Here is a 55572-nt window from a genome sequence, read left to right on the forward strand (position 1 = left end):
AGTGTGCGGCCCTAGGCTTCGAGGTAAGCACCTTCTTGACTCTGTCCGGGAGGTCCTCTCTCTCCTTCCACTCGGCCAGGATTTCGTCGGCCCACGCGGCGTTCCGGATGCGCACAACGAGATCCGGCCGCAGGGACGAACTCGGGAGACTCGACAGAAACACGGTCAGCCGGTTTGCCTGATCGGGGTCGCTGTCCGCAGCAAGCGAGAGCCCCCAGAGGATGTCTGGTGTGCCCCATTCAGTCTCGGAAGCTGCCCGATCCAGCAGCTTGTCCATGATGAATTTTCGCTCATCGGGAACCAGGCGACCGTAGCGTTCGCTCAGGTCGGATGAACCCTTGACGCGCAGAGTTATCGTCTCGGCGAGCACATCCTGCGCTTCCTTCGATACGCGGTCATCAGCCGAGACCAAGGGGATGCTCTCCCTTCCCACGTGGAGAACCCCGCGAAGGTCGACGTCGGCCAAGGGCGGTTCGAGCTTGAGCCATTCGGTCACGAACGCCTTGTCCGAGGACCAGGCATCCACGCCGTCGCCGGGCAGCTCCGAGCCGCCCCGGACCGTCATCTCGACGGAACGGAGGTTCTCTGGCTTGCCGTTGACTGAACGGGTGACGGATTGGACGAGGGTGTCGAACGATGCCGGAGCGGCGCACCGCTCGAAGAGAAGGATCTTGGCCAGGACGGCCTCGTCGACCGGGATGTTCTGGAGTGTAGCGAGCTTACGCCTGATCGAGAGGGTGTTCAGGAACCGCTTGATCAAGCGTGGATTCCCGGCGATCCGGCGAGAAGTGGCCATTTGCTTGGCCAACCGGTCCGCAAGCGCGAACTCGGCTTTCAAGGCAACGGGGCAGTTCTCGATCAGGTTGGTCACGAACTCGACGTTGACGGCGACGCCCTTCCAGCTTTCGGCCAGCCGGCTGTTGACGGCAGAGCGGACCGCTTTCTTGACCTCAGGCGCGAGATCCGAGTTCTCGACGAACAGCAGCATCAGGTAGGCCCGGACCTCGTTGATCCCGAGGGGCGGGACGCGGAGCGGAACCTGGATCAGCTTGTCGAAATAGCTGACGACGAGGTCATCATCGAGCCTTGCTTCCCTGAAATGGATGCGGACGGCCTCCTTGATCATCTTGTCGTCAGCCGCGATGACGAAGGCAGTCCGATCCATGAAGAGGAACAGCCGCATCGCCTCAAGCGTGCCAATCACCGTCGGTGGCAGGCAGCGGTCCAGGTCGTCCACGAACACGACCAGCGTCACGTCGAGGTCGCACAGCAACTTCTGGAAGTGCTGTCTGAGCCCGTGGATCATCTCCGGAGGCGTCTCGGGCTTCTTCTTGGGCTTGATAAGCCTTTTTGCCTCCTCCTTGTGCTCTTCGCCGAACTCCTTTGCTTCATCGATATCCTGGGCCGTGATTTCCCCATCCGTCAGGTGCCTGTAGATCGACTCGGCACCCTTGATGAGAGGGCTGACAGGGACGCCGATAGCAAGGCTGGCAGCCGCCTCGATCCCGAGCCTCGCAACCCGGAAGAGATTGATCCTGGAAGCCAGATCCTTGGCTTGCTTGACGAGATCCTCGTTTCCCTGCGCGCGCTCCAGAAGCGCGCGGCCGATCTCCTCCATCAAAGCCGCCTTGGCGTCGTCATGGCCCTGGTAAAGCCAGGCGTTGAATGTCAGGAAGACCAGCTTGTCCGGGGACTTGGCCCGGAGGTCAGCTTCGATCTTCTTGTCCGAGCACTTGGCCTGGACGTCGGGTTCGATCTGCTTATCCGAACACCTGGCCCGGAGGTCAGCTTCGATCAGTTTGACCATGGAGGATTTACCGACGCCCCAGCCACCGGAAACCCCGATGCTGAGCGGCTTGCCCTTCGCGTCCATGATCATCTGGCCGGCGAGCCCAGCCATCACGCGGAAATTGAGAAAATCCTGGTCGGTCTCGACGTCAGCCCACATTTTTTAATTGCCAAGTTTGCCCACTGACCAGGTGGGATCAGCTTCGGCAATTTACAAGCGATCCTTGGAATATCGCCTGTGGACGCTTCGGCGTCGCCAAGATGAGCGTCCTGAGGGTGAGGAAGAACGGAGCAATCCTACGGGAGAGCCCTGCACGATCAGGGCTCCCACGCAGGCAATGCGGGCGCCTCATCAAGACGCCGGCGGTCCACAAATTTGCATATGCCGAGAGCTTTCCGGAACGAGCCGTCCGGGCACCGGGTTGCAGCATCCTGGACCCTACCTCGAGCATCTGAATGCCCGCGTCGCGGCCGGATGCGAGAACGCTTCCGCACTGTGGCGGGAGTACGGGCGCTTGGCTTTGCGGGCTCGCCCGAGCAGATGGGTCGCTGGCTCACGGAGCGACGCACGGGACCGGCGAAAACGACCCCGCGCAAATGGCGATCATCGACACCGGCGCCCTCCCGCAGATTCGAGATAGAACTGGCGCTGCCTTCACCAAAGCAACTTGCTTGGCTGCTGGTGCGCCCGACCACCGCTCTGAACCGAGACGAGGCCGCAATCTCAGCCCGTGCCGAGCAGGATGCTGAGGCTACGCGGATCGCGCGCCTCGCCCGTCGATTCTGCACGATCGTTCGGGACGGCAGTGTCGACCACTACCGTGATGATCAGGCGCAGCACCACGAGTATGAGGCTTGGCTCGCCGAGACCCGCTCGTGCGGCATTCGGGCGGTCGAGACATTTGCGGCCGGTCTGGAGCAGGATGGAGCCGCCGTGTGCGCCGCATTAACCCTGCCTTGGAGCAGCGGGCAGACCGAGGGACAGATCACCAAGGTGAAGCTCCTGAAGCGCTCCATGTACGGTCGCGCGAGCTTCGAACTCCTGCGCCGCCGCGTTCTCCTCGCCGCCTGATCCACACAAAATGCGAGAGGGCCTGCTAAACGGGTCCACCTCACCAGGAACCGGCAGCCCCGCAGGACCCGCGCCTGAAGTTCACCGGCTACGAAATCGAGAGTGACGAGGAGGATCATCAGCTTCGTCTGCGGGTCACCGAGCATGGCGCCGGTCTCTCTGGCGATTCAGGCGGGCCGATCTTTTTGATCGATGTCAGAACAGGGGAGCTTTCGCTGATCGGCCTCCAAATCCAGATCATATATTACGATACGGCAATCGGGCCTGATGGCTTCGAAATTGAAGGTCCGTTCATCGGCGGTTGCGATGCGTCGTTGAGAGTGAGGCTCAGCCGCTTCTCAACGATGGTCGAAGTGCCAGTGCACGGGCGCAACCCCTCGGACAGGCATACGAACTATGGCAACGGCGTCGCCGAGCAGGCAGCCCAGATAGGCCGTCGTCAGATCGGCGCCGCCGAAAGCGATGCTCGATATGTTGCGCAGCTTGGTGCTGACGATCGTATCCATGTGAGGTCGGTCCAAAGTCCCGCTCTCGTAGGCAGCCTCGACCCAGGCCACGTGGGCCCTGTCGCTGTCCTCCAGCACAATCTCAATCTGCCCCGTGCTCGGCTCGACCCGGAGGAGTTGGTTCGAAATGATTCCTGCAATCCAGACATTCCCGTCCGTGTCGAACGCCATTCCGTCGGGATACTGCCCGGTCCCGAACTCGGCTACGACCTGCTTCGGCCCCAAGTCGCCATCCTGAGAAAGCGGAAACCGGCTCAGGCGGCGGGCGTAGGTCTCGTTGACGTAGAGCCAGGAGCCGGTCGGGTCGACAAGACACTCGTTGGTGAAACCGAGACCGTCGGCGACGATCCGCGCTCCCCGTTCGTCGAGGAGCACGATGAAACCCGTCGAGGCGCTCCGGCGGTAATCACGCGACCGCGGTCTGAGCCGTGTCGACACGGTCAACCAGAGCCGGCCGGAAGCGTCGCGAACGACGAAATTCGACGGCGGGATGGGTTCGCCGTCCATCTCCGTCAGCACGGGCCGAATCTGGCCCGTGCGATCGAGGCGCCAGACGCCGCCAATCTCGGTACCGAGATTGGCGAACAGGAAAGACCCGTCCTGCTCGAGCGCGATGCCATTTGGCCGCGGGCCTTCCGGCAGGTCGGCTGTGGTGCCCGCATAGAGTACCTGCGTTCCGTCGGGCCTCAAATGGGCAACGCCGCCCCGCCAGTCGGACGTGTAGATGTTGCCCGCGGCGGTCACCAGCACGCATTCAGGCCGGACCAGGCCTGCGCCGACGAACGAAACATCGGCGAGATCGATCACCGGAACCATGTGACAGGCGCCATGACGAAGCCCGGGATGTAGGTCACGATCGCGAGCACCACTAAGCAGATGACGAACATCGGGACGAGGTCGCGCGTGATCTTGCCCATCCGCGCGTTGGCGATCTTCGCCGCGACGAACAGGGTTCCGCCAACCGGGGGCGTGAACAGGCCGAGTGCCAGGTTGCAGGTCACGATGAGGCCGAAGTGGACCGGGTCGACACCCATGGCCTTGGCCACCGGTAGAAGCAAGGGCGCGGTGAGGACGAGAGCCGGCACTGGCTCGAGGAAGATGCCGAGAAGCAGAAGAAGCACGTTGACGATGAGCAGGAACACGGCCGTGCTGCTGGTGATGCTGCGGATCGCATCGACCAACAGGAACGGCACTCCCTCCAGGGTGATGACCCACGCGAGCGCCGTAGTGGCGCCGATCACCAGCATCACCGTTGCGGAAGTCGTGAACGATTGAAGCAAGATTCCCGGCAGATCGTGCAGGCTCAGTTCGCGGTAGATCCAGAGGCCAACGACAAGTGCATAAGCGATCGCGACAGCTCCCGCCTCAGTGGGAGTGAAGACGCCACCGAAGATGCCGCCCAGGATGATTACCGGCATCAGGAGCGCGGGCAGGCAGGCGATGAAGCTGCGGCCGATATCCCGGGCAGGCGCGAGCCGGGCCCCGGGATCCCAGCCGTTGTGCCGCGCGACCCACATGCACCAGGCGATCAGGCCGAAGCCGAACAACAGCCCCGGAATGATCCCGGCCAGGAAGAGGTCCTTCACGGACGTGCCGGCCAGGAACGCGAACACGATCATCGGAATCGAGGGCGGGATGATGATCCCGATCGTGCCCGCGACCGCGACGAGCGCAGCAGCGAAACTGGCCGTGTAGCCCCGGCGCTGCATGCCGGGGATCATGATGCCGCCGACCGCCGCCGAATCCGCGACTGCGGAACCCGACACGCCGGCGAAGACCATCGAGGACGAGACGGTCACCACGCCGAGGCTGCCGGGCAGGAAGGACAGGCACTTCGAGGCGAAGTCGATGAGGCGTGCGCTCACGCCACCCCGCCCCATCAGCTCGCCGGCCAGAATGAACATCGGCACGGCGAGAAGATGGAAGGGCTCGATGCCGCCGATGAACGCCAGTGCCATGCCCTCGAATGTGTAGCTGCTTTCGGACAGCCCCATGTAGAGGAGGGTTGCCGCCAGGATCGCCCAGACGATTGGCAGTCCAAGGAAGGCAATAACGAAGAAGGTGACCATCACGCCAGCGAACAGCATCGCTAGTCCTCCGACATCATGGTGTAGGCGGAAGCCACCACGTGCGAGAAATCCTCTCCGGCCAGAATCTGCTCGACCACGAACAACAGGGCCAGAAACGAGCCGACCGGCATCGCCCAGTAAACAATGCCGACCGGCCAGCCGGTCACGCTCATGGTCTGGTCCATGTTCAGGACCGCGATCTGGACCCCGACCCAGATCAGAAGCACAAGCATGGTTCCTGTCAGTGCCCACAAGCCTACGAACAGGTATCGGTTCAGCGGCGCCGGAATGTGCTCGACAAACTCAATGACGGCCAGGTGTGCGTGCGACCGCACGGCGCGCGCCCCCCCAAAGAAACTCAACCACACGAATACCGCCTCGCCGAACTCATTGACCCAGGCGAGATCCACGTTCAGCACATAGCGTGCGATCACGTTGACGAACACTACGGCACAGACCACGCTTCCGCCGGCGATCAATGCGAGATCGATCACCTGGAGCACACGATCGCAGAGAGACTTCATCGTCAGGTCTCCAGGGCTGGAGAGCCGGGCGCCTCGTGAGCCGGCGCCCGACCTAAAACCGTCAGGCCCCGCGGATTGCAGCCGCCTCGGCCAGGATCTGGTCAACGGGTTCCGCCCCGTATTCCTGGCGCGCCCGCGCGTAGACGGGTTCTGATGCCTTCCGCCACACGGCCAGGTCGGGCTTGGAGATGATCGCGCCCTTGGAGGTCATTTCGGCGAGGAGGCGTTCGTCGTTGGTGCGCACTTCCTTGCGATTCCAATCACCCGCTTCCCGGGCAGCCTTGGCGACTCCCTCCTGGTCAGCAGGCGACATGGCCTTGAAGGTGCGCTCGGCGATTGCCAGCCATAGCGGCGAATACACGTGCTGTGACAGCGTGATGTACTTGGCGACTTCGTAAAACCGCTGCGAGTAGATCGTATCGATCGGGTTCTCCTGACCGGTGACGGTCCCCTGCTGAATCGCGAGGTAAACCTCGGTGACCGGGAGAACGACAGGGTTCCAGCCCTGCGCTTCCATGATCCAGCGGATCATCTCCACGGGTGCGATCCGCAGCTTCTTGCCATTCGCGTCTGCGGGAGAATTGAGCGGGAAGTTTGTCGAGAAGCTGCGGAAGCCCGCCTCCCAGTTGCCGATGACGCGCATTCCCTTGGCGGGAAGCGCATCGGCCTGGGTCTTGATGAACTTCGAGGTGTCGTAGAGCTTCCAGCCCTGCTCGTAGTTCTCGGCCAGGTACGGAAGCGCGACAAGCGAGAGCGGCTTCACGTGGGTGGTGAACGTGACCACACCGGTCACTGCGAAGTCGAGGCCGCCGGCCTGGAGTTGCTCCAGGGACTTGGCATCGTTTGCGATCTGCCCCGAATGGTAGACCTGCACCTTGTAGCGGCCGCCCGTATATTCCGCGACCTTGCTGGCGAACATCTCGGCGGCCTGCTGACGGGCGCCAACCGGAGTATCGGTATGGCTGAAGCGCAGGAGCTTGGCGTTCTGTGCGCGGGCGATGTAAGGGAAACCGGAGATGGCGACGCCGGCGAGCGCTCCTTGGAGCAGGGTTCGTCTTGTGTACATGGGCTGTTCCTCCAAAAGTTGGGTGCCCGGCTGATCCCTGCTTCGGGTCGCCGGGTTCTGGTCTTAGACGGGGATGAAGCGAGCCTCCCGAGCTGACTGATAGATCGCCTCTTCGATCGCGAAGTTGCGCAGATATGCGCGCCCGTCGTTCACGATCGGTGTTCCGTGCACGAAGTGGTCGACGATGTGACGGGTCTGGTGAAACACGCAGTCGCCGCCGTAGCCGCGATCTTCCCACGCATAGGCATGTTCCGCTTCAGAGCTGCCGGGCCGGCGCGTGAATAGGCGCCCATAGCCGTCGAGCCGGATGGTCCCGCCGGTTCCCTCGAGCAGCATCACCCCGTTGGTCATGCGCGTGTCGTCTGCCGGGTGATCGACCAGCCGGTTGCCGTCAAACAGGCCTGCGGCACCGCTCACGAAGTCGAACACGACAAGGCCCGCATCCTCCCCGGCGATTATGGGATTGAGCCGGCGAAGACGGGCAAACACGCCGCTGATCTCCCCGAGCAGAAACCGGTACACATCGATGAGGTGGATGCCGGTCTCATGTATGAGAAAACGCGGCATCTGCTGAAAATAGGGTTGCCGGGCCAGGTAGGCATCCGGCCCCTGACCGTCGCCGGGCCGGAGGCGAAAGGTGATGTTGAGCGGCGTCCCGACCGCACCGTCCTCAAGAAGACGCCTGGTCTCCCGAAACCACGGCATAAAGCGGAAGTTCTCATGCACAACGAGCGGAACGCCTGCTCTCTCGGCAGTCTCCACCACTGACACCGCTTCGTCCCAGGTCGGGGCAAGGGGCTTCTGGCAGACGACCGCCACACCGCGGCTTGCGGCCTCGTGCACGAGGTCGAAATGGGTTGACGGCGGAGTGACGATGTCGATGAGGTCGGGCTGCATGCGCTCCAGCATCGCCGCGGCCTCCGCGAAGCGTTCTGCCTCAGGGAACAGTGCAGCCGACCGATTCAGTTTCTCGGGATCACGATCAACCAGCGCCACGACCTGGGCATCGGCGATCCGACGCCAGGCATCTTGGTGGAAGCGGCTGAAGTAGCCGCAGCCCGCGATCGCGACCCTCAGCGTCATGCCGGATTGGCCTCCCCGGTTCGGATCGCCTCGGCGATGACGTGGGCAACCTCCTTGGTCCCGTCCCGGCCGCCAGCATCATAGGAGCGCACCCGCCCCTGCCCGAAGGCGAGATCGACACTTCGCTCGATGGCCCGCGCCCCGAGTCTCGCCGCCTCGCTACCAGACCGGGCACCAAGCCAGTCGAGCATCATCCCGGCCGAGAGAATCATCGCGGTCGGGTTGGCAACACCTCGCCCAGCGATGTCCGGCGCTGAGCCGTGGCTCGGCTGGAAGAGAGCATGCTCGTCGCCGACATCGGCCGACGGTGCGAAACCCATGCCGCCGATCAGTCCAGCACCAAGATCCGACAAGATATCCCCGAACAGGTTCTCCATCGGGAGCACGTCGAAGTCCCAAGGCCGGCGCACGAGATCGAGCGCCATCGCATCGACATAATGGTGCCCGGCCTCCACGTCCGGATGCCTCCGCGCGGCCTCGTAGAAGACCTGGCGCATAAAGGCGAAGGAGCGGAACACGTTGGCCTTGTCGACGAGCGTCACCCGACCTGGCGTGCCGCGCTCGCGCTTCCGGCGACGTGCCAGATCGCAAGCGAAGTCGGTCAGGCGCTCGGTGGTGCGTCGGGTGATGACCTGCGTGTCGCGGGCCTCCGATTCCGTAACCACGCCCTTGCCGCGCGACGCGAACATGCCCTCCGTGGATTCCCGCAGGATCACAAGGTCGATCTCCGTGGATCGGGGGGCATTCAGCACCGGAGGCACGCCCGGAATCGCCCGGATCGGGCGCACGCCGGCGTAGAGGTCGAGGCGAAAACGCAGGTCCAGTTGCGGTGCGATCTCTGTCCCATCCGGATAGCGGATCTCGGGCCAGCCCATGGCCCCGAACAGGATTGCATCCGCTTGCTCAGCACGGCGGAATGAGTCCTCCGGCAGGGCCTCGCCCGTCTCGGCGTAGTGCTTGGCACCGGCCGGGATGAGATCGCGGGAGATCGCCAGCCCGAAACGGGTCTCCACTGCATCGAGCACCGCAAGAGCCGCTTCGATCACCTCGACACCGATCCCGTCGCCGGGCATCACTGCAATCCGGAAGGCGTTCGCTTTCATAATCTCTGGAACCCGTGGCGTTCGATCAGGGCCATCAGCTCGTCACGTCCGCGACGGCGGTGCGCTACATAGAGCTCGCGAGCACGGTCCGCGTCACCGGCGAGCATCGCGTCCACGACCGCACGGTGCTCCTGGGTCGACCTCAAAGGAAGAGGGCGCAGCGTCAGAGTGAACAACCGGGCGCGGTGAGACTGATCCGAAACGGTCATGATCATCGCGGAGAGCCGGCGGTTCGGGCAGAGCTGCGCGACCCCGGTGTGGAAGCTCTCGTCGGCTGCGGCCCAAGCCTTGAGGTCTGGCTTGGATCCCTCCAGTGAGCGCTCCATGGCGTCGCAGGATTGCACGAGCGGTTGCAACTGCTCGGCCGCGAGTCTCTGGCGTGCGATCAACTCGACAGCTGTCGGCTCAAGGGCGATGAGGATTTCGTAGATTTCCCGCATGTCCGCGGCCGAGAGCGCAGAAATGCGCGCGCCGTGGCGGGGGACGATCGACAGCAGTCCATCCTGCTCGAGGCGGACAAGGGCCTCACGAACCGGGGTCCGGGACAGATCGAGTTCTGCAGCGATATCCTGCTCGAGGATCTGCGACCCAGGCGGATACTCATTGTCGAGGATGCGGCGCTTGACCTCCTGGTAAGCAACCTCGGTCAGGCGTTGCGGACGTTTGCCGCGCCCCAAAGCAGTTTGCGCCGCTACTTGTCCGTCACCTGCCAAGCCACTCGCTCCGAATGCAACAACGTATGCATTATTGCATTCGCCGGACTCGGCTGTCAATTGGCATCGAAGTGGCCAGCACTGTTCGGAAAGGCTGGGCCCGCTTTAGCGGGCCGGTAGAGCCGCCCTCATTTCCACCCATCTGCCGTTGGCCAAACAAGAAAGCCGTTGCGCCCGCGCAGGAGCTGAAATCGCCGTGTTCAAGGTTCGTCCAAGCACCACAGCGACCCAGATGACCGCGCCTGCCAGCGACCGATACAATCAATTGATCGCGACAGGCGGTGTCCCAACGGGGCGGTGGGGCACGTCGGATGATATCGCCACGGCGAACGCGACTTTTGCGAAAGTTCATCGGGCTGAGTTATTCGAAGATCATGGCCCTGCGCGATTTCCTCCTAATGCTCCTGGTCTGCCTTCTATGGGCGGCGCACACCGTGGTGAGCAAGATTGTCGTTTCGGGCATGGAGATCCCGCCGCTCTTCTATGCGGCAGTTCGCTACGGGATTGTGGCCGTGCTAGGGCTTCCATGGCTCCTGCCGATTCCGCGGCCGCGATGGCGAATTCTTGTCGTCGGATTTTTGATGGGAGGCGGCGGCTTTGCTCTGTTCTTCGTGGGCATCAAGTCAGCGAGCCCGTCAAGCGCCGCAGTTGTGACGCAGCTCGGGCTTCCAATAACAACCCTCCTATCGGTCGTCATGCTGGGGGAGAGGATCTACTGGAAGCGCGGGCTTGGGATTGCGCTGACGTTCGTAGGGGGCTTGCTCGTGATGTGGGACCCCAGCAGCGCACTTCCGGTCTCGGGTGGGCTTGTCCTGATCTTGGGGTCCGCCGCTGCAGGATCACTGGCCGCCGTCATGATGAAGCAGATGGACGGCGTCGCGCCGTTGCGGTTCCAAGCTTGGGTCGGGTTCGCATCCGTGGTGCCGTTGGCCTTCCTGACAGCGGGCCTTGAGACTGATCAGGTCCCTCGGGCAATGGAAGCGGGCTGGGCCTTCGTAGCGGCACTCCTGTTTTCAGCCCTGATCGTCTCCCTGGTCGCCCATACGATCTACTATGACCTGATCGGGAAATACCCAGCCAACCTCATCGCGCCACTCACGATCATGAACCCACTGCTGACCGTGGGACTGGGGGTGATAGTGACTGGAGATCAGTTCGATGAGCGGATGGCGCTCGGTACAGGCATCGCGCTTTGCGGCGTTATGATCATAACCCTGAGGCGCAACCACGTCATGCCGCTGGCAGCGCTCGTGTGGGATCGCCTCCGCTAGGCCGCCCGCTCGCACTGAGGAGCACGGACACCCGCTCGAGAACGTCTACGGTGCAGCGAAAAGCCCCATCGCGCCGGACCTGACGCGGTCTTGATGGGCAAGATCTCAGGCTCGCACTCGACTCGAATTTCAGTTGGACACTCGACGATGGCGCCACAGAGCTCGAAGCAGATCGTTAGGCATAGCAAATTCCTGAGCTACATCCTGCGCCACGCACCGCAAAGCATCGGCCTGCAGCTCGATCCCTCTGGATGGGCCAATGTCGACGAACTTCTCGCCAAGGCTGCAGCGGCCGGGCACGCTCTCGATCGACCTATTCTTGAGACGATCGTCGCGACCAATACCAAGAAGCGCTTTGCTCTCTCAGTCGATCGCCAGCGCATCCGGGCGGTCCAGGGGCACTCGATTCCAATCGACCTCGGACTTGCTCCAAGCGAGCCCCCGCAGGCGCTGTTCCATGGAACCGCAACCCGGTTCCTGGAGCCGATCTGGCGCGAAGGACTGACGCCACGCTCCCGCCGCCAGGTCCATCTCTCGGCAGACCCCGTGACGGCAATGGCTGTCGGCCGTCGCCATGGCACGCCCGTCGTTCTCGTGATCGACACCGCAAGAATGCGGAAAGCCGGTCACCTCTTCTATCGCGCCGATAACGGTGTCTGGCTGACAGACCACGTTCCACCGGAATTCCTGCGCGAATTCTCGAACGCTTGAACTAACCCGATTCCGGCTCGGATTTATCGCGCAGTCGGCTTCTCCAGTGAGATCCCTAACGGCACTTTCAGAACCCCTTCTTCCCCCTCGAGGTCTATGAAGCGACTATCTCTCGGAATGACCAGACCCTCCCCAATCTTCGGGAGTTTGGAGAGCTCAGTGCATGCGACGGCTGATCTCTCCCCCGCCGAGACCTCGGAGCCGACGAGCCTCATTCCAGGCTGGCCCGCCGGACGCACAGACCCCGTGATCTCTTTCTTCTGGTCGGGGAAACTCCAGGTGAAGCGTTCGCCCGTTTGAACCCAGTGACCGGGCCATTCATTCTCCTTCACGCGCGACGCATCGAACACATACGGGCTCACCTCGCCTTTCTCGAACTCACCTCCGCCGACGCCTCCGCCCGGGTAGAAGGTGATGACGAACCGGGAGCGATCCGTCGCCCGGGTGCACTGCCACAGCGACCCCGCCAGGGCGAAGCCGTCGGCAAACACTCCCTGCGCCGCCAGTAGTATCGCGAGTCCTGCTCCAAGAAGTGCTCTCATCGGGCCGATCCCTCTGGGCTGCTCGGACCTATCCCCGTAGCTCCAAAACCTTACCAAACGTCACCCGATCGGCTGTGGTCCTCGGCCCGACCGGATTTCCAAAAAGCAGAAAAAGAATGCGCCTGTCCTGCGTGACACGCGTCCCACAAGCTGACGCTCTCTGGCCGGTCGCCGGATTCAACAGACACAATCAAGCGAAGACACCTTCGAAGAAATCCCAAGAGGAAAACGGGACGGCTGAGAAGAGTGACATTCAAGTGAACGCAATCTCGCGCGAAACCCCATCGAGACAAAGGAACAACACCATGAACGACGCGACCCAGACCCGCTCGAACAGCAAGCTCTACACCCGCACCCTGACGTTCACGGACGTGACCATCGGCACCGACAAGCGCGGTCTGCCCTATGCCAACTTCAAGGCCGACACCCTGGTGAAGTCCGGCCCGAAGGCGGGCGAGACCATCAACATCTTCGGTCAGGCGTTCGGCTCGGCCTACGAGGCGCTGAAGAGCGAGATCGTCGTCGGCAACACCGCCAAGGTTCTCGGCTTCCAGGATCAGCGCAAGGCTGACGAGGAGAACGGCATCTCCGGCATTCGCTCCTTCGTGGTGCGCGGCGTCCCGAAGGCGAAGGAGGAGGTCGAGCAGGCGGCCGCGTAAGCCTCTCTCCCGACAGACACTCCCGAAGAGGCCGGACGCGCTCGTCCGGCCCGTTTGGATCAGGCGAACACATTTTCACGAGCGCAATCTCGCGCAAACCCCACAAAGACGAAAGACCTACCCCAATGAACGACGCAGTTGCCACGACCAACAAGCCCAGCAAGCTCTACACCCGCACGCTGACCTTCACCGAAGTCACGGTGAAGATGGACAAGCGCGGCATGCCCTACGCGAACTTTAAGGCCGATACGGTCGTGAAGTCGGGTCAGAAGGCCGGCGAGAAGATCAACATTTTCGGCCAGGTGTTCGGCGCTGCCTACGAGGCTCTCAAGGGCGAGATCGTGGTCGGCAACACCGCGAAGGTGATGGGCTTCCAGGATCAGCGCAAGGCTGACGAAGAGAACGGCATTTCGGCCGTGCGCTCCTTCGTGGTCCGCGGCGTGCCGAAGGCCAAGGAAGAGGTCGAGCAGGCTGCTGCGTAAGCACCTCGCGACCCAAATGATCAAAGCCGGGCATCGCCCGGCTTTTTTCATGCATGCTCTGAAAAATACCGGAAAATTCGAAAAATCCCGAATTAAATTCCCGGGACAATGATCCCGCTTGGGCGACGATCCAAAAACCTCTATCCTGTGAGGAAGCCGCGCGGGTACACTGGCGGCATACCAGGGAAGCCATCGTGGACAGTTCGTTTCAGCGTCAGAAATCCTCTCCGGTCGCGCAGCTCCTCCAGGCCGCGACGATTCAGAAAAATATCGGAGATTTCATCCTCAATGCCCAGACGCGGGTGCGCGAGCTCGAGGCAAGGCGCGGATTTACCGGACCCGTCGGGCCGATCGCCCTCCTGAGCGATCTCTCCCGCCTCGACTACGATCAGATCGCAAAAATCCCGGCCTGGACCCCGACTTGTGTCTATGCCGATATGTTCGGCGACCTTTTTGAGGACGCGGTGATCTATATCGGCCACGCTTGTGATTACAGGGGCATCTCGTTCCTCAGCACTTTGGCCCAGAGCCTCGATCTCGCGCTCGGGGATCTCGTCTTCTACGATTCCAACGCCTCGCAGACCGTGCCGGCCCCGACCGAGGTCGATGAAGCCCACCTCGATGGCTTCAGGAAAATCGGATCGGAGGCCGCCAGCAGCCTGGACGAGCACGGCTACATGAGCCTCAGCGAAATCAGTGTGGCCGCGGCCCTCCGGCAGTTGCGGCTTTTCGCCGAGGACGTCGGCATCGATGCCGAATACCAGATGTTGAACGCCGCTTCGGTCTGGCTATCACTCCGCAGCAGCAATCCATTTGGTGTCGCGATTCACATTCTCTGCCTAAGAACCTGATTGTTCGACCGGGAGTGAAAGTGCCGGGCGTTCGCCCGGCATTTTTCGTGGGTGGACCGGAACATCCAAGAACCCGATTGGAGGGCTTGCAGCCCAAACCCCGGAAAGGACTATTCGATGACGCTCGTTCCGTCGCTCGCTGATCTCGCTTCGCTCTTCACGCTCGTGCCGAACGACCCTAACGCCTACGGCGGCATCGGCTCTCGCGAGACACCCGCCGACGTTTGTTCCGACATGACCCGGATCGCGACCGCGCTCGAGGCTCGCGGGTTCCGGCTGCGCTCGGGTGGCGCCGGCGGCGCGGATCTCGCGTTCGAGAACGGCACGTCGAAGCCGGACCAGCGCGAGATCTATATCCCGTGGAAGGGCTTCAACGGTTCCGACAGCCCCTATTTCCCCGCTCGCGCGAACGAGACGGCGATCGAAGCCGAGATCGAGCACATTCGCGACTCGTTCGACCCGCGCCAACCCGTTCAGCCGCTGGGTCGGCCGATGACACCGGTGGAAATCACCGCGCGCGCCCAGCTTATTGCGGCAGCCTTCCATCCCGCCTGGGACCGCTGCTCGCAAGGCGCGAAGAAGTTGCACACCCGGAACGTCCACCAGGATCTCGGCATGGATCTGATGACGCCCTCGCGCTTCGTGATCTGCTGGACGAAGGACGGCGGTCCGACCGGCGGAACCGGACAGGCGATCCGGATCGCCCAAGCGCACGGCATCCGAGTCCTGAACCTGCACAACAGCTTCGTGCGGACCGGCGTGCGCCGCGCGCTCGGTCTTTGAGAACAGCAGGGCGGTCTACGGGCCGCCCCACCCGTCACACCGTCACGCGCACATCCGAGACCCCTTCATGATCAGCTACATCACCGGCGACCTCTTCAAGACCGACTCAGACCTCCTCGGCCATGGGTGCAACTGTCTAGGGAAACTCGGCGCGGGCGTCGCAAAGATTGTCGCCCGCAACTACCCCGAGGTGGTGAAACCCTACCAGGATCTCTGCGAGAAGCATCGCGGCAATAAGGCCCTGCTCCTCGGTCGCGCCCAAATCCTTCCGGTCACACCGCATCCGGCGGCGCCGAACGTCCGGGTGATCGCCAACCTCTTCACCCAGGTCAATGTAGGCACTCACCAGCGCCAGGTCGACTACGATGCGGTTCACGACAGTCTGACGGCTCTGCGAGATGCCGTCGAGAACCTCGAGTTCGGCATCGTCAACAAGGTGGCCCTGCCTCGCATCGGAGCGGGACTGGCCGGCGGTGACTGGCCGAGGATCAAGGACATCATGACGACCGTGCTCGCCAGCGCATCCTTTGATGTCACCGTCTACTGGCTGCCTCCGCGCTGGACGGAAAAGAAGATGACCCGCCTGAAATGTCCAACCTGCCGGAAGCGGATTCCACCCGGTACATTCGTATGCGCCGAATGCGGAGTGACGTTCTCGAAAACCTCTCGGCCGAAATCCGAACCACCGCTGATTACGTTCAGGGCCTATCTAGTCGCTCTCGTGGTGGCGACCTTTCTCATTCCCATTTTTAAGGTCGGCGGCGATAAGATGCCGGCCAGGAAGATAGCAGCCGCTGAGGTGACGCTGGACCAAAACAAACCAGCCGATACGGGCGCCGGGGCGGCGATCGACAGTGATTTGTTGATGGACGCGACCTCGCAGAAGTTGTCCGACGACAGCCCACCAGTTCGGCCCACACCGGCAGCAACAGGTCTCGGCGCCTTCAAGGTCACTAACGTGCATCAGGCCTATAACAGGAAAGCGCGCGAGCTGGGTTTCGACTTCGAGGCCCGCTTGGACAGTTGCCTCACGCCTGAGCGCAAGTCGGGATGCACGTATCGTCTTGGCGATTTCTCTCAGATCCTGGCCATGGGAGATCCGCAGACCTACGAGCTGAATGATTTCACCATCGGCTCCGCGCCCCAAGGTCAAGTGCAATCCGCCGAGATGCTCTTGATCTGGACCGCGGCGATGGCGCTCTTTGCCCCTGAGACTGCGCCCCGCGAGAAACTCGATGCGATCAAGGAGCTTCTGGATGGCGTCGAGCGCAATGGCGATGGGCACTCGCAGATTGGCTCAGTGCGCCTCAGGCTCCAGAAACTCGATGGCATGGGAACCTGGTTCCATGTCTTGCCCGCAAACACGCCGATCGACTAGGTGCAGATTGTGAAGAAGGTTCTCTCCCTCGCGACCCTCATCCTGTCTCTCGGAACGGGCCTCGCCTCAGCCCAGGACCTGAAGGTCTGCGGCCTCGCCCGCGAGAAACCGGATCTCAGCATCTCGGCCTGCACGCGCATCATAACCGGTGGGGCAAAGGGTGGACGGGCCGCGGCCTTCCACAACCGAGGGATCGCCTACGCCGGCAAGGGCGATCTCCAGCGAGCCCTCGCGGATATCAGCGAGGGCATCCGCCTCGATCCCAAGCCCGCCTACCGCTACCAGGAACGGGGAGAGATCTATCACCGGGCCGGTAATCTGGACCAGGCCATCGCGGATCTCAGCGTGGCCATCCGCCTCGATGCGTCGCAGGCCTTCCGTTTCCACTCCCGCGCTAACGCGCTCAAGGACAATGGCGAGCTCGAGCGCGCCCTGCGGGACTATAGCGAAGCCATCCGGCTCGATCCGACGCGCGGGTTCCGGTTCTTCAGCCGAGCGGTCGTCTATCGGGATCTGCACCGCTACGACGAAGCGATCGCAGATTTCGCAGCCGTCATTCGCCTCGAGCCGAATAACGCCTCGGCCCTGATGGAACGTGGCCTGGCCTATGCCATTAAAGGCGACCTCATGCGCGCTGAGGCCGATCTCAATGCCGCCATCGCCGCCGATCCGTCCAACGCCGAGATCCGAGCAGCCCGCGACACGCTCTCTTCCGGCGGCCGGCCCGAGATCGGAGAACCGTCGACGGCTGCGGCGCCCGAAGGGGAACGCACGACGTTCTACATCTGCTCGAGGGCGGGATGCACCGTTACTGTCTCCTCGTCCGGAGGGTTCAACACCGCCAACGCCTGGGCGCTCGGTCACCTGTTGGAGGCCGATGCAATCGATTGGTGCGAAGGCTATGTGATGCCCGACTGGCGTGAGCAGGGCGGAATCAGGAAGCTCAATGGGTGCGTCAGAGAAACTCTTGCTAAAGATGGCGGACGGGATCATCGCATCGCCGCCAACTGCCCGGCGGGTGTCCTGACCGCGCCCGACGGTCGCCGCTGGCGGCTCGCCGACGCGAAGCGCCGCGGCAGAGACGTGGATCCCTGGGAAACCTGGGAGTTGCTCGGCAAGATGGATCCGAACGAGCGTCCTCCTTTCGAGGCCAACGGCAGCCAGTTCCGAAGGCTATGTCCGATCCAAGCCCAGCGCTGGCAAGTCGAGTAGCCGCCCGGGCCACCTGCCTAACCGGATCAATCGCGACAGGCCGCAAGGCTCGCACAAGCCAAATTAGTTACAGACAGCGCGCCGCCGAATGGTGGCGATAGGGATCGGGGCGAGTTGCGGATGTACCAGCAGCCCCACTCCTCAACTCGTCATCACTCCGGCTGGCTGCGGGACCGATCGGACGCCTGAGCAGGGGCAGAACTTGCCACCTGTCGCTGAATCACGTCCGATCCCTCCCTTCTGTTCTGACATCGCAAAGGCACTGCGGGTCCCAAGCTCGCATGTCGAGAATTCTTTGGTGATTTGAGGACGAGCAAAATCCCCGAACAAACAACTCGTACCGACTCGAACTTTCTTGGCCTCATTGCCGCCGGCACGCCTCTTGGAGAACTCACTATGCAATTCCCACGGGAAGTTCACGAACCGATTGCGTGTAACGCCAGCCGCAGCGTCATCGAAAACATGGCCGAGACGCTCGCCCGGAAGCTGGACTTCCGCCAGAGCCGGTTCGCGATGTCGATCAATGCCGAGCGCGAAATGGTCGACCTCATCAAGCGCCTCGATGGGCGCGTGATGGATCCGCCGATCATCAATGCGGGCGAGTGCCCTGACGCAGACGACAGCCTCGTCGTCTTCGACGACAAGCACTTTACGGTGTTCCATTTTCGGAACCCGCTGATGAGCCAGAAGCTCGAGGACAGCCATGCGATGTTCTTGGGCCACGAGATCGGTCACCCCTTTCTGCACTATCCGGTGGTCCACATGGCGCGTGGCGTTCAGGTCGGCAAACCGCTCGTTATGGTCGCCCAGCGGCACCCCAATGAGCGCAACGAAGCTCAGCGGCGCTGCGATATCGAGGCGTACTGGTTCGCCCACGTCCTCGTGTTTCCTGAGGCCCTCCTTCGTGATCTTTGGGATCGCTACAGGGGGAATGTCCGCGAGATCGCCTCGATCACCAAGGTTCTCCCGACCACGATCGAGAACCGGGCCCGGCGCCTCGGACTTCTCGACGCGCCTTTGGCCCTCGCGGCCTAGTATAACTCGTCGACCTCACGAGAGCCGGTTGCGTTGCATCCGGCTTTTTCATTTGGGCTCCTGCAAGCCCGTGGTCGGCCACGCCGCCAGGCCAGGTTCTAATCTCCCCCGAGCACTTAATGGCAAACTTCCTCAACGATCCCGATTTCGTAAAACTGCATCTCGCTCATTTCATTAATTTCATGGGGCGCGACGGCTACTCGGCCGAAATGGCCCAGGAGGAATTCCCGAGGTTGCGCGAAACGGTCGGCCTGGATGCGAACCCCAAGAAATACCTCTTCCTGCCGCGCACTGGCTCGCGGTTTCCACTCGACCGGCGTAAGAAGGTGATGATCGCCCTCACCTACCACAAGGCGGGCGACCACGCCTATTTCGCGTATAGTCAGGATCTCAGCGCCTGACACTCCGTCAGGTCCGATAAGAGGCGGGAAGACATCGCCGCGCATGTCGAGGAATGTCGGCCTGGCTCACCTCTGGGCTTGATCCGCCGTCAGCGGCCGAGCCTGAGTGGCCCTGGTTTCCAAACAATCAGATCCCGGCCGCCGCTGGCGGCCTTCAAGATTGACTGTGCCTGCCGCTGGGCATGAGGTCCGGGCTCCTGTGATCCGCTCGGCTGCCTTGGGACAAACCGCACGGCGGGATTGGCGATGGGCCCGGCGAGCGGGTCGATCAAGAGACGAATGCGTCATGCAACGATCGGGCTTGTCCGACGTTTGCGCCCTGTAGTGTGAGCGTCGGCGTTCCATGCAGCACGGCACGGATCAGGACCTGGATCGAGTGGCTCCGAGCCCTATCGTCGGTCCTAGCAAGCCGCGCCTTCTCCAGGTTTTGGGGCCCGGTCTCATCACCGGCGCCTCCGATGATGATCCGAGCGGGATCGCTACCTACAGCCAGGCGGGAGCCCAGTTCGGCTACGGCCTGACCTGGAGCCTGCTGTTCACCTATCCCTGATGACGGCGGTGCCGATGATCAGCGGGCGCGTCGGGCGCACGACCGGACGCGGGCTTGCCGGCAACCTGCGCAAGTACTACCCGAACTGGCTTCTGCAGTGCATCGTGCTGCTGCTTCTGATTGCCAACATCATCAATATCGGTGCCGATCTCGGGGCCATGGCCGATGCGACACGGCTGGTCTTTGGCGGCCCATTGCTCCTATACGTTCTGCTGTTTGCGGCAATCTCGAGCGCCTTGCAGGTCTTCCTCCAGTACACACGCTATGTGGCGGTGCTGAAATGGCTGAGCCTGGTGCTGCTGGCTTATGTCGCGACGCTCCTCATGGTCAAGGTGCCGTGGGGGGAGGCGCTGACCCGGCTCGTGGTGCCATCGATCACTTGGAACAAGGATTACCTCACCACCCTCGTGGCGGTGTTCGGGACCACGATCAGCCCCTATCTGTTCTTCTGGCAGGCGAGCCAGGAGGCGGAGGACGTGCGCGAGATCCCGCGGCGAAAACCGCTCGTTCAAGCTCCCCGACAGGGCCCCGACGCCCTGGAGCGGATCGAGCTGGATACCCTGGCGGGTATGGCAGTCTCCAACCTGGTTGCGCTCGCCATCATGCTCACCGCGGCGGCAACCCTGAATGCTCATGGCGTGACCGATATCCAGACCTCAGCCCAAGCAGCGGAGGCACTGCGACCGATCGCCGGAAGGTTGGCCGAAACCGTGTTCGCACTCGGCGTGATCGGCACCGGACTGCTGGCGGTTCCGGTTCTTGCCGGTTCGGCTGCCTATGCCATCGGTGAGGCGCGGAAGTGGCCGGTCGGACTGGCGCGCCAGCCGATGCAGGCCAAGGCCTTCTATGCCACGGTGGTGATTGCGACCTTGCTCGGCATGATCCTGAACTTCACCCCGATGAACCCGATCAAGGCGCTCTACTGGAGTGCGGTGATCAACGGCATCGTGGCGGCCCCGGTGATGGTGATCATGATGCTCTTGTCGGCCAAGAAAGAGGTCATGGGCGCGTTCACGGTGCGAGGCTGGCTCACGGGGGCTTGGCTGGACCGCAACCGCCGTGATGGCGCATGCCGTCATCGCGATGCTGGTCATGTCCTTCTGACCGCCCGATTTGCAAAAATCCGTTTGCCAGTCCAAACCAAACCGCACCAAATTTTCAGGACCATTTCGATGAACTCTCCCGATATTTCTCTGCCCACCCAGACGGCCACGACACCACCCGACTGGATCATGGAAAAGATCGAGAGCGCAAAGGCGCGTGGATGGGGCTTCTGCCTGATTTACGTCGAGCCGGAACAGCACGAAATGCTATGCGAGGAGCTCAACGGTTGCGATCTCGGCCAGCACCATGTCCAGGTTTTCCCGGCGCGCGGCCCCGATCTCGTTCGCGAGGCCGCGGGGGATCCCGATCACATGCCCATCATGCTGAAGTGGGCGGATCCGATCGTCACAGAGTCTCGGGCACCGACTGAGCGAAAAAAGAAAAAGGCCGCGGGCAAAAAGACCTCCCGGAAAAAGAAGCAAACCGCCTAGAACGGCTGGAGAAGGGAAATTCCGGGGTATTGCCCGGCTTCGCCGGAGGCGACTAAATACGCGTCCGGGATTCCGGAAAATTCCCTCCGCGCGCGGTTCGTGGCTCCGTCAAAGGTCAAACCTGGGCTGAACCCATAATCGTCACTGCCCGGCCCGATCCGTCGCAAACCACTTAGACCGAAAGACCATGGATAATACCAACACTCCGAACAACGCCGATATTATCGAATCCCTCAAAGCCGTGCCGGATATCCGCAAGCGCCTGATCTTTGCCGTGCTCGCGCTGGTGTCGGTTTTCGCCCCGATCGCCTCCGCGAGCGCTTTCGGCTTCACGGCCTCGGTGTCAGTCGCCGAAATCCTCGGCAACTTTGCCTACGTGCTACCGATCCTGGGGATCCTGGTCGTCGTGGCCCCGATCGTGCCGGCGTTGCAGGCGAACACCCGTATCATAGATATGGCCAACGGCGCTGCTGCCCTGTTCGCCACGTTCATGCTGCTGAACACGGTCTTCGAGGCCGTCAAGTTTGCCGGCCGGGCGAGTGAACTCGCGACTCCGAGCTGGGGCCTGCTCGTTTTCGTGGTCTATCTCTGGTTTGCGGTGGCTCGTGCGTTCCGCGCGGTCCGGAGCCGCCCCGTGACGGCCTGATCGCGCTCGTTCCCCACCCATTCACGATAATGTCGTGAGAACCCGCCGCACTCCGGCGGGTTTTTTTATGGGCCGGGCGCAGACCCCGCCGCCGGTAGTCTCGTCGGTCCGAACTTGTGATCCTCGAAACCGCAAGCGCGCGGAGGCGGCGTTGTCTCCCAGAGAACTCGTGGAGGCTCACTAATTCTGGTCGTCCTTGAACGGCTCGTCTCCACGGGAATAGGATCCGCGATACTGATTTTCCGAGGAAGCGCGATCCCCAATGCCAGCCATTTCGATCCGCAGGCTCGAGCCGAGCGATGCTGACGACTATCGGACCATTCGGCTCGATGCCCTCCAAAGAGACCCAGAGGCTTTCGGATCCATTTATTCCGTCGAGGCGGACTTCCCGCTGGTCGCCATTGCCGACCGCCTTGCCAGCTCTGTCGTGTTCGGGGCCTACGCCGACGGGCAGATCGTTGGCATGGTCGGGCTCAAACAGGAGACCGGCCCAAAGACCTCCCACAAGGGGTTCGTCTTCGGACTCTATGTGCACCCGGACTGGCGCGGCCAGAGCATCGGGAGCAGACTGGTGGAAGCTCTGATCGCTTCGGCACGAGACATCGTCGAGCAGCTCACATTATCGGTCGTGCACGACAACAACGCGGCGATCTCGCTCTATCAAAAACTCGGGTTCGCGGTTTATGGCGTCGAGCCTCGGGCGCTCAAGAGCACCAAGGGATACTCCGACGAGGTGCTGATGGCACTCATCCTGCCGCCGGATTGACCGTCGCGGTGCTTAAAACCGGAAGCGCTCGAAGGCCGTGATCCTCTCCACGAAGGGCTCCAGGTCCCGGCGATAGATCTCCTCCTGGAGAAAGTTGATCTCGCTCTCGAGCGCCTCTTCCCCGACTTCGATCCACCAAGACTTGGGCCGACCGTTTGAGCCGTCGTTCCATTTGTAGCAGCGCGCCTTCAGATCGTCTTTCCGGTCGAAGGGACTGCCCTCGGCCCAGATCCGGAACCGTGGCTTGCGGGCTGTCTTCAGCAATAGACAGAACGGGGAGCCATTATCACCCGGCAGCGGATGGCAGAGCACCTCCAGCAGGGCATGACAGTCGTCGGCCGCCCGGTGGCCGTTGTGGAACCAACCGCAGTGGGCCAACAAATATCCGAGCTTCGTCCCCTCGAACCCGTAGTCCACCCACGGGATTTCCGAATGGCTGCACGCCCATGCTTTCGCACTGAAGCCTCCGGTCAGGCGCTCGCAATACGCACGATCGAACCTGGCGTTGTGGGCGATGACGAGGTGCGCTGGTTCGAGGAATCGCTCCACGGCCTCCAGATCAAGGACATGGCCTGCGACCATCTCGGGCGTTATCCGATGTACGCGCATGGCCTCCGGACTGATCGGCACCGACGGCTCGCGCAGCGCATTGAAGATCCCGATCACGTCGCCGATCTGGCCGGCTGCGTCGAACGTGAAGGCGACCATCCCGAGCTCGATCACCTCATCGGTTGGATCCCGCCCCGTGGTCTCGGTATCGACGATGATCCCGATTTTCTCATCGTCAGCCAGTTTCCTGTCCGAGCAGACCGGCCGAGGCTGCAGTTCCCGAAGGACCCTGTAGCAGCCACTCTCTTGCAGAGCCCGCGCCGCGGCCTCGTAATCGACTGGGTCGAGTTGGAAGGAACGAGGCTCCGCCGGCGCCCTCTTCACAGCACGAGCAGGGCTCTTGGCCTCGCGCGGCACAAAAGGGGCATCAAACCCGACAAACAGGTCTGCCTGCCCACTCACGCCGCCCTCCTGCCCTGCCGCGGGATCCCCTCGGAACACGATACAGAGCAGAGCTTGGCGGAATACCTGTCGCCAAGTGGTTAATGGATACCATCACCGGAATTCACAGCCGCTTTCCGTTTATTCCGGAATTCATTCCCGGATTGCCGTGTCCCTCAACGTCGAGCCCGGTGCTTCGACGCGATCGAATCGCTGCTTGCCACAGGGATCGGCCGTGTGCGAGCCTTCTGCGGCACAAGGAGATACTGCGATGCCAACCGGCACGGTTAAATGGTACAACGAAACCAAGGGTTACGGCTTCATCCAGCCCGATGCGGGCGGCAAGGACGTGTTCGTCCATGTATCGGCAGTCGAGCGCGCGGGTCTGCCAGGTCTCAGCGAAGGCCAGAAGGTTTCCTACGAGATTCAGACGGATCGCCGCACCGGCAAAGATTCCGCTGCTGAACTCCGTGTCGTCTGATCACGCGTCGAAGCGAAGAGACTGTTGCCGCCCTGATAGGCGGCTTTTTCATGAGCAGACGCTCACACGCCCGACTTCAGTCGCCCGGGATTCCCGGAGCCTCGTCAGGATTCGCTCAATCGGCTCCGGTTTGTGAATCCCGTATCCTTGAACGAAGGTGATGCCCATCTCGGCTGCCATCTTCATGGTCTCGTCATCCTCGATGAACTCGGCGACGGTCTGCGCGCCGAGCTCCTGAGCAATCTGGTGGATCGACTTCACGATCTGCTGGTCCACGACACTCTCGGTCATCCCGCGCACGAAGCTTCCGTCGATCTTCACCAGATCGACCCGGAACGTCCGCAGATACTGAAACGAGCTCAGTCCTGACCCGAAATCATCCAGGGCGATCTGACACCCGATCTCCCGCAGCTTGCTGATCAGAGCCTCGGCAACGGCCAGCTTGCTCATCAGCGCCGTCTCGGTGATCTCGAAGACGAGCATGCGCGGCGGGACTCCAGCCTGATCGATGGCATCCAGAATATAGCCGCAGAGATCGGCGTCACCGAGCGATGCAGCCGACAGGTTGATGTGAACCCGCGCGTCCGGATCAACCTCCATGATCTCGTGCGTCGCGCCCAGAGCCCTTCGGATCACCCAGCGGTCGACCTCGCCGATGAGGTCGTAACGCTCGGCCGCCGGGATGAACACATTGGACGGGACGGTGTGCCCGTCCTTACCTTTCATGCGGACCAGGGTCTCATAGCGGTTGTGGGTCTTCGCGCCACACTCCACGATCCTCTGCGCGAAGAGCTCGAGCCGGCCCTCCCGCACGGCCTCACGGATGCCGGCCGCGACTGTGATTTCGCGATGGCGGTCCACCGCATCGCTCTGCTCCGGCCGGTAGATGCTCACCCGGTTCCGGCCCGCGATCTTGGCCGCCATGCACGCCACGTCGGCCTGGGCGAGGATCGTGCTGGGACAATCGGCGTCCCGGGTGATCTCGGCCAACCCGATGCTGGCCCCGACGCTGAAACTGCGCTCGCCCCAGGGAAACTGGATCGCGCTCATCGCCCGGTTCAATCGCTTGAGGACCTCCGTCGCATCCTCGATCGAGCATCCCAGGAGGATGATCCCGAACTCGTCGCCGCCCAAGCGCCCGATGATGTCGCCTTTGCGCATGTAGGCCGGCAAAGCCGTGGCGACCCACTGCAGCATGGCATCGCCCGCCGCATGGCCTTCCGTGTCGTTGATGATCTTCAGCCGGTCGAGATCCAGGAACGCGAGCGAATGCTTGATTCCCGTTTCCTGGCTCTCCGTCAGGGCCCCGGCGATCTTGTCCTCGAAAGCGGCCCGGTTCAGAAGTCCTGTCAGGACATCGTGGGTTGCGGCATACCGCAGGCTCTCCTCGGCTTCGCGACGGGCAGTGATGTCCTGATACTGAACGTGCAGGAAAGCCGGACGGCCGACTTCATCGCGAATGAGCGAGGCCGACCGCAGCACCCACAGATCGCGTCCGTCCTTGCAGCGATAGCGATACTCTTTCTCTTCGAAATCGGTTTCGCCCCGCAGTAGCGCGCCGTTGTCGGGTGCCGGATCGCCACGAAACGCAAACTGCCTGGGCGTCAGCCCGACGGCCTCCTCCTTCGTGTAGCCGAACAGATCAGTGTAGGCCCGATTGACCGTGATCACTGTCTCGTCGAGATCCAGGAGAGCCGTGCTGATGCCGGCTCCTTTCACGGCCCCGCGGAACAAGGCCTGGTTGCGCAGCGCCTCCTGATCGGCTGCATGCCGGCGTCGCAGTTGCCGGCGCAGGTTGAGCGCCAGGGCAATCATGGCTCCCGTCAGGACCAGGACGACGGAGCCGATCCTGATCACCCGCTGCTGCCAGCCGACGTAAATACTCTCGATCGACCGGGCGACGCTGACCGTCAGCGGAAGGTCACCGACCTGCGTGAACGTCACGAGCCGCGGGACACCGTCGAACGGCGAGGTCACCTCGAACGAGCCGGAACGCCTCTGCGGAAAATGATGATAGATCCCAGCGTTCTTGGCCTCCATTCCGAGTTGTTCCTCGGAAAATGGCACCCGCGCCAGGAGCCGCCCATCCGTCCGCAGGACCGTCATCGATCCGTTCGAACCCAGATCCATCTTCTGGAAAAGGTCCGTAAAGTAATCCAGGCTCAGAGCCACATAGGCGATGCCCGCAAAGCTGCCCTCGGGGTTCGACAGCCGGCGGCTGAAGACCAGGCCCCAGCCGTAGCCATGTCGGCTCTTGACCGGCAGCGAGATATACAGCCCGGCGTCCGGGCGATCCCGGTGAACCTTAAAATAGTCGAAAGTATGGATTTGGAGAACGCTCGGATCAACGGTGCGAGAGTGGAAGAGCACCTTGGCATCGGCGTCGGTCACTGCGATGGCGGCGAAATACCGGGCCGTCGCCACCTCGTCGAGGAGGAGCTGACGCTGCAGCCCGGGATCATGCTGGGCAAAATCAGGGTCCTGGATCCGACTCATGATCGTCCGGATCGAGAGATCGATGATCTCGATGTTGCGCGCGATGTCCCGCTCGACGGCCCAGGCGAGATTGCCCGCAGACGCCTGAGCTTGCGCCCTGACCACCCGCCGCTCGTCGATCAGAATCACGATGCAGAGCAAGGCGAAGATCGCGGCCAGCGCTACGACGCTCCAGACCGAATACTGGCTTAAAAATCTCTTCAGGTGCGGATCCGCAGCAATGGCATTATTTCCAAACAGGCCCCTCCCGAAAAACCGAGTGTCGCTTGCTGGCAGGCAACGGGCCGCTCAGGAGAATAATCGGGGCCGCACCACGGGGCAATACGCGAGCAAATTCCGAAGGTCGGCGGAGCCCGCTTGACCTTACGGGGATGAGGGATCCCATCACCCCTCACCCCCGAGTGCCCAATCAATATGTGCAGACGATCCTCTCACCTGAGTAGGCCAGATACGTGCCCGTGACGGGGTCGAACGAACGGTATTTCCGGGCGCAATAAGCGGCCAGCTGCGGGTCGACCGCGGCCGGCGGTGGGGGCAGAGCCGGACGAGCCTGGCTGGCGATCGCACTTCCGACCAGAGCGCCGGCCGCCAAGCCGAGAGCGCCAGCCGCCAGGGCGTCGCCACTTCGATCACGGTGGTAGTAGCGAGGGCCGTAATACCGGGGACCATGATAACGCGGGCCATGATAATGGCGATGCCGCCACTGAGCATAACTCTCGCCCGGATAGACCCGTGTCAGGTCGGGAATAGCTTTCCCTCCGGGCAAGGTCCCCATGGGTGCAGCCCCCACGGGTGACAGGGATGCTCCGAGCATCCCAAGAGCGAGCAGCGACGCTGTGATTTTCCGCATGACCATGTATCTCGTGTTCCTCATGCTTCTGGTGTGGTCCTCGACAAGAAATCCTGTCCTACCGGCCTCCATACCATAGCTTGGCGGTTCCAAGACAGGCCGGATTTTCGCTTCGCCGAATACCCGAAGTGCCATAGAGGCCCGATGCTCCTGGTGCTCGTGCCAGGAAAATCGGATTTTGGGCGGACCGCGCCCCGATTATCGTTTTTCTCCGGAGCTTGCGGTTGCTGGGAAATTCGCGGACCGCTCTATATAGCGGCACCACGATACCCCATCTTGGGAAAGGGCCTCGAGGATGCGCTTGTTCTTTCACCTCTCGGATGGGGAGGACACGATCCCCGACACGGCGGGAATCGAGATTGACAGCGTCGAGACCGCTCATCTTGAGGCTATGAATGCTATCGTGGAGTTTCTCGAGGGAGACGCCAACGCGGAGACCGACTGGGCTGGTTGGAGCCTCGATGTTGCCGATAGCTCCGGCGCCGTCCTTTTCTCGTTTCAGCTCGGCTCGATCCAGGCCTACAGATCGGCACTGAAAAAGCACCGCCTTCACGGATGAAAAAGCCCCGCGGTGCGGGGCTTTCCGTCTGAAAAGAAAGCGAATTTCAGGCCGCCTTGCGGGCACGACCCTTCTGCGACTGAGCGCCTCGCGCGACGCTGGCCTTTTGCCCCAGTCCCATTGCCTTCGCGAGTTCCGACCGTGCCTTGGCATAGTTCGGGGCGACCATCGGGTAATCGTGAGGCAGCCCCCACCTTAACCGATATTGCTCGGGGGTCATGTCGTAAGTGATCCGGAGGTGCCGCTTGAGGGATTTGAACTTCTTTCCGTCCTCGAGGCAGATGAGGTAGTCCGGCGTGATCGACTTCTTCACCGGAACAGCCGGGGTCGGCGCCTCAGTGGTCGCTGCGCTGGCCTGTCCGCCCGAAGCCCTCGTCAATGACGCATGAACCGTCGTCAGCAATGCCGGCAGGTCGGCAGCCGGTACCGGGTTGTTGCTGACGTAAGCAGAGACAATCTCTGCAGCCAACTCGACGAAATTCGGGGCGGAAACCTCGGCGCTCATCCAGTGCAGTCCTTTGCCAAATTGATGCGTCAATCAATGCAGATCCACCGAGAACCTCTCGTCAACTCCTGCCGTCCGATCACATACTTGAGCAAACTCGCGTTCTCTCGGATCGCGTCGCGGACCTAAAACATAAGCTTGGGTGTGACAAGCCCAATGACCCGCTGCGGTGCGGAGAAGGGAACGCAATTGTGAGCATTCCCTTCGTCACGCAGATCCTAAAGCCCGCTCGCCTACGACGGCAGGACCTCGCTGGTACGCGGCCGGCGGGTCCGCCGAACCACAATGGGCCCGCCTTCCTCCGAACCCGTCGCGGCGTCGTCCTCCACGATTTCGGCCTCCTCGATCTCGCCGGCGTCAAGCCTAACATCAGTGACGCATCGGTTCCGTCGGGCAGAGCCTCAACCCTTCTCAGCTTGTTGTTCATCACCCGGGTCCGCTGTCCGAGCTTCTGGACCGTCGTCGAGGCCGTATCGAGCTGCTTCGCGATCCGATCGACCACGTCGTTGTATTTGCCGAATTCGGTCTGGACGGCCGCAAGGAGATGCCAGACCTCGCTCGACCGCTTCTCGATTGCAAGCGTCCGGAATCCCATCTGCAGAGCATTGAGAATGGCCGACAGGGTGCTCGGCCCGGCGATCGTGACCTTATGCTCGCGCTGCACGCTCTCGAACAATCCGACTTGGCGCAGCACCTCGGCATAGAGCCCCTCGGTCGGCAGGAACATGAGCGCGAAGTCCGTCGTGGTCGGCGGATTGATGTATTTCTGGCAGATCTCTTTGGCGCAGGCCTTCACCTGGGCTTCGAGCTGTTTCCGGAACTGGGCGACCGCGGCGACATCCCCGGCCTCCGAGGCCTCTACCAGCCGCTCGTAGGTTTCCCGCGGGAACTTCGCGTCGATCGGCAGCAGAACCGCCTCGCCCTCCCCCTTGCCGGGCAGCTTGATCGCGAACTCGACGTGCTCGCTCGAATTCTCTTTGACCCGAGCGGCCTTCACATATTGCTCGCGACTCAGGAACTGCTCGAGGAGCATCTCGAGTTGGACCTCGCCGAAGGTGCCCCGCACCTTGACGTTCGTGAGCACGTTTCGGAGATCCCCGACATTGGTCGCGAGGCTCTTCATCTCGCCCAGTCCCTCGTGGACTTTGTGCAACTGCTCCACGACGCGGTTGAAGGACTCGCCGAGGCGGGTCTCGAGCGTCGACTGCAGCTTTTCGTCGACGGTCTTGCGCATCTCGTCGAGCTTTGCGGAGTTCTCCTGCCGGAGCACATCGAGACGTCCTTCGACGACCTGGCGCAGGGCCTCCTGGGCTTTCTCGTGCTTCTCGCTGAGCAGCCCGAGTGCCTGAGCCGTCTGCTCGAGCCGCTCTTTTTGCTGCTGGCCGAGATCGCTCAAGGTGGTCGCCATGTTGCCACCGAGCCGCAGGAAGCTGCTGCCCAACTCCTCGCGCAGGCTTTTGGCCTCTTCAGCCTGCTTGGCCACTGAAGCATCGAGCTTGCCTTCAATGAGGAGCCGCAGGCCCTCCCGGTTCTGGCTCGCGTCGGATGACAACTTGGTCATATCGGTGTTCAGTTTCTCGCCGATGGCGGCCACCCGTTGCTCGATCGTCTTGACGCTGGCGTCGAGGCGCTCGCCGAAGCCATGGATATGCGTGTTGACCGCGTCGCCCAGCACCCGGAACGAGTTGATCGTCGTCTCCTGGAACCGCGTCAGATATTCGGAGAGCTCCTGCCGCAGCCCGCGCGACTGGTCCTCCCCGGCCCGCCTGATGCCGTCGGCCTCGGTCCGAAGCGCCAAAGCAAGCATGTCTCTTGTGAGCGGTTCGGCGGCAACGGTGCGGCTGACCCTTGAGAAAATCGCGACCGCCAAAATCAGCGTCAGGACCGCACAGGCGGCGATCGCGATCAGAACAATATTGGTCGGAAAACTCTCGACTATCATTGAAATCCCCCAGCTCCGCCGATTTCTGGCGTGATGCCGCGAGACTAGAGGGCGGATTCTTCGCGTGCCAAATAGAACGTTTTAGGAACCGCAGCGGAAATGGGCGGCAGAGAATTTTCTACCGCTGATGCGCTCAGTTATTGGCGCCCTCGGGTTGCTAGACGATCCCCCAGGCGCGATAGCGCGAGCGGCCGGTCAACTCGCGCGGGCGAGCCCCACCCAACTGAGCCATCATGAGATCGAAGGCCTTGGGCGTCACTTTGAGGATTTTCGAAGCCATCGGCATCGTGACCAGCGGGCGCGAGAGAAAAAGCGAGGCGAGTTCCGGAAGCTTGGAATTCCTCCGGCACTCTTGCGTGACCCGACTCATGAGATCGCGCGCCAGCGACAGGCGGTCGAGGTCCTTGTGGGACAGGGCAACCGCCTGCTCGACCACGGCGCAAAATCCTTCGATTTTCTCCCGCGGGCTTTCCCGTCCTTTTGCGCGCCAGTCGGTCTCGCGATAGCCGGCCGCCAAGGGCAACAGATAGGTGGTCAGGTCACGGGCCCGCAGAACAGCCCCGGCCAGGATCAGCCCCAGCCAGGGCTGCCTCTGGTAAAGTCCCAATTCGAGCCAAGCGTCCCAGGCGATCGCGGCCGCAGCAACCGCCGGCCACTCGGCGGTCCGTTGAATGACCTCGAGCCAGGCATCCTCTAATTCCGCCTCGTCCTTTTCGAGGTCGTAAATCAGGTGAGAGCGAGATTTCGGCAGCGGGGTCTCGCCCGCGAGAACCTTACTGGTCCGCTCGATCAGCGCATCGATCTCGGCGAGGTGAGCCTTCATGGGATCGTCGTCCTCGTCGGCGACAAGCACCTCCTCGTCCTGTTCCCCATCCTCGCGTCGCGCCGGAGCCTTCTCGGGGTCACTGCCCTGACCAGCACCACCTCGGAGCGCCGAAAGGCCATCGATCGAGATCGGCCAAGGGGCCGGGCGAGCCCGAACCGTCCGCCGGGCCCGCAAGGCGGCCGCGGCCCGGGTGAGCTCGTGCGTGGGGCTCCTCACGTCCATGCCGGCGTCGTGCAGAACCAGGTCCGCCAAATCGACCAGCTCGCCATCGAGGATCAGGGCTTTGACGGCTTCCGTCAGGTCGCAGCGGGATTGCCACCCCGGCCCCAGACCCGAGGCCTCCAGCCGGGCATCGAGACGCACGACGCCGATCGCCACCCGCTCCAGGCGGCCCGCCAGACCGTCCCAGGCCACGGCAGGTATGTCGTAGTGGCTCGGTGGCACCGCCTCTCATCCTCTCTCCGCCTCAGACTCGGGAGGCGAACCTCCCGGACCGGCGCAATGTGCCACAGCGAGAGGCTGCCGGGAAACCAAGGTCAAGCTTGTGCGTTAAGCCTTCTCCATTGCTCTCCGAGATCATTGCCATGACGACGCAATTTTTCCCTAGCTCCGCCGAAACTGGATTGGAATCCAAAGCCACGAAGCTCACTCCAGAGATCCGGGCACTTCTTGGGGATCAGTTGCGCACCCTGTATGGCAATCCGTCGGAAGAAAAGCTCCCGAGTGAGCTCACCACGCTCATCGAGCGGCTCGAAGCCGCGATACGCTCGCGCGGAGGGCCATTCGACCGGGCTTTTGCCGATGAGATCCTGAGCTATGCTCAGTCTCTGCGGTCGTTTGCGGTATCGTTGACCAGAAATGTGGAGCAGGCCGAGGACCTTCTCCAGGAAACAATCCTCAAGGCACTCAGCAATCAGGACCGCTTCATGCCGGGTTCAAATCTCCGGGCCTGGCTCTTCACGATCCTGAGAAACCTGTTCCACTCGAGCTATCGCAAGTCGAGACGCGAGGTCGAGGATCCTCAGGGCGCTCATGCGGATACCCTGATCACCATCCCGGATCAGATGGCCAAACTCGACATGCAGGACTTTGAGGCAGCCCTGGCGAAAATTCCCCGGGACCAGCGAGAAGCCCTCATGCTGGTCGGGGCCGAAGGGCTCACCTACGAGGAGGTCGCGCAAGTCCTCGGGGTCAAAGTCGGCACGATCAAGAGCCGCGTCAACCGGGCCCGCAATCAGCTGGCAGAGTTGCTCGGCATCGACCGCACAGACGATATCGGCGGCAGCCGACTGCAGCGCGCTTGAGTGACACTCCCATTCCGTGAACGGAATGGGCTTCTTGGTTTTTCAGGCGGCGGAGGGCAGCGTCTGACGACGCACCGGCAATCCGGCGTCCCTTCGCGGATCTGAAGCTCTTCCTTGTGGAGGGGAAGTCCCAAGCAACTGCGGTGATGGTGGGGCGACCCCCTCCCGCAGGCCCGTGTCCGGGCTACTACGACGGGCCGGTAAGCTCGGGGCGGGGCTGTTCAGCCCCCGCGCCGCCCGCATCGGGCCGGCTCGTCGATACGTCACTCGCGCGGGGAACGTGACTCTCACGCCAAAGGCGTTCTGATGCATGTTGGCAGCGCCCACTACGTCGCGGTGGCCGACAAATCCACATGCCTTGCATTGCCAGTCCCGGCCCTTGGGCCGGTGGCGATGGCCGCATTGCGGACACCGGGAGGACGTCCTACGCTCGTTCCCGATGGAGCACGCAATGCTGGCCCGCTCCGCCTTGTGGCGGAGGTAGTCCATATCCTGGCCGACCTCCCAGCGGCTGATGCGCTGGTTGTGATGCCGTCCGGCTTTCAATGTCCGCACCCCGCGCGGATCGCCGATGAACAGGGTGCCGACCTTCTGCTGAACGCAGAAGTCGATCACCTTTCGGGTGCCCTTGTGGCGCAAGTCACGGATGCGCCGCCTGGCCAGGAGGCTGCGCTTTCGGCGAGCCCGCTGGAGCTTTTTCCAGCGCCGCGAGCCGCGCTTGCAGCGCGCGCGTTTGCGCGCGAGGGCGCCGAGCTGTTTCGAGAGCAGGCGCTTGTGGCTGCGCATCCCGCGGCCGCAGATCACCAGGGCCGCGCCCGTGTCGGTCGCCACCGCGGCTTGATGGATCTCGCCGAGATCGACACAGGCGCGGTGCTCACCCGGAGACGCCTCGGCTTGAACCACATCGCCGCGCACGATGTGGAGCTCATAGCCGTCTTTCCAGACGAGCTTCACGGCGCCCGGCTCGAAATCGAGCGCGACGCGAAACACGAGCGATTTCCGGCCCCGGCCCATCGGCAGGATCAGGTGGCTGGCACACCTGTCATAGCTCACGGCCTGAGCGGGCCAGTAGAGCGGGAAGAATGTTTTCTCCCGGTGCGGATAGCGCAGCCACTGGCGCGAGGCCGGATCGTTGCGCCGCCGCTCCGTCGTGGCCTCGACATTTGCGAGGAACTGCTGGACGATCATCTGGATCGTCTGCGAATGGAGCTTGTAGCGGCCCTTCGTGAATTTCTGGAGCGTGTCGCGCGTCGGCCACTTCGCGCGCGTGTCACGGGCTTGCTTGTGAACGGCGACGCGATCCATCCATTCGCGGGCCGCTTCCCGTTGGGCCTCGCGCAGCGCCGCAAGCTGCCCTTTGGGCAGCCACTTCGGGCGATGAATCGAGACGCTCTCCATCCCCCTGCTTATAAGAACAAACCGTGAATAGTCAAGCTGCGGGCGCCGCGCGGGCGGCGCATAAAATACCTCCATATTCGCTCTCATCCCGATCCCCTGAAGGGGATGGGACTTCCCGCGAATGATTGTTAAAAGTTCTACGCTGGCGACCGGCGGACACCGGCAGTAGCCTGTGCGGCTACTGATAGCGCAGCAAAGTGAGACGCGGGACGTAGTCAGAAAATCCCGTCAAAGGGGCATCATGTCGTTCGCGGCGGCGCAATCTCGCGCATGAGAGAGCATCTGCGTGAGCCAAGTCCATTCATCCGCGAGGTGGCCCTATGAGATGCCCGATCCCACCCGCTCACAAAGACCAAGCAAACAAAGACACATCAAACAATGAACAGAAGAGTTCCGACGTCCTCGCACAACGATTCCGAACGACCACTCGCGACACCAATCAAGACTGCCGTGCGCAATCATCTCGGCCGGCAGCTGCGTAATTTCTACGGACCCGTCGAGGAAGAACCGCTCCCCGATAATCTCCGCGAGCTTCTCGACCGCTTGGCCGAAGCCGACGAACAAGGCCGGCGCTAGAGATAGTCGGTGCCGCCCGAAGACCGATCCCCGCTACCCGGCCTCACAGATCGAGCTGCATTTGAGGGGTTTCGACATGCTCTTCGGATCCGAGCGTCGACAGCGTCCCCCGAGCAGGCGAATGCCCTTGGGAGCAGGGATCAAGGGCCTGAGAAGCTCAAGGCTCGCCTGCGAGAGCGCATCCCTGGATGGCACTTGGCTCACGAACGATCGGCTGCGTGTGATTTGCTCGAAGTCGGCGTATTTCACCTTCAGGGTGACGGTGCGCCCGCGCGTGCCTGTCCGCTCGCAGAAGCCCCAGACCTTGTCGACGGTCGGGGCGAGTGCGGCCTGCATATCCTCAAACCGGACCAAATCCTGCGGAAATGTGTTCTCGGCCCCGACGGACTTCCGGATCCGGTTTGGCCGAACGGAACGCTCGTCGATGCCTCTCGCGATCCCGTAAAAGTACGGACCTGCCTTGCCAAAATGCTCGATCAGGAATTCGAGGCTTTTTGCCCGCAGATCCAGACCCGTATGGATCCCGAGCCGATTCATCTTCGCTTCAGTGGCGGGGCCCACGCCGTGGAACTTCCCGACCTGGAGAGCTTCCACGAAAGTGGATCCCATTTTTTGGCGGGATTACGAACAGCCCGTCTGGCTTGCGCTGATCGGACGCCAACTTCGAAAGCAGCTTGTTGTATGACACTCCGACTGAGGCCGTGAGGCCGGTTTCCCGGAAAATCCTTGCCCTGATTTCTTCCGCAATCTGGGTCGCAGACGGGATCCCCTTCAGGTTCTCGGTGACGTCCAAATAGGCTTCGTCGAGCGCACGCGGCTCGATGATCGGCGTATATTCGGCGAAGATCGACCGGATCTGATGAGAGAGAGCTCGATAGACTTCAAATCGGGGCTTCACAAAGATCAACTCGGGGCATTTGCGCATCGCCGTCACCGACGGCATCGCCGAGCGCACCCCAAACTTCCGGGCCTTATAACTAGCGGTCGCGACCACTCCTCGCGCGCGCGATCCGCCGACGGCGACAGGCTTTCCGCGAAGCTCCGGGTTGTCCCGCTGCTCTACGGATGCATAGAAGGCGTCCTGATCCACCAAAAGCACCTTCCGCTGCCGATCAGGAGGCCTCGTCTCCTGGTCACCAGGCAGTTCGTCGAAATGTTCGATGAGCTCGGAAGCCACCTCCAACATCGGCCTATCACGTTCTCCAATAGCATCATCGTCGGTGTCGATGTTCCAGTGCACGTTAGCACAGAACGGGAACACATCGCCAGTCGGCGCCCGTGGCCCGCAAGCCATCTCGTCCGCGAGATCGAGGCCGTCCTCAACCTGTTCGAGAAGCAGCCAGCGCCCGGGACAGGGCAGCGTGTTTCGAGACACTCGACTGATCAGGCGGACTCTCTAGTCGAAAATCCTCCCCATCCCCTTCCCTTTGAGGTTGCGTTGCAACTCTCGAAGCCGTCCCCTAAACCCCTCCTTGGTTTGGTCTGCCAACACGGTTCCGCGATATTCCTGGAAGGTGGCCCCGATCTTCTCGCCTTCCCCATTCGTGCCCAGCCCAAAGCCGACCCCCTCGAACGGGGCGCCTATGGATCTGAACCGCTTATTGAAGGACAATAGTTCGGCACCCGAGATCCTCGGCTTGATCGCGATCACCGCGCTGTCGCGCCACTTGCCGCCGGACACCCTGGGCGGCCGTCGAGTCCTTTTCGAAATACGTCTCGACGAGATGCATTCCCGACAGGGTGCATAACGCACCCCAGGAATCCGGATAAAATCGCCAGCAGTCGTAGGGAAACCGGTGCACGCGGCCACCACCGGGCGCGATGACGAACAACACGCCCCCGGGCTTCAGAATCCGCGCCATCTCGCAGAACGTGACCCAGAAAAAAGGATTGTGCTCGAATGTCTGCCCGGAAATCGCGACATCGTAACGATCGTCGGACAGTTCGAACCAGACGTATCCATTTTTGGGCACGATATCGACGTTGGCCCGGGCTCCACATCCAGACCGGTATAGTCGTAACGAGGATCGGCAAACAGCGACCTGAACGTGTCGTGTGCTTCGTAGGACTTCGCGCCAATCTCAATGACGGATATTTTCCGGCCGCTGTTCAGCAGACCCGAGACATAGTGTTTGATAAAAAGCTCAGCTTTTAAAAGGGACGAGTAATGCATCAAACACACTCGAAAAATACGTCGTGAAAAAAGATCGCCGTATTTATAAGTGGGAGCGGCCAAGCTTGCAAGACGCACCCCTCCTTTACGGCAGGTCCGCATCCTCCGGGATCTCACGGCTTTGCCGGTCATCCAGATCCTATGTTGATTTCCCCTCTCTTCGGAGGCTCCTCCGACGGCCCGTGCTCGCGTCGGTTCGGGAGCTCTGAGCTCAACGCATCAGACGCAGCCCGGTCTCCAGCGCTACACGAGCGGGCGCGCTGCGGTTGAAGGAGCGGAAGCAACACCCACCTCATTTGAAGTGGATCGACCGCGCAACGCGGCGCTTGGTTCGTCCAGCTGGGATCGTAGGGGCCACCGATGCGAATAACGGTCATTGGGGCAAGCCACGGTATTGGCGCCGAACTCGTCAATCAGGCCAGAGCGGCCGGGCATCAGATCGTCGCTACCTCGCGCAGCATGAAGCTTGAACCTGCCTCCGATATGGTCCCGGTCAAGGGCTCGATTCTCGATCCCGGAGCGGCCGAGCGCGGTGTCCAGGGTGCCGACGCGGTCGCCTGGTGTCTCGGCGTGAAGACGCTCGGCCCCACGGCTCTTCGGACCGTGACGGTCTTCTCGCAAGGCACCGAACGCACCATCGCCGCCATGAAGGCTATGGGCGTGAGCCGCTTGGTCGCGATCACCGGCATCGGGGCCGGCGAGAGCCGCGGTCACGGTGGTTTTCTCTACGACTGGATTGGGCTGCCGCTGATCATCGGAGCCGTCTACGCCGACAAGGACCGGCAAGAGGCGATCCTGAAGTCATCGGGCCTCGATTGGACCATCATCCGCCCGACCCTCCTCACCAATGGTCCGCGCACGGGCCACTATCGCGTGCTGACCGATCTGACCGGCGTTCACGGCGGCCGGATCAGCCGGGCCGATTGCGCGGATTGCCTGATGCGCGCCATCGTCGCGCATGAATGGTCGCGCAAGGCCATTCTCATTACCGATTAGAGGCCCCGAGGTCCTCCGGCTCGCTTGGCAGGTGCCGCCAGAGGATTACAATGCGGGACCATGAAGCACGCGGAGTTCCGTGTCGGCCACGAGTTCCGGACCTCGAGCGGCAACCGGTGGCGCTGCACCGACATCGGGCAGCGGACCATCGTCGCGATCCGCATCGACCCAGTCGAGCTCCCGGTGATCGAGGACGGTCACCCGCGGACGCGGCGGCTCACGCAGGCCGAGGCCGAGCAGGAAGGCTGGTTCGAGGGCCCACCGTACAAGATCCCAGAGGTGGTCTTCAACGAAGACGACCTCGACGACTGCGAACCCGCGTAGGCCGCCTTTCCGGACGGGCAGTTTGCATCCCGAGAAGCGGCTGCAGCGCATCCCTGCACCTTCGGAGTGCGGCGTGGTCTACCCCATCCCCACCCTGACGAAGCCACAAACAGCCGCTTTATTGAGGAGTGGTAGGAACTGACACAGGCACGATATGGACAGGTCGAGCTACGAGGTCCAATACTCTGCCCGCCTGCAGGTGGAACTCCTCCCGGAATCGGAGAAGGCCGACCTTGACCGGCTGTTCGCCGATCCGGAACGCCTGAAGGCAGAAACCTTGCAGGAAATATCGGAGGGGCGCTTCGTGGCCCGGCTTGGCTCGAAGCGTGTGCTCTGGCGGCGAACCCCGGAGGGCAAGCCCGAGGTTCTCGGCATTCTCGATCGCTCCTACGCCGCCTAGCCCCCCGTGCAGTTCCAATGGATCGTGTACAGCCTCGAGGAGGCTGAAGCTGAGTTTGTGGGTGGTACCCACTCTGCTGGCCTTGGGGAGATGACGATGCAGCGGAACCAGCGCAGGCCTTTGCGAATGTCGGAGGACCAGTTCCTCGCCTGGGCAGAGAACCAGGAAGGGCGCTACGAGTTGCTGCGGGGCGAAGTCCTGATGCAGGCCGGCGCCACCCGTGACCATGAAAGGGTGGCCAAACGGACCTTCGCACTTCTCTATTCCCAGGCCGACGAGAAGGTCTACGACGTCAACAAAGGCGACTTTGGGGTGCGGATCCGGCCGGGTTCCGGCAAAGGCACGATCCTGTATCCGGACGTGCTCGTTGATCGGCAAAGCACGGCCGGCGACGAGCAGTCGACCACGCAGCCAATCGTCGTGATTGAGGTCCTCTCTCGGAGCACGGATTACGAGCACCATGTTCAGAAGCTGGCGCACTACAAAAAGCGGGACAGTCTCTGCCAGTATGTCGTGTTCGATCAGAAAGAGCCGCGGGCTTTCGTTTGGACCAAAGACGCGAATAGATGGCCGGAGAGGCCCGAGAAGATTGAGGGCGCCGATGGCGTCGTAGCCCTACCCTCAATCGCAGCACGGTTGCACCTGGCCGAGATCTATCGGTCTTGAAATGGCACCCCTAGAGCCCCTCGCCTCTTGAAGACCATCTGCATCGCGACCGCGGGATTTCTGCTATCCGGATTTCGATGTGGGACCGAACGGTCCCTGCTCCATGAGGTGCAAGGCTACTGCCTTCCACTTGAATTAGAACCGCAGAACGCATATCTTACCATCGTCTTACCTCGTTTGGCAGGGATTTACCGTGGCAAGACCAGAGCGACTCACAACCGTCGTCTCCACGAAAGGCCAGGTTATCTTGCCCAAATCGATCAGGCAGCACCGGAACTGGGACGCGGGAACCCGGCTCGTGGTGGAGGAGACGCCCGAAGGTGTGCTCCTGAAGGCCGCCCCTCTGTTTGCCGAGACCCGGCCAGAAGACGTCTACGGATCGCTGCCATACACAGGCGCTGCCAAGACCATCGAGGAGATGGAAGCCAGCATCGTCGCCGAAGCAAAACGGCGCCATGCTCGCGATTGATACCAACCTGATCGTCCGGTATCTGACTGGAGATCACCCTGAGCAATCGCCGAAAGCCAGAGCTCTAATAGACCGTGCGGACGTTTTCGTCTGCACGACGGTTCTTTTGGAGACCGAGTGGGTGTTACGCAGTGCCTATGGCTATACCCCGGCGCAGATCGGAACCGCGTTGAGCGCCTTTGCGGGTCTGCCACAGGTTACGCTGGAGGACGCCCCCCTGGCGGCAACGGCTCTTGCGTGGATGGCCAAGGGACTTGATTTCGCGGATGCGCTGCATTTGGTGAAAGCTGCAGGATGCACAGCCTTCGTCAGCTTTGACCAGCGTCTTGCCAAGGCAGCAAACCGGGTCAGTGATGTGAAGGTTCGGGTGCCCTAATCCAGTGGGCCGGACACCTCCTCAGAAAGCATGCTCAAGCGACCTCCACACCAAACTCCGAATAGCCGAAGCTTCGTATGCCCCGATAGTGCGGCACTACGTCGGCCGAGCTACCGGCTCGCACTCACGGTCCGGGCGGCGCAGAACTTCGCCATCGCGCTCGAGACAGCCTCCGCCATGACCGCGCGCCGCCGCGGAGAAGCCAGTTGCAGCTCTTCGGAGCGGTTGACGATCACGCCGGCCTCGAGGAGGGCCGCCGGCGCCTTGGTGCCCTTCAGGACGATGAGGTTGTCGGTCCGGTAAACGCCGAGAGCGGAGTTCACCCAGGGATGCCGCTCACCGGGAATGTCTTCGGCATGGTGTCGTGTGAAGCTTAGTCCGCGCGCCATTAGCTCTGCCCCGAGCAGCTCGGCGAGTTTGACACTCTCACCCGGGAACTCGTTCTTGTTCGACACGAAGACAGAGTAGCCCGAGAAGCGATCGCTGTAGCTCTGCTCGACCCCGAATTCGGTCGTCCACTTCTCCAGATATTTCTTCTGAACCGCGTCGTGATGCAGGGACAGGAAGGCGTCGGGCTTTGCGGCATTCGCCCGAGCATTGCGGGTCACGAGATCGGCCCGGCCAGCCCCCTGGTTCGTGACAACGGTCACGGCCTGAAAGCCATCGCGCTTCAAGGTCTCGGCCACGGCGTCGGCCAGGAGCGTGTTGAAGCGATACTCCGCGACGCCACGGGCGCTCATGGCTCCCGGCGACTTAGCGCTGTGCCCGACATCGATCACGATCCGGAAGTTTCGACGATCACACTGCGGGTCGCTCGCGCCCTGTTGTTGAACCAGAGGAGATCGAGACGCCATCAAAGGCTGAGCAGCCCAAGACGAACCGATCGCCGCAGCAGAAATACCCGTGACCAGCCCGAGCTTCGTGATCCATAAATGCATTCCAAAATCCCACACGCGGTTGCACCCAATGATTTCCTCATAGGGCATCAACCTGTCGTGAGGCTTTCCATTCGGACATCAATCGATGCGTGGGGGAACCAACCGCGATAGCTCATCAGAAGGGTGATGCGCTGTTACGCGACTCCGCTTCGAGCCCTGCCAGATAGGTGCGGAGCAGCCGCTCGAGCGCGGCACAATCATCCTTGGAGATCAGCGCAACCAGACGCGCCTGGGTCTCGACATGCGCGGTGACCGCTGCATCGATGACCGCAAAGCCCCTCTCGGTCAGAGCGATGATGACGCTGCGTGCGTCCTGGGGGTTCAGCCGGCGTTCAACCAGGCCCGCTTTCCCGAGTTGGTCGATCCGATTGGTCATCGTGCCGGAGGTCACCATGGTCATGGCCATCAGGTCCCCGGGCGAAAGGGCATAGGGCGGCCCGGAGCGGCGCAGGGTGGCCAGAACGTCAAAGCTCGCGGCATTCAGCCCGTGCGCGGCGAAGGTCTTCTCCATCTCGCGCCCGAGATGGCGCGAGACCTGCCTGAGGCGGCCGATCAGGCCCATCGGCGCGACGTCGAGGTCGGGCCGCTCCCGGTGCCACTGGGCCAGAATGTTATCGATGCGATCCATGTTCCCACGTTCGCCACGGAACTATCTTGACGTCAAGACATCTCCGGTTATCTTGACCTCAAGATAATTGGGGATGCCGCCCATGGCCCGCCAAGCCGACCTGCTGCTGACCGCGATCGCGCCGGCGATCTGGGGCAGCACCTACCTGGTCACCACGCAGTTCCTGCCTGACGGCTATCCCCTGACCGTGGCGATGCTGCGGGCGCTTCCGGCAGGCCTCCTGCTGCTGCTGGTGGTGCGCCGACTGCCGGCCGGGATCTGGTGGGCCAGGGCCTTCGTGCTCGGCGCGCTCAACTTCTCGCTCTTCTGGTGGATGCTGTTCATCTCCGCCTACCGCCTGCCGGGCGGCATGGCCGCAACGGTCGGCGCCATCCAGCCGCTGATCGTGGTCATCCTGGCCCACCTCGTGCTGGGCTCGACCATTCGTGTCCTGTCCGTTGTCGCCGCGCTCGCTGGCATGGCCGGGGTGGCGCTCCTGATCCTGACGCCGCAGGCCGCGCTCGATCCGCTCGGGGTTGCGGCGGGCTTGATGGGCGCAGTCTCGATGGCGGCCGGAACGGTGCTCAGCCGGCGCTGGCAGCCGCCGGTCTCGCCCTTGACCTTCACGGCCTGGCAATTGACGGCGGGCGGCCTCCTGCTGCTCCCGGCGGCGCTGTGCCTGGAGCCGCCCTTGCCCGCGCTTACGGGACCCAACGTTCTCGGCTTTGCCTATCTCGGCCTGATCGGAGCGGCGCTCACTTACATCCTCTGGTTTCGCGGAATCGCCCGGCTGGAGCCATCCGCGGTCGCCCCGCTCGGTCTTCTCAGCCCCGTGTCGGCAGTCATTCTCGGCTGGTGGGTTCTGTCCCAGCACCTGACCGCGGTCCAGTTCGCCGGCGTGGGCCTCGTGCTGGCCAGCGTCTGGCTGAGCCAGCGCGCCCAGCAGGCGCACCGGCCCGCCGCTATCGTTTACGCGCGGTGATCGACGCGCCCCATAGCTCCCTCGCCCTCACTGACCGGAACCTGTCGATGACGAAAGTTCTCGTGCTTTACTACTCGGCCTACGGGCACATTGCGGCGATGGCGGCCGCGGCCGCCGACGGTGCCGGGGAGGCCGGCGCTTCCGTGACCGTGCGGCGCGTTCCCGAACTGACCGACGCGGCGGTGACGGCTGGGCATCCAGCCGACGACACCCCGGCCGCCTCTGTGAGCGAGCTCGTCGACTATGACGCCATCATTTTCGGGACTCCCACCCGGTTCGGCAACATGGCCTCACCGATGAAGGACTTTCTCGACCGCTGCGGCGGCCTCTGGGCCCGTAATGCGCTGGTCGGCCGGGTCGGTAGCGCATTTACGTCGAGCGAAAGCCAGCATGGCGGGCAGGAGCACACGCTGCTCTCGCTGCATGCCTCTCTGATGCACCTCGGCATGGTAGTCGTCGGCCTGCCCTACACCTTCAAGGGGCAGACCCGCATGGACGAGATCACTGGCGGCTCGCCGTATGGGGCAACCACGCTCGCCGTGAAGGATGACGGCAGTTACCGCCCGCCGAGCACGAACGAGCTCGATGGTGCGCGCTTTCAGGGGCACTATGTTGCGGAGATTGCTGCGTCGCTCGCGCGAGCTCGGTTCGAGAGATGCGTCGAGCCGGCATGATCGGGGCGAAGAGCGTGCAAGGTTTGTTGGGCGTGCCTGGGCACTCCTTTGCGCTATTGGGTTTCGCCGAGATCGGTTCCGGTGCGTGCGTTGCACGATGGCCTAATGAACCGATAGCCAAGCGCATCAACCAGGAAGGCATGGAACGCGCCATCAAAGAAAGGCGGCCACGCATGTCACAATCGATCGGGCTGTGTCGTCTTTGTCTCCTGAATGCAGCTCAACGAGAGAATACCTGATGCAGCCTCGCCTCGATCCCTTCACAGACGTAACGCCCAACCCAGGACTCAACAACCAACTCCCAAGGCTCGCCCAATCGAAGTCTTTCGGCGTGATGGCAGCGATCGCGGCACTCACCCTTGTTTCAGGCGCGGCCCTGGCGCAGTCTGCACCGCGCGGCACCGTCACCCCGGCCTTCCGCGAAGCGATCCCGAACATTCCGGGCAAGAGCATCGTTGCCGTGGTGGTCAGCTATCCCCCCGGGTGGGAAGACGCCGCCGCATCGTCACGCGCGTTCGGCCTTCGTCACGGCCTATGTGCTGTCAGGAGCAATCCGCAGTCAGGTGGATGATGGGCCGGTGCAGGTCTTCCGGGCCGGCGAAAGCTGGTCCGAACGGCCCGGGGCGCATCACACGATCAGCGAGAACGCCAGCACCACCGAGCCCGCAAAGCTCCTCGCCATCTCCGTGGTCGACACGAACGACACCGAGCTCACGACCTTTGACGGGCAGTGACACGGCGCAGGCAAAGATTTCTGACGCATATCACTCCACCCCTGATTTCGTTCGACGAAAGACGATCGCGGCAGGTCACGAACGACAGAGCTGCGTCGTCTCTATCCCGTGACAGTTATTCAACCCAGGAGAACGCTTGATGCAGCCTCGCCTCGATCCCTTCGCGGTCGCCCCTGCCATGATGAAGCCCATGCTGGCACTCGAGAACGCCGTGAAGACCAGCGGGCTCGAGATGAGCCTGATTGATCTGGTCAAAATCCGTGCCTCCCAGATCAATGGATGCGCCTACTGCATCCACATGCACACACGCGACGCGCGTGCCGCCGGAGAAAGCGAGGAGCGGCTCTATCTGCTGTCAGCTTGGCGGGAGTCATCACTCTACACTCCGCGCGAGCGGGCCGCGCTGGCCTGGACGGAAGCGCTGACCCTGGTGGCCGAGATCCATGCTCCGGACGCGGACTATCAGGAACTGCGCCGCCACTTCACCGAGGAGGAGATCGTCAAGCTCACCCTGCTGATCGGGACCATCAATGTCTGGAACCGGATCGCGATCGGCTTCCGGAGCCAACATCCAACAGACAAAACCGCCAAAGCTGCCTGAGGCGGGGGCCGGCGACTCCGTCGACTTCATGGCAAAACGCCTGGAAACGATGGATGGCTTCGATCCCTGTGATCAGGTCTCCTGTTCCAGGAACGGACTCGCGGCCCGCACTGCAGGAGCGCACGACGGAGAAAGCTCGAGGAGCACAGCATCGGGCCTCGACGAGCCGACCCAAAGCTCGAACGTCGTCCCAACGGCCCATACCGGATCGTTGAGCGCACGATTTACAATGAGCGGCGCCGCCGCCCGCGCACACGTCGCCACGTCCGTCACGATGGCTTGCGGCGCACGGGCGGCCGCGAGCCTTTCAGCGATTTCGGCCTGAACGGGGTCGATGATGAAGAACGCGACCAGGGCAGCGATGAGGTCCTGCTTGGGGCGGCCTGCCCAGAAGCCGGCGAGGATGTCGGGCAGGGTCCGACATCGCGAGAGCGCCGGCTGCGCTCGCCAGAGGGGCTCGGACCACGGGGTGAGGCTCAGGTAAGGACGAGCCTGTCCATTAGCAAGCGCTTCGGGGCCGCTGGAGTAGCTCTACGCCTCACGCCTCGACCTGATCAGGTCCAGGTTTCCGACGCACACACCAAGGCGAAGAGGCCGAGGATTCCGCCGAGTTCGGCTATCGTTCTCAGGATGGGAACAGGGTCGTCCGACAGATAGGTCCATCCGCCGAGCACGAGAATGATGAGCATGGCCCACCACGCCATGGATACTCTCCCCTTGTGGCATTCTCCCCAGCGCCGAGCGTCGTATAGCAACGCTTGGCCTTATTACGCAACGGCAGCTCCGGACCACGAGGCTGGAACCCAGATGCAAAGCAAGGCGCCCCACCGGCTAAGGGCTGCGGCCGACATTTGGATCGTCATCATTTGATGCTATCTAACGTGCCTCTACAAGGAGGCTGCCCGGATGAGAACGACGATTGCCCTGGATGACGAGCTCGTCGCAAAGGCCCAGGCGCTCACCGGCCTCCAGGAGAAGTCGGCCTTGGTGCGCGAAGCGTTGAAAGCCCTTGTCGAGCGGGAGAGTGCCCGCCGGCTGGCCCGCCTGGGTGGCAGTGAACCTGATCTCAAGCCGGTCCCGCGCAGGCGGGCTGACGCCCGGTGATCCTCGTCGATACCTCGGTCTGGATCGATCATCTCAAGGGTGGCGATGCCGCCTTGGCTGGCCTGCTAGAGAACGGACGCGTGCTGGCGCACCCCTTTGTGATTGGCGAGATTGCCCTCGGCAGCCTGCGCCAACGCAGTACTGTTCTGACTTCCTTGCGCGACCTGCCAAAGACCATCGTAGCCAATGACAATGAAGTCCTGCTGTACATCGAGCGGGAGAAACTCTTCAACACCGGGATCGGCTATGTCGACGCCCACCTGCTGACAGCGGCAAAACTCACGCCGGGCACCTTGCTGTGGACCCGTGATAGACGGCTACGGGAGGCAGCGATGCGGCTGGAACTCTCTGCAAAGCTGAGTTGACGAGCGAAATGAGGATCCTCTCCAGAAGGTTGCTGAGCACGCCAACATCGCCGTCCCAGGCCAATCTAACGGCTGCTCGGTGTTCATCCGGAGCACCCCGTCGGTTGTGTCAAGGCGCTCAAGGCCGAGGCGGTGGAACCTTGGCCATACGGCGGCGGCGTGGACGCGGGGGATTTCATCACCGGCTGATTTCATCACCGAACCGGGTCCCCGCCGCGCTTACCGCGTAGTGACGGGTGCACGGCACGGCCCCTCCATCACTTGCGGCCAGGAAGATCTCTGGTCTCTCCTGCCCTGCGACCGTTGTAGCAAGGTGCCAGCCCAGGGTGAGGTGCGTATGGCTGGCGTAATCATGCCCAGCGCTACCCGCTTGAACTGTCCTTACAGGCGGGCTTGCCATTTCAACCCTCGGCTATCGCGTAGGAGCCGCCCTCCCCGACCGCGGACGCACCGTTGACAGCCCCGGGGAAGCAGGTGCCCCGAAGGTGCGCCTGAACTCGCGGGCGAAGTGCGGCTGGTCGGCGAGAACTTTGGTGTGGGCATCTCGGCTACCGGCGCCATCTCAGCCCCACTGAGCACAAAGCATCTGAGGAGCGTCGGGTCTGTAGACCGTTTAGCGCGCTCTGTGAGGGTACGAATCTTTTCAGGGAAAAATTACTGCGGGAGGGCCGGCGGTTGAACGTGTGTAAGCTGTCCCTGAAAGACTGGAGAGGGACCGACGCTTGCGTCGTGCTTCTTGGAGATCAGTCCATCCCGAGCAAGCGATAAATCCTTTTCGTATAGACGCCGAACGCCTCGGTGGTTTTGACGTCGAGAGTCCGCGGGAACGGCAGGTCGATCTCGAAGTAGTCGGCCATGCGGGCAGGACCGGCGGTCAGTACCGCGCAGTGCGAGCCGAGGAATACCGCCTCCTGAATTGAGTGGGTGACGAAGATGATCGTCTTCCGGCTCTGTTGCCAGATCCGCAGCATCTCCAGGTTCATCTTCTCGCGCGTGAGGGCATCGAGGGCGCCAAAGGGCTCGTCCATGAGGATGAGCTTTGGGTCGTGCACGAGAGCGCGAGCGATGGAGGCCCGCTGTTGCATGCCTCCGGAGAGTTCGTATGGGTATTTGTCCTCGGAGCCCGCTAGTCCGACCATCGCCAGGAGATCACGGGCGCGCACTTCGGATTCCCGGCGGGGCAGCCCTAGGATCTCGGCCGGCAGCATGACGTTCTGTAGGACGGTGCGCCATTTCAGCAGGAGTGCCTGCTGGAACACCATGCCGATATCCCGCCCCGCTACAAAGGCCGATGCGCTGTTGCCGATCCGGACCTCGCCCTCGTCGGCCTGGTGCAGATCGGCGAGAATCCTCATGAGGGTGCTCTTGCCGCAGCCACTCGGGCCCACAAGGGAAACGAGATCGCCCTCCGCGACGTCCATGGTAACGTTGGAGATGGCAATCGATTCCCGCCCGCCCGACCGGTAGGCTTTCCGGACGCCTTTGAGTCGGATCATCGGCTCGGGTGCGGTGTTGCGCTCGATCAAGACCGAGGTCGCGCTCATGACAGCCACCGCTCCAGGTTTGCGGCCACGAATGCGTCATCCGAGAGGTCCGCGTGCTCGCGGCTGACCCGGTCGATTTCCTCTGCCTGGCCGGGGCTCAGCCCCTCGTTGCGGTCGATGCACCAGGTGCCCTCGAGGAGCCCCTGCCGCCGCAAAACCTCGTGGCAGCCGGCGATGCAGCCGTGGAAATCGTTCGCCACATCGAAGAACACCGCGTTGCAGTCGGTGACACGGGAGTCGAGGGCGAGTATCTCCTGCGGGATCGGCCCGGCCGCAACAGCCTCCTGGAGTCTCGCCAGCATCCTGACCGCATTGCGAGTCCACACCGACCAATGACCGAGAAGTCCGCCCCGGAAGCGTACCGTCACGGGCACTCCGTCCCGAATGACGGTAAAGGGTGTCGTCAGGTCTAGCACGATATGATCGTCATTGCCGGTGTAGAGGGTTACCCGCTCCTCCGCCCGCGCTGCGACAAGTCCGCGGATCACGTCCAAGGTGCGATAGCGATGGAATGGTGCAACCTTAATGGCGACCACGTTATCGATGGCTGCGAAGCGCTCCCAGAACGCGGCATCGAGCGTCATTCCGCCCACCGCCGGCTGAAGATAGAAGCCGACCAATGGGATCTCCTCGGCGATGCGCTCGCAATGCTCGATGATGGTGTCGCTGCTCGCGCCCTTGAAAGCCGAGAGGCTGAGAAGGCCCGCATGGTAGCCAAGCCCGACTGCCGTGCGCGCCTCCGTAATCGCCTGCTCGGTCCTGCCGCACACGCCCGCCACCATTACCAGCGGTCGGTCCGTCCAGGCACGGCTGTCTTCCACCGCGGCGGCGAGGACAGGCTCATAAAGGCCGATGTCCCGGATCGCGAACTGCGTCGTGTGAACCCCGACCGCGAGCCCGCCCACGCCGGCATCCAAGTAGTAGCGGGTGAGCGCTCGCTGGCGGCGGCGGTCAAACCGCCGCTCAGAATCGAGGGCGAGGGGATGGGCTGGGATCGCGCAGCCCTTGCGCAGAAGGTCGAGAATCTCGGCCGCGAGTTGAGAATGGTGCAAAGCCATGCGAGGCGTCCCCTTGCGAGAAGCAGTTATCCGAGTTCGGGTCCGGCAGCGACGAAGAGGTGCTGCGGGTTGCCGAATGGCAAAGCGCGGCGGCGCGCCATGCGCAGAAACGACCGCTGCACCGTGAAGCCGCGCTGCTCCAGGATTGCCGATAGGGCAGTCCAGCGGTCAGCGAGATCCAGAAAAATCGGGCCTTTAATGGAGCCGATCGCCGCCTCAAGGAGGCGGGCTGCGACCGCCTGACTGGCAGCGACGACCGGTCCGATCTGCGTCGCGAGCCGGCCGGGCCGGGCGAGAACGAAGCCGGTGTGATCGTGCGTGACGAAAGCGTACTGCGGAACCCGGCGGAATAGGCTTCCGAGCAGGAAGGACCGGTTCGCCCCAAAGGCTTCTGCATCCATTGCAGTCACTGTAGGTAGGTCGCTGGCCGCCATCGCGCGGGCACTGTCTGGTACGGCCTTCTCACCACGCCCCTGCCAGCGGGTGAGGCCGAAAATCGGTTCGAAGCCCAACGGGCGGTAAACCCGTTCGCCCGCAGGCGTCGCGTCGAGTACCGGAACCAGCCCCCGACGGTCCAAGTGCTCAAGGCATGAAGTGAGGATTTGCGTTCCGAGGCGCTGCTCCCTGCGGGCTTGCGTCACCAGTACCATGCTGATCCACGCGAAGCCGTCCGCGTAGGGCAGGACGGCGCCGGTCGCGACCGGCCGCCCGTCCTCAAGGATGCCGAAGACCGTGCCGCGCTCGAGGAAGAGCAGCCAGTCGTCGGCCGTCTGGTTCCAGCCAGCTTCGACCGACAAAGCCAGACAGTCGGCGAGATGGCTTTGGTCGAGCGGCGCCGGCCGGACCGCATCAGTAAGTGCCATCGCGAACCTCAAAATGTGTCGGCTTTCCGAGGTTCGGCTTGTCATTCGCGACCCAATGCGCAACCCAGTCGATCATGCGGGCGAGAGGCACCGTCGGGTAACCGAAGATGCCGGACGCTTCCGCCGTGTTGACGAGCCAAGCGGTGGGCGCCTCCGTACCAACGATCTGCGGCACCTTGCCGAGGCGGTTGCCAAACGCTTTGGCGAGCCAGCGAATTGAGGTTGTTTCCGGTCCCGACACGTTGATGGGGCTTGTCGGGGTCGTGGCGTGCCGCAAACACCGGAGGGCCTGCGCATTCGCGTCGCCCTGCCAGATGACGTTCACGTGACCCATGGTGACGTCCACTGGCTCGTCGTCACGAACCTTCCGGGCCACGTCGAACAGGACGCCGTACCTAAGATCGATGGCATAGCTCAGACGGAAAATCCGGCCTGGTGTTCCGTAGAGATTGGAGAAGTGCTCGAAGATGCGCTCGCGTCCAATGCACGAGAATGCGTATTCCCCGGGCGGATTCAGTACGCTGTCCTCAGTGGCGCCCTGGCTGCCAATCCCAACGAATGGATAGACGCAAGCGGTCGAGAAGGCGACTATACGGGAGTCGCGGAAGGTCTCCGCGACAATTCCGGGCACGTGCACGTTCATGGCCCAGGTGAGGGCTTGATTGCCTTGCGCCCCGAACTTACGGCCGGCCATGAAGATTACGTTCTTGGCACGCGGAAGCGCCTCGACGGCCGCCCGGTCGGTCAGGTCGCACGGGACCGCCTCGACGCCGTTCGCCTCGAGCTCCTGGCGCAGGCCTGGCTCGCTGAAGCGGGCAACGCCAATCACCCTCTTGTCAGAAGCGGCATTTCGGGCGAGCCGCGCCAGCGTCGGGCCCATCTTGCCGCCAACCCCCAGCACCATGATGTCGCCGTCGATCGCCGCAAGGTCTGCCACGAGGGCGCTCGTCGGGGTCGCCATGAAGGCGTCAACCTCCTCCGATCGGTCGAGCCTAGCGGGAAGGGGCGCCTCGTTGAGCCAAACAGTCATTTCATCCTCGCGTCTTTGGTGACCAGAAGGTGCTCCATCAGCAGCACCGACAAATAAAGGCCGATGCCGAGGAGCGTGAGCAGGACGACCGCCATGAACATGGCCGGCGTATCCAGGGAGGCTTGGACCTGGATCATCAGGTAGCCGAGGCCGCGCTCCGACGCGATGAACTCACCTACAACCGCACCGGCCACGGCCAGAATGGCCGCCACCTTCATCCCGGCGAAGATGTATGGGAGGGAGCCGGGCAGCTGGATGTAGCGGAAGGCCTGCCATCGGGAGCCCTTCAGCGAACGCACCAGGTCGAGAATGTCGGGCTCGACCTCGTTGAGCCCGCGTACCGTGGTGAGCAGGATCGGGAAAAGGCAGAGCGTGAAAGTAATCAGGATGTTGGTGCCGATCCCATAGCTGAACCAGACGATGACGAGCGGTCCGAGGGCCACCTTCGGAATCATGTTCAGAGTGACGAGCAGCGGAAATACGAGCAGCGTCAGAAGCCGCGACCACGAGAACAGGAGAGCCAGCACCACGCCCACCACGACGGCGAGCGCGTAGCCGCCGAAAATCTCGAGACCCGTCACGAAGGTGTTGTCGAGCCAGCCATAGGTCGGCTTGGCGAGGGAAGCGAGAATTGCAGAGGGCGCGGGCAGGACGAAGGATGGCACTGGGAAGATGGTGACCAGGACCTCCCAGAGCACCACGACGCCGATGTGCACTGCCGCGATGATGAGCCACCGCCGATATGTTGCGGCATTCTCGGCGGCGATCGGCGGCGAGGCGCGGGTTTCGATGGCGTCCAGGCTGCTGCTCATGGGGTCTCCCGGCACATCATGATGCCTAGACGCTACCGCAGGCGGTCGCGATCAATCAACCACCTGGTTGGTTGAAAAAAATGTGGCCAGGCTTCAAGTGGCGTCTGGTCGCAGGGCCGATAGCGCGAACTTCACGACGTGTTTGCGCCGCACCGCCACCGCCTTCGGACTGCCGAGATCCTTGCTGAAGATCGCCGACAACGTGCGGTTGTTCGAGAAGAAAAAGTACGACAGCGCAGCGATCGAGATGTAGAGGTCGATTGGGTCGAGGTCCTTGCGGAACACGCCCTCGCGCACGCCGCGGTCGAGGGACTCGCGGATGAGCTCGACGAGCGGCGAGTGCATCGACTGCACCTTGGGCGAGCCATTCAGGTGGAACGCGCCGTAGCGGTTCTCGTCGCTTAGAAGCGCAATGAATTCAGGGTGGTGGAGAAGGTAGTCGAACGAGAAGGTGACCAGCCTTTCCATGGCCTTGGTGGGAGGCAGTTTAGCCAGATTGAGCGCCCGTTCACGCGTCCGGATCTGCCCGTAGACCTCTTCGAGGGCCGCCCGGAACAGATCATCCTTGTTGCCGAAATAATGATAGACGAGCTGTTTGTTGACGCCCGCGCGGCGAGCGATCTCGTCCACTCGGGCCCCAGCCCGGCCCTTGCTGGCGAACTCGGCGATCGCCGCCTCCAGCAGCGCGCGGCGAGATCCTTCTGGGTTTCGCCGCGTCTGTCGCTCGCCTGCCCGGGACTGGTTGCCCAAATCGTCTGCCATCGAAGGTCTCATCTTCTGCTTCGTCAACCAACTAGTTGATCGGAGTTCGTCGTTAAGGCTAGTCTTTTCTCACAGGTCGGCGCCAGGATGGGTCGACAGGATGGAGAGGCTATCAACATGACGAAGTTTGCGTCCATTGCCGCTCTCGTGGCGACGCTGATGGCTCCCGGCGCCGCATCCGCCGCGGAAAAGGTGAACCTCGTGCTCAACTGGGTGCCCACCGCCGATCATTCCCCATACTATTACGCTAAGGCTCAAGGCTGGTATGAGCAGGTCGGAATCGATCTCACCATCGAGACCGGAAAAGGCTCGGGCGTCTCCGCGCAACGCGTGGGCGCCGGCACTTCCGAAATCGGCATCTCAGATCTTGCAACCTCGCTCCTTGCCCGTGGCAAGGGGGCGAACCTCGTGGCGGTTATGGCCGTCTATGCGAATTCCCCGCAGGGTTTTTACTGGTTGAAGAGCAGCGGCATTACTGGCCCGAAGGACTTTCCCGGCAAGAAGATCGGCAACCCTCCAGGTGACGCCTCACGCGTGATGTGGCCGGCCTTCGCCAAGCAGGTCGGCATCGATCCGGCGTCGGTCAGCTTCGTCAACGTGAGCCCGCAGGCCAAGATGCCGTCGCTCAAGAGCAAGGCCATCGACATTACGAGCGACTTCTACAACGAGCATGACCTCAAGGTCCGCGAGTTCGGCGGCGATCTCGGCTTTCTCGCCTGGCGCAACGTTGGCATCAATCCGTACGGCAACTCGATCATTGTCAACGGCGATTTCCTGCAGAAGAACCGCGATTTGGTAAAGGCTTTCACGCAGGTGAGCCAAAAGGCGTTCGCCGCCTGCGTGCAGGATGTGGGGCCTTGCCTCAAGGCCCTCATGGCGACCGTCAGCGGGCTCGACGAGGCGAACCAGCGAGACCAGTGGAACCGAATCAAGGAGTTGATGCGGGATCCCACCACTACCACCGTGGCACTCGGCGCCTTCAACCCGGAACGGGTGAAGAGCGATCACGAGATGGTCAAGTCCTACTTCGGCTTGGAACAGTCTTTCGATGCTGCGTCCATCTACACGAACGACTTTCTCGACCAATCCGTGAAGATGCCGGTGCAGTAAGGCGCAACTGGTCGGTCCTGGGTGGTTCCGCCCAGGACCGGGTTCAAGACAATAGTACAGGGAGAAGCATTTCGTGAATGCGGACGAACTCACCGAGGCGGTAGTCTGGCGAGACGACCTGCACCGCCACCCGGAACCCGCGCTCGAGGCGCATCGGACCGCCAGGTTCGTCACACAAAATCTCGCGTTCTTCGGGCTCAAGGTATCCACAGAGCTTGGCGGCACGGGTCGTCAACACGTTGTCTCGTGGCTCGTCCCGGCACGGCATTGGCAGCAGGGCCGACGTGGATGCGCTACGGGTCCAGGAGATCGGCGACCCACCCTATAAGCCCACGACGCCTGGCTAGATGCACGCTTGCGGCGACGACGGACACACAGCGATACTCCTTGCGGCCGCTCGCGCCTGCGCGCAGTCGGCGGACTTCGGCGGGACCATTCATTTCATCTTTCAGCCGCCTGAAGAAAATGAAGGCGGCGCCCGGCACACTGCGAGGGTTACTTTCGGACGCCGACAAGACTGCCACCACCCCGCGCGGTAAGATGCTTCCGCACCAACGTTGTCGGGTTCATTGACGAGGAGGATCACCTGCAAATTGAAGATCGTGTTGATAACATGCTCACCGCTAGAGGCTTTAATATTACCCGAAGGAGCGCGTCCCCTGGATGCGACCTGGCATAAGCCCTAGCTGCCATTGAAGCCATGAGAAAAAACGGTTGAAATTGAAGTTCTTAGCTCGAAAAAGTGGCCGGTATTGCGAAGTCCTTAGTCGGAAACATGCTGCAAATTTTCAGCTTAGAACTTCCATTTGAAGTCAGGACCTGAAAGCCAAAACGGTACGGCCCCAGGCATTCAGTGTGTGACATCGCTCAGTAGCAGTCGGCTCAGCGCCACTGCGCGAGCTGGTCCGGACATTGAACAATCAGCTTCTCCCGAACCGCGGTGCGCCTTCCCGGTGCCTCATCGCCCACTAGGATAGCATGGCACGGCGGACGGGTGGGAGATAACGATGGCGGAGCGGCATGGCGCCGGGGCGGGACGGCTTGCGGCCTTCGCCGTGATGGCCCTGATCTGGGGCCTGACCTGGTGGCCCATGAAGCTCGCTGCCGAGGCTGTGCCGCCGATCTTCCTGGCGGTGGTGCGCTTCGTGCTCGCCGGCCTCTGCTATCTCGCGGTCGTGCTCGCGAAAGGCTTGCCACTCCGGTTGGAGCAGCCGATCCGCGTCATCTGGGCCGCGCTCCTCATCACCACGGGCTGCTATGCGCTCGTGTTCTGGGGCGTGGCGCGCGCCCCGAGCGGCTTGTCGGCGATCGTCAACCTCGCGCTGCTGCCGATCTTCGTAATCCTCGTCGGCGCGCTCTACGGGCAGGAGCCGATCACGGTGCGCCGCCTCGGAGCGATCGGGCTCGGCGTTGCCGGCCTAGTTCTGCTCTTCTCCGGGCGCACGGGCCCGGCGCAGGACGGCGCGGCCCTGGGCCTCGGTGCGGTCGCGGCAGGCACCTTGAGCTATGCCTGGGGCGCGGTGGTCAGCCGGCCCCTGATGCAGGCGATGCATCCCCTGGCACTGGCCTTCTGGGAGACCAGCCTCGGCGCACTCGGCCTCGCGCTCGTGTCGATCCTGGTGGAGGGCTACGATCCGGCAGGCTTTGCAGCCCTCGCCGACGGACGCGTGCTGCTGGGCTTGAGCGTGCTCGTGCTCGGGGGCTCGCTCGGGGCCTTCTCGATCTATCTCTGGCTGGTGCGCGACTGGGGCGCCTTCCGGGCCGGGCTCTATGCCTTCGTGAGCCCGGTCGTGGCGGTTGCCGTGGGCGTCGTCTTTGCGCACGAGGCCTTCGGCTGGCCGGAGGGGCTCGGCATGGGCGTGATGCTCGCCGCCACGGCACTCGCACTCTGCGAGGGCGAGCGGCACTCACGGGAAGCTGCCTGAACAGCGCTCGCAGGCGCGCTGGTGCGTAGGTCCGGGACGGTCGGGCGCAAGGGTGGAACCGAGCGGAAACGAACCACATCGTGGAGACTCTCGTCGCCGGCGGCACGACGATGTCCACGCGACGACAGGCGCCGCCTTCCAGAATCGTCTGAGGGGACTGTCCTCTCGCTGTCCCGACCGCCACCCGCTCAACGTTCTGCAGTCGACAGCCAAGTGATCAGGCTCGAGATGCTCCGGAGTGCTACGATCAGCGCGTGATCATCGCCGCGGCTGCTGACTAGGGACTCCAATGCTACCCAATGACGAGCGGAACGCCATTGAGGCGATGATGCGCGATGCGGATGTGCTTGACGACTCGAAGGGTGGGACGCGCACCGGCGAGGAGG

At 62.6% G+C, this 55572-nt stretch carries 58 protein-coding genes and 3 pseudogenes; 34 read left to right on the forward strand and 27 right to left on the reverse strand.

The genetic code is table 11. The features are described 5' to 3' along the window. Positions 1-1948: KAP family P-loop NTPase fold protein (locus BN1233_RS27540; RefSeq protein ID WP_048710256.1), on the reverse strand; the 1948-nt coding region annotated here is incomplete at its 3' end. A 315-nt stretch (positions 1949-2263) separates the two neighbouring features. Between BN1233_RS27540 and BN1233_RS27545 the strand changes: the two genes are divergently transcribed. Then, positions 2264-2860 carry an ISL3 family transposase gene (locus BN1233_RS27545; protein ID WP_046866824.1) on the forward strand — a complete coding sequence of 199 codons (597 nt, stop codon included), beginning with the start codon at positions 2264-2266 and terminating at the stop codon, positions 2858-2860. 338 nt (positions 2861-3198) lie between these two features. Here the strand turns inward: BN1233_RS27545 and BN1233_RS27550 are convergent, their stop codons facing one another. The 7 genes from BN1233_RS27550 to BN1233_RS27580 form a co-directional block, all read right to left on the reverse strand. After that, positions 3199-4182, reverse strand: a complete 984-nt coding sequence (locus tag BN1233_RS27550) for an SMP-30/gluconolactonase/LRE family protein (protein ID WP_046866825.1) — start codon at positions 4180-4182, stop codon at positions 3199-3201. After that, the gene (locus BN1233_RS27555; RefSeq protein ID WP_046866826.1) at positions 4170-5453 is read right to left on the reverse strand and encodes a TRAP transporter large permease; all 1284 of its coding nucleotides are present in this window, start codon (positions 5451-5453) and stop codon (positions 4170-4172) included. Before BN1233_RS27555 ends, BN1233_RS27550 begins: the two co-directional genes overlap by 13 nt. A gap of 2 nt (positions 5454-5455) precedes the next feature. Then, entirely contained in the window at positions 5456-5959 is a 504-nt protein-coding gene (locus tag BN1233_RS27560; protein ID WP_048710253.1) for a TRAP transporter small permease, read from the reverse strand. A 61-nt stretch (positions 5960-6020) separates the two neighbouring features. Continuing rightward, a complete protein-coding gene (locus tag BN1233_RS27565) occupies positions 6021-7025 on the reverse strand; it encodes a TRAP transporter substrate-binding protein (protein ID WP_046866827.1) in 1005 nt (334 codons plus the stop codon). A gap of 63 nt (positions 7026-7088) precedes the next feature. Further along, the gene (locus tag BN1233_RS27570; RefSeq protein WP_046866828.1) at positions 7089-8108 is read right to left on the reverse strand and encodes a Gfo/Idh/MocA family protein; all 1020 of its coding nucleotides are present in this window, start codon (positions 8106-8108) and stop codon (positions 7089-7091) included. Then, the gene (locus BN1233_RS27575; protein WP_046866829.1) at positions 8105-9211 is read right to left on the reverse strand and encodes an isocitrate/isopropylmalate dehydrogenase family protein; all 1107 of its coding nucleotides are present in this window, start codon (positions 9209-9211) and stop codon (positions 8105-8107) included. The genes BN1233_RS27570 and BN1233_RS27575 overlap by 4 nt, the downstream gene beginning before the upstream one ends. Beyond that, a complete protein-coding gene (locus BN1233_RS27580) occupies positions 9208-9924 on the reverse strand; it encodes a GntR family transcriptional regulator (RefSeq protein ID WP_046866830.1) in 717 nt (238 codons plus the stop codon). Before BN1233_RS27580 ends, BN1233_RS27575 begins: the two co-directional genes overlap by 4 nt. A 338-nt stretch (positions 9925-10262) precedes the next feature. Here BN1233_RS27580 and BN1233_RS27585 point away from each other — a divergent pair, with 338 nt between their 5' ends. Together BN1233_RS27585 and BN1233_RS27590 are read left to right on the forward strand one after the other, a co-directional pair. After that, complete coding sequence (locus tag BN1233_RS27585; protein WP_244471038.1) at positions 10263-11195, forward strand: DMT family transporter; 933 nt, start codon at positions 10263-10265, stop codon at positions 11193-11195. 147 nt (positions 11196-11342) lie between these two features. Then, a complete protein-coding gene (locus BN1233_RS27590) occupies positions 11343-11906 on the forward strand; it encodes an RNA 2'-phosphotransferase (RefSeq protein ID WP_046866831.1) in 564 nt (187 codons plus the stop codon). 23 nt (positions 11907-11929) lie between these two features. Here BN1233_RS27590 and BN1233_RS27595 read toward each other — a convergent pair whose 3' ends face one another. Continuing rightward, the gene (locus BN1233_RS27595; RefSeq protein WP_046866832.1) at positions 11930-12448 is read right to left on the reverse strand and encodes a hypothetical protein; all 519 of its coding nucleotides are present in this window, start codon (positions 12446-12448) and stop codon (positions 11930-11932) included. A 305-nt stretch (positions 12449-12753) separates the two neighbouring features. On the opposite strand from BN1233_RS27595, the gene BN1233_RS27600 reads away from it, so the two are divergent. The 12 genes and pseudogenes from BN1233_RS27600 to BN1233_RS27655 all read left to right on the forward strand — a co-directional run bounded on the left by BN1233_RS27600 (position 12754) and on the right by BN1233_RS27655 (position 22746). After that, positions 12754-13107, forward strand: a complete 354-nt coding sequence (locus BN1233_RS27600; protein WP_147707587.1) for a hypothetical protein — start codon at positions 12754-12756, stop codon at positions 13105-13107. Positions 13108-13232: 125 nt separating this feature from the next. Next, the gene (locus tag BN1233_RS27605; protein WP_046866834.1) at positions 13233-13589 is read left to right on the forward strand and encodes a hypothetical protein; all 357 of its coding nucleotides are present in this window, start codon (positions 13233-13235) and stop codon (positions 13587-13589) included. Positions 13590-13783: 194 nt separating this feature from the next. Continuing rightward, entirely contained in the window at positions 13784-14440 is a 657-nt protein-coding gene (locus BN1233_RS27610) for a hypothetical protein (RefSeq protein ID WP_046866835.1), read from the forward strand. A gap of 117 nt (positions 14441-14557) precedes the next feature. Continuing rightward, on the forward strand, positions 14558-15223 hold the full coding sequence (locus BN1233_RS27615; protein WP_048710246.1) for a hypothetical protein: 666 nt from the start codon (positions 14558-14560) through the stop codon (positions 15221-15223). Positions 15224-15290: 67 nt separating this feature from the next. After that, on the forward strand, positions 15291-16601 hold the full coding sequence (locus tag BN1233_RS27620) for a macro domain-containing protein (protein WP_046866836.1): 1311 nt from the start codon (positions 15291-15293) through the stop codon (positions 16599-16601). A 9-nt stretch (positions 16602-16610) separates the two neighbouring features. Beyond that, positions 16611-17813, forward strand: coding sequence for a tetratricopeptide repeat protein (locus tag BN1233_RS43350; RefSeq protein ID WP_187144383.1), 1203 nt, complete (start codon positions 16611-16613; stop codon positions 17811-17813). Positions 17814-18209: 396 nt separating this feature from the next. Continuing rightward, the gene (locus tag BN1233_RS27630) at positions 18210-18848 is read left to right on the forward strand and encodes an ImmA/IrrE family metallo-endopeptidase (protein ID WP_046866837.1); all 639 of its coding nucleotides are present in this window, start codon (positions 18210-18212) and stop codon (positions 18846-18848) included. A gap of 119 nt (positions 18849-18967) precedes the next feature. Further along, complete coding sequence (locus tag BN1233_RS27635) at positions 18968-19249, forward strand: hypothetical protein (RefSeq protein WP_046866838.1); 282 nt, start codon at positions 18968-18970, stop codon at positions 19247-19249. Positions 19250-19592: 343 nt separating this feature from the next. Then, a pseudogene (locus BN1233_RS27640) lies at positions 19593-20903 on the forward strand (NRAMP family divalent metal transporter). A 68-nt stretch (positions 20904-20971) separates the two neighbouring features. Then, the gene (locus tag BN1233_RS27645) at positions 20972-21334 is read left to right on the forward strand and encodes a hypothetical protein (RefSeq protein WP_048710241.1); all 363 of its coding nucleotides are present in this window, start codon (positions 20972-20974) and stop codon (positions 21332-21334) included. 187 nt (positions 21335-21521) lie between these two features. Beyond that, positions 21522-21980 carry a hypothetical protein gene (locus tag BN1233_RS27650; RefSeq protein ID WP_046866840.1) on the forward strand — a complete coding sequence of 153 codons (459 nt, stop codon included), beginning with the start codon at positions 21522-21524 and terminating at the stop codon, positions 21978-21980. 262 nt (positions 21981-22242) lie between these two features. Continuing rightward, positions 22243-22746 (forward strand): GNAT family N-acetyltransferase, encoded by a 504-nt coding sequence (locus BN1233_RS27655; protein WP_046866841.1) that lies wholly within the window; start codon positions 22243-22245, stop codon positions 22744-22746. Between the two features lie 12 nt (positions 22747-22758). On the opposite strand, the gene BN1233_RS27660 is transcribed toward BN1233_RS27655, so the two are convergent. Then, the gene (locus tag BN1233_RS27660) at positions 22759-23712 is read right to left on the reverse strand and encodes a 3'-5' exonuclease (protein WP_425311751.1); all 954 of its coding nucleotides are present in this window, start codon (positions 23710-23712) and stop codon (positions 22759-22761) included. Between the two features lie 295 nt (positions 23713-24007). Here BN1233_RS27660 and BN1233_RS27665 point away from each other — a divergent pair, with 295 nt between their 5' ends. Beyond that, a complete protein-coding gene (locus tag BN1233_RS27665; protein WP_046866842.1) occupies positions 24008-24217 on the forward strand; it encodes a cold-shock protein in 210 nt (69 codons plus the stop codon). 48 nt (positions 24218-24265) lie between these two features. On the opposite strand, the gene BN1233_RS43355 is transcribed toward BN1233_RS27665, so the two are convergent. Continuing rightward, positions 24266-26854 (reverse strand): EAL domain-containing protein, encoded by a 2589-nt coding sequence (locus BN1233_RS43355; protein ID WP_048710238.1) that lies wholly within the window; start codon positions 26852-26854, stop codon positions 24266-24268. Between the two features lie 268 nt (positions 26855-27122). Continuing rightward, positions 27123-27563 (reverse strand): BA14K family protein, encoded by a 441-nt coding sequence (locus BN1233_RS27675; RefSeq protein ID WP_046866952.1) that lies wholly within the window; start codon positions 27561-27563, stop codon positions 27123-27125. A 301-nt stretch (positions 27564-27864) separates the two neighbouring features. Between BN1233_RS27675 and BN1233_RS27680 the strand changes: the two genes are divergently transcribed. Further along, complete coding sequence (locus BN1233_RS27680) at positions 27865-28122, forward strand: DUF6894 family protein (protein ID WP_147707588.1); 258 nt, start codon at positions 27865-27867, stop codon at positions 28120-28122. A 46-nt stretch (positions 28123-28168) separates the two neighbouring features. Here the strand turns inward: BN1233_RS27680 and BN1233_RS27685 are convergent, their stop codons facing one another. From BN1233_RS27685 to BN1233_RS27695, 3 genes are all read right to left on the reverse strand, one after another. After that, complete coding sequence (locus BN1233_RS27685) at positions 28169-28627, reverse strand: Ros/MucR family transcriptional regulator (RefSeq protein ID WP_046866844.1); 459 nt, start codon at positions 28625-28627, stop codon at positions 28169-28171. Between the two features lie 79 nt (positions 28628-28706). Next, positions 28707-30569 carry a DNA recombination protein RmuC gene (locus tag BN1233_RS43360; RefSeq protein WP_052763952.1) on the reverse strand — a complete coding sequence of 621 codons (1863 nt, stop codon included), beginning with the start codon at positions 30567-30569 and terminating at the stop codon, positions 28707-28709. Between the two features lie 157 nt (positions 30570-30726). Next, positions 30727-31839, reverse strand: a complete 1113-nt coding sequence (locus BN1233_RS27695) for an RHE_PE00001 family protein (RefSeq protein ID WP_046866845.1) — start codon at positions 31837-31839, stop codon at positions 30727-30729. A 140-nt stretch (positions 31840-31979) separates the two neighbouring features. Here BN1233_RS27695 and BN1233_RS27700 point away from each other — a divergent pair, with 140 nt between their 5' ends. Next, positions 31980-32699, forward strand: coding sequence for a sigma-70 family RNA polymerase sigma factor (locus BN1233_RS27700; RefSeq protein ID WP_046866954.1), 720 nt, complete (start codon positions 31980-31982; stop codon positions 32697-32699). 42 nt (positions 32700-32741) lie between these two features. Here BN1233_RS27700 and BN1233_RS27705 read toward each other — a convergent pair whose 3' ends face one another. Beyond that, the gene (locus BN1233_RS27705; RefSeq protein ID WP_046866846.1) at positions 32742-34097 is read right to left on the reverse strand and encodes an RNA-guided endonuclease InsQ/TnpB family protein; all 1356 of its coding nucleotides are present in this window, start codon (positions 34095-34097) and stop codon (positions 32742-32744) included. 450 nt (positions 34098-34547) lie between these two features. On the opposite strand from BN1233_RS27705, the gene BN1233_RS48560 reads away from it, so the two are divergent. Then, entirely contained in the window at positions 34548-34673 is a 126-nt protein-coding gene (locus BN1233_RS48560; RefSeq protein ID WP_187144384.1) for a NepR family anti-sigma factor, read from the forward strand. 43 nt (positions 34674-34716) lie between these two features. Here the strand turns inward: BN1233_RS48560 and dinB are convergent. Together dinB and BN1233_RS43365 are read right to left on the reverse strand one after the other, a co-directional pair. Further along, positions 34717-35859: pseudogene (gene dinB, locus BN1233_RS27715) on the reverse strand (DNA polymerase IV). A 412-nt stretch (positions 35860-36271) separates the two neighbouring features. Continuing rightward, the gene (locus tag BN1233_RS43365; protein ID WP_048710229.1) at positions 36272-36646 is read right to left on the reverse strand and encodes a methyltransferase domain-containing protein; all 375 of its coding nucleotides are present in this window, start codon (positions 36644-36646) and stop codon (positions 36272-36274) included. Between the two features lie 560 nt (positions 36647-37206). On the opposite strand from BN1233_RS43365, the gene BN1233_RS27730 reads away from it, so the two are divergent. From BN1233_RS27730 to BN1233_RS27755, 6 genes are all read left to right on the forward strand, one after another. After that, positions 37207-37842, forward strand: a complete 636-nt coding sequence (locus tag BN1233_RS27730) for an NAD(P)-dependent oxidoreductase (protein ID WP_046866849.1) — start codon at positions 37207-37209, stop codon at positions 37840-37842. A gap of 60 nt (positions 37843-37902) precedes the next feature. After that, on the forward strand, positions 37903-38166 hold the full coding sequence (locus BN1233_RS27735) for a hypothetical protein (protein ID WP_046866850.1): 264 nt from the start codon (positions 37903-37905) through the stop codon (positions 38164-38166). A 154-nt stretch (positions 38167-38320) separates the two neighbouring features. Next, positions 38321-38566, forward strand: coding sequence for a hypothetical protein (locus BN1233_RS27740; RefSeq protein ID WP_046866851.1), 246 nt, complete (start codon positions 38321-38323; stop codon positions 38564-38566). Positions 38567-38662: 96 nt separating this feature from the next. After that, positions 38663-39232, forward strand: coding sequence for a Uma2 family endonuclease (locus BN1233_RS27745; protein ID WP_187144385.1), 570 nt, complete (start codon positions 38663-38665; stop codon positions 39230-39232). 193 nt (positions 39233-39425) lie between these two features. Beyond that, complete coding sequence (locus tag BN1233_RS27750) at positions 39426-39701, forward strand: AbrB/MazE/SpoVT family DNA-binding domain-containing protein (RefSeq protein WP_046866853.1); 276 nt, start codon at positions 39426-39428, stop codon at positions 39699-39701. Beyond that, positions 39688-40077: a type II toxin-antitoxin system VapC family toxin gene (locus BN1233_RS27755; RefSeq protein ID WP_046866854.1), complete on the forward strand. Its 390-nt coding sequence runs from the start codon at positions 39688-39690 to the stop codon at positions 40075-40077. Before BN1233_RS27750 ends, BN1233_RS27755 begins: the two co-directional genes overlap by 14 nt. Positions 40078-40187: 110 nt before the next feature. On the opposite strand, the gene BN1233_RS27760 is transcribed toward BN1233_RS27755, so the two are convergent. Next, positions 40188-41063 carry an N-acetylmuramoyl-L-alanine amidase gene (locus tag BN1233_RS27760; RefSeq protein ID WP_048710222.1) on the reverse strand — a complete coding sequence of 292 codons (876 nt, stop codon included), beginning with the start codon at positions 41061-41063 and terminating at the stop codon, positions 40188-40190. A gap of 67 nt (positions 41064-41130) precedes the next feature. After that, complete coding sequence (locus tag BN1233_RS27765; protein WP_046866855.1) at positions 41131-41643, reverse strand: MarR family winged helix-turn-helix transcriptional regulator; 513 nt, start codon at positions 41641-41643, stop codon at positions 41131-41133. An 82-nt stretch (positions 41644-41725) separates the two neighbouring features. On the opposite strand from BN1233_RS27765, the gene BN1233_RS27770 reads away from it, so the two are divergent. The 4 genes and pseudogenes from BN1233_RS27770 (at position 41726) to BN1233_RS27785 (ending at position 44613) form a co-directional block, all read left to right on the forward strand. Beyond that, positions 41726-42604: an EamA family transporter gene (locus BN1233_RS27770; RefSeq protein ID WP_046866856.1), complete on the forward strand. Its 879-nt coding sequence runs from the start codon at positions 41726-41728 to the stop codon at positions 42602-42604. Positions 42605-42651: 47 nt separating this feature from the next. Then, complete coding sequence (gene wrbA / locus BN1233_RS27775) at positions 42652-43278, forward strand: NAD(P)H:quinone oxidoreductase (RefSeq protein WP_046866956.1); 627 nt, start codon at positions 42652-42654, stop codon at positions 43276-43278. A 334-nt stretch (positions 43279-43612) separates the two neighbouring features. Further along, positions 43613-44012 (forward strand): annotated as a pseudogene (locus tag BN1233_RS27780) (cupin domain-containing protein). A gap of 139 nt (positions 44013-44151) precedes the next feature. Then, entirely contained in the window at positions 44152-44613 is a 462-nt protein-coding gene (locus BN1233_RS27785) for a carboxymuconolactone decarboxylase family protein (RefSeq protein ID WP_046866857.1), read from the forward strand. A gap of 554 nt (positions 44614-45167) precedes the next feature. Here BN1233_RS27785 and BN1233_RS47340 read toward each other — a convergent pair. Continuing rightward, on the reverse strand, positions 45168-45317 hold the full coding sequence (locus tag BN1233_RS47340) for a hypothetical protein (RefSeq protein ID WP_154678300.1): 150 nt from the start codon (positions 45315-45317) through the stop codon (positions 45168-45170). A 202-nt stretch (positions 45318-45519) separates the two neighbouring features. Here BN1233_RS47340 and BN1233_RS27795 point away from each other — a divergent pair, with 202 nt between their 5' ends. Both BN1233_RS27795 and BN1233_RS27800 read left to right on the forward strand, forming a co-directional pair. Beyond that, the gene (locus BN1233_RS27795; RefSeq protein ID WP_046866859.1) at positions 45520-45717 is read left to right on the forward strand and encodes a type II toxin-antitoxin system VapB family antitoxin; all 198 of its coding nucleotides are present in this window, start codon (positions 45520-45522) and stop codon (positions 45715-45717) included. Further along, positions 45714-46082 (forward strand): type II toxin-antitoxin system VapC family toxin, encoded by a 369-nt coding sequence (locus BN1233_RS27800; protein ID WP_046866860.1) that lies wholly within the window; start codon positions 45714-45716, stop codon positions 46080-46082. The genes BN1233_RS27795 and BN1233_RS27800 overlap by 4 nt, the downstream gene beginning before the upstream one ends. A 743-nt stretch (positions 46083-46825) precedes the next feature. On the opposite strand, the gene BN1233_RS27805 is transcribed toward BN1233_RS27800, so the two are convergent. The 6 genes from BN1233_RS27805 to BN1233_RS27830 form a co-directional block, all read right to left on the reverse strand. Further along, positions 46826-47626: an ABC transporter ATP-binding protein gene (locus BN1233_RS27805; protein ID WP_046866861.1), complete on the reverse strand. Its 801-nt coding sequence runs from the start codon at positions 47624-47626 to the stop codon at positions 46826-46828. Then, positions 47623-48678, reverse strand: coding sequence for a dihydrodipicolinate synthase family protein (locus tag BN1233_RS27810; protein WP_046866957.1), 1056 nt, complete (start codon positions 48676-48678; stop codon positions 47623-47625). The genes BN1233_RS27805 and BN1233_RS27810 overlap by 4 nt, the downstream gene beginning before the upstream one ends. A 32-nt stretch (positions 48679-48710) precedes the next feature. Beyond that, complete coding sequence (locus tag BN1233_RS27815; RefSeq protein WP_048710219.1) at positions 48711-49547, reverse strand: GNAT family N-acetyltransferase; 837 nt, start codon at positions 49545-49547, stop codon at positions 48711-48713. Then, positions 49534-50577 (reverse strand): NAD-dependent epimerase/dehydratase family protein, encoded by a 1044-nt coding sequence (locus tag BN1233_RS27820; protein WP_046866862.1) that lies wholly within the window; start codon positions 50575-50577, stop codon positions 49534-49536. Before BN1233_RS27820 ends, BN1233_RS27815 begins: the two co-directional genes overlap by 14 nt. Further along, positions 50574-51344 (reverse strand): ABC transporter permease, encoded by a 771-nt coding sequence (locus BN1233_RS27825; protein WP_046866959.1) that lies wholly within the window; start codon positions 51342-51344, stop codon positions 50574-50576. The genes BN1233_RS27820 and BN1233_RS27825 overlap by 4 nt, the downstream gene beginning before the upstream one ends. Positions 51345-51482: 138 nt before the next feature. After that, entirely contained in the window at positions 51483-52151 is a 669-nt protein-coding gene (locus tag BN1233_RS27830; RefSeq protein WP_046866863.1) for a TetR/AcrR family transcriptional regulator, read from the reverse strand. A gap of 117 nt (positions 52152-52268) precedes the next feature. On the opposite strand from BN1233_RS27830, the gene BN1233_RS27835 reads away from it, so the two are divergent. The 3 genes from BN1233_RS27835 (at position 52269) to BN1233_RS27845 (ending at position 55186) form a co-directional block, all read left to right on the forward strand. Continuing rightward, complete coding sequence (locus BN1233_RS27835; protein WP_046866864.1) at positions 52269-53261, forward strand: ABC transporter substrate-binding protein; 993 nt, start codon at positions 52269-52271, stop codon at positions 53259-53261. A gap of 347 nt (positions 53262-53608) precedes the next feature. After that, positions 53609-53800: a M20/M25/M40 family metallo-hydrolase gene (locus tag BN1233_RS49920; protein WP_074078368.1), complete on the forward strand. Its 192-nt coding sequence runs from the start codon at positions 53609-53611 to the stop codon at positions 53798-53800. Positions 53801-54268: 468 nt separating this feature from the next. Continuing rightward, positions 54269-55186 (forward strand): DMT family transporter, encoded by a 918-nt coding sequence (locus BN1233_RS27845; RefSeq protein WP_046866866.1) that lies wholly within the window; start codon positions 54269-54271, stop codon positions 55184-55186. The last annotated feature ends 386 nt before the right edge of the window (positions 55187-55572 follow it).

This window comes from Microvirga massiliensis, from assembly GCF_001006805.1.
Lineage (GTDB): Bacteria > Pseudomonadota > Alphaproteobacteria > Rhizobiales > Beijerinckiaceae > Microvirga > Microvirga massiliensis.

Excerpts from the sequence above, each read along its gene's own strand:
- BN1233_RS49920 (WP_074078368.1), top strand. The coding sequence starts at position 53,609 with ATGCACGCTTGCGGCGACGACGGACACACAGCGATACTCCTTGCGGCC.
- BN1233_RS27740 (WP_046866851.1), top strand. The coding sequence starts at position 38,321 with ATGGACAGGTCGAGCTACGAGGTCCAATACTCTGCCCGCCTGCAGGTG.
- BN1233_RS27600 (WP_147707587.1), top strand. The coding sequence starts at position 12,754 with ATGAACGACGCGACCCAGACCCGCTCGAACAGCAAGCTCTACACCCGC.
- BN1233_RS27620 (WP_046866836.1), top strand. The coding sequence starts at position 15,291 with ATGATCAGCTACATCACCGGCGACCTCTTCAAGACCGACTCAGACCTC.
- BN1233_RS27550 (WP_046866825.1), bottom strand. The coding sequence starts at position 4,182 with ATGGTTCCGGTGATCGATCTCGCCGATGTTTCGTTCGTCGGCGCAGGC.
- BN1233_RS27545 (WP_046866824.1), top strand. The coding sequence starts at position 2,264 with ATGCGAGAACGCTTCCGCACTGTGGCGGGAGTACGGGCGCTTGGCTTT.
- BN1233_RS27560 (WP_048710253.1), bottom strand. The coding sequence starts at position 5,959 with ATGAAGTCTCTCTGCGATCGTGTGCTCCAGGTGATCGATCTCGCATTG.
- BN1233_RS27595 (WP_046866832.1), bottom strand. The coding sequence starts at position 12,448 with ATGAGAGCACTTCTTGGAGCAGGACTCGCGATACTACTGGCGGCGCAG.
- BN1233_RS27705 (WP_046866846.1), bottom strand. The coding sequence starts at position 34,097 with ATGGAGAGCGTCTCGATTCATCGCCCGAAGTGGCTGCCCAAAGGGCAG.
- BN1233_RS43360 (WP_052763952.1), bottom strand. The coding sequence starts at position 30,569 with ATGATAGTCGAGAGTTTTCCGACCAATATTGTTCTGATCGCGATCGCC.
- BN1233_RS27630 (WP_046866837.1), top strand. The coding sequence starts at position 18,210 with ATGCAATTCCCACGGGAAGTTCACGAACCGATTGCGTGTAACGCCAGC.
- BN1233_RS27650 (WP_046866840.1), top strand. The coding sequence starts at position 21,522 with ATGGATAATACCAACACTCCGAACAACGCCGATATTATCGAATCCCTC.
- BN1233_RS27675 (WP_046866952.1), bottom strand. The coding sequence starts at position 27,563 with ATGCGGAAAATCACAGCGTCGCTGCTCGCTCTTGGGATGCTCGGAGCA.
- BN1233_RS27785 (WP_046866857.1), top strand. The coding sequence starts at position 44,152 with ATGCAGCCTCGCCTCGATCCCTTCGCGGTCGCCCCTGCCATGATGAAG.
- BN1233_RS27570 (WP_046866828.1), bottom strand. The coding sequence starts at position 8,108 with ATGACGCTGAGGGTCGCGATCGCGGGCTGCGGCTACTTCAGCCGCTTC.
- BN1233_RS27590 (WP_046866831.1), top strand. The coding sequence starts at position 11,343 with ATGGCGCCACAGAGCTCGAAGCAGATCGTTAGGCATAGCAAATTCCTG.
- BN1233_RS27700 (WP_046866954.1), top strand. The coding sequence starts at position 31,980 with ATGACGACGCAATTTTTCCCTAGCTCCGCCGAAACTGGATTGGAATCC.
- BN1233_RS27635 (WP_046866838.1), top strand. The coding sequence starts at position 18,968 with ATGGCAAACTTCCTCAACGATCCCGATTTCGTAAAACTGCATCTCGCT.
- BN1233_RS27565 (WP_046866827.1), bottom strand. The coding sequence starts at position 7,025 with ATGTACACAAGACGAACCCTGCTCCAAGGAGCGCTCGCCGGCGTCGCC.
- BN1233_RS27795 (WP_046866859.1), top strand. The coding sequence starts at position 45,520 with ATGAGAACGACGATTGCCCTGGATGACGAGCTCGTCGCAAAGGCCCAG.
- wrbA (WP_046866956.1), top strand. The coding sequence starts at position 42,652 with ATGACGAAAGTTCTCGTGCTTTACTACTCGGCCTACGGGCACATTGCG.
- BN1233_RS27645 (WP_048710241.1), top strand. The coding sequence starts at position 20,972 with ATGAACTCTCCCGATATTTCTCTGCCCACCCAGACGGCCACGACACCA.
- BN1233_RS27805 (WP_046866861.1), bottom strand. The coding sequence starts at position 47,626 with ATGAGCGCGACCTCGGTCTTGATCGAGCGCAACACCGCACCCGAGCCG.
- BN1233_RS27615 (WP_048710246.1), top strand. The coding sequence starts at position 14,558 with ATGACGCTCGTTCCGTCGCTCGCTGATCTCGCTTCGCTCTTCACGCTC.
- BN1233_RS27835 (WP_046866864.1), top strand. The coding sequence starts at position 52,269 with ATGACGAAGTTTGCGTCCATTGCCGCTCTCGTGGCGACGCTGATGGCT.
- BN1233_RS27665 (WP_046866842.1), top strand. The coding sequence starts at position 24,008 with ATGCCAACCGGCACGGTTAAATGGTACAACGAAACCAAGGGTTACGGC.
- BN1233_RS27815 (WP_048710219.1), bottom strand. The coding sequence starts at position 49,547 with ATGGCACTTACTGATGCGGTCCGGCCGGCGCCGCTCGACCAAAGCCAT.
- BN1233_RS27655 (WP_046866841.1), top strand. The coding sequence starts at position 22,243 with ATGCCAGCCATTTCGATCCGCAGGCTCGAGCCGAGCGATGCTGACGAC.
- BN1233_RS27765 (WP_046866855.1), bottom strand. The coding sequence starts at position 41,643 with ATGGATCGCATCGATAACATTCTGGCCCAGTGGCACCGGGAGCGGCCC.
- BN1233_RS47340 (WP_154678300.1), bottom strand. The coding sequence starts at position 45,317 with ATGGCGTGGTGGGCCATGCTCATCATTCTCGTGCTCGGCGGATGGACC.
- BN1233_RS27555 (WP_046866826.1), bottom strand. The coding sequence starts at position 5,453 with ATGCTGTTCGCTGGCGTGATGGTCACCTTCTTCGTTATTGCCTTCCTT.
- BN1233_RS27845 (WP_046866866.1), top strand. The coding sequence starts at position 54,269 with ATGGCGGAGCGGCATGGCGCCGGGGCGGGACGGCTTGCGGCCTTCGCC.
- BN1233_RS27685 (WP_046866844.1), bottom strand. The coding sequence starts at position 28,627 with ATGAGCGCCGAGGTTTCCGCCCCGAATTTCGTCGAGTTGGCTGCAGAG.
- BN1233_RS27755 (WP_046866854.1), top strand. The coding sequence starts at position 39,688 with ATGCTCGCGATTGATACCAACCTGATCGTCCGGTATCTGACTGGAGAT.
- BN1233_RS27730 (WP_046866849.1), top strand. The coding sequence starts at position 37,207 with ATGCGAATAACGGTCATTGGGGCAAGCCACGGTATTGGCGCCGAACTC.
- BN1233_RS27830 (WP_046866863.1), bottom strand. The coding sequence starts at position 52,151 with ATGGCAGACGATTTGGGCAACCAGTCCCGGGCAGGCGAGCGACAGACG.
- BN1233_RS27575 (WP_046866829.1), bottom strand. The coding sequence starts at position 9,211 with ATGAAAGCGAACGCCTTCCGGATTGCAGTGATGCCCGGCGACGGGATC.
- BN1233_RS27735 (WP_046866850.1), top strand. The coding sequence starts at position 37,903 with ATGAAGCACGCGGAGTTCCGTGTCGGCCACGAGTTCCGGACCTCGAGC.
- BN1233_RS27760 (WP_048710222.1), bottom strand. The coding sequence starts at position 41,063 with ATGCCCTATGAGGAAATCATTGGGTGCAACCGCGTGTGGGATTTTGGA.
- BN1233_RS27820 (WP_046866862.1), bottom strand. The coding sequence starts at position 50,577 with ATGACTGTTTGGCTCAACGAGGCGCCCCTTCCCGCTAGGCTCGACCGA.
- BN1233_RS27605 (WP_046866834.1), top strand. The coding sequence starts at position 13,233 with ATGAACGACGCAGTTGCCACGACCAACAAGCCCAGCAAGCTCTACACC.
- BN1233_RS27770 (WP_046866856.1), top strand. The coding sequence starts at position 41,726 with ATGGCCCGCCAAGCCGACCTGCTGCTGACCGCGATCGCGCCGGCGATC.
- BN1233_RS27745 (WP_187144385.1), top strand. The coding sequence starts at position 38,663 with ATGCAGCGGAACCAGCGCAGGCCTTTGCGAATGTCGGAGGACCAGTTC.